The organism is Paenarthrobacter sp. NPDC091711 (assembly GCF_044756605.1).
Taxonomy (GTDB): domain Bacteria; phylum Actinomycetota; class Actinomycetes; order Actinomycetales; family Micrococcaceae; genus Arthrobacter.
The window spans coordinates 344,874-402,544 of the sequence record NZ_JBIVTF010000002.1 but is presented as its reverse complement, the minus strand read 5'-3'; the positions used below and the strand labels follow the sequence as shown (position 1 = coordinate 402,544).

Sequence of the window (57,671 nt, the reverse complement as noted above, 5' to 3'; positions counted from 1 at the left end):
ACGGCCAGAAGGTCTCCGCCGTTGACCCTCTTGAGGATCCGGGCCGCCCGTCTGATGAGCACTTCGCCCTCAGCGCCACCGGTGAGGCCGATGACTATGCGTTCCCGGGCGGGCCAGCTCTCCTCGATGTGGTTCTCGGCCCGGTACCGTGTCAGTCCTTCATCCACCCGGTCTGCGAGCCAGAGCAACGCCAGTTCGCGCAACGCCGTCAGGTTGCCTACCCGGAAGTAGTTGGACAGAGCGGCGTCGATCTTCTCTGATGCGTAGATCTTGCCGTCACCGAGTCTTTGCCGGAGCAGTTCCGGTGAGATGTCCACCAGGTGGATCTGGTCCGCGAGGCGCACCACCTCGTCGGGTACTGTTTCGGCCTGCTTTACTTCGGTTATCGCGCTGACAACGTCGCCCAAGGAAGCCAGGTGCTGCACGTTCACGGTGGACAGGACGTTGATGCCTGCCTCCAACAGTTCCTCTATGTCCTGCCAGCGCTTTTCGTTGCGGCTGCCGGGAATGTTGGTGTGGGCGTATTCATCCACGATCGCTGTGTGGGGGCGCCGGGCCAGGACCGCGTCCAGGTCCATTTCCTCAAAAACGCTTCCCCGGTACTCGATAAGCCGCGGGGGCAGGGTTTCCAGTCCGTGGGTGAGTGCCAGGGTGTCGGCGCGGCCGTGGTGCATGGCGAATGCCACCACCACGTCCTCGCCCCGGCCCAGCAGTCTGTGGGCCTCTTCGAGCATGGCGTAGGTTTTGCCGACACCCGGTGCAGCCCCCAGAAAAATCCTCAGTGTTGCCCGCGCCATGTCCTCATTCTTCCACTGTGAAAAGGTTGCTAGTTCCGGTGTGCGGCCAGGTTGGCGATATCCAGATTCAGCAAGGTTACGTTGACTGAAGGCTGGCTGAGGAAAGCCTCAAGACCGCTGGTGGTTTGCTTGTCTACCAGCTCCTGGACGTCCTGTAGTTCCAAGCCGTGGGCCCGGGCAACCCGCGGTACTTGGATGGTGGCGTAGTCCTTGGAGATGTGCGGGTCCAGTCCGGACCCGCTGGACGTCACGGCATCGGCTGGAACCTCCTCAGGGCTGACGCCCTCCGATGCCGCCACTGCTGCGCGGTTGGTTGTCACGGCTTCCAGGAGCTTGGCATCGTTGGGTCCTAAGTTGCTGGCCGAGGACGTTGCCGGGTCCCAACCCACTGCGGAGGGCCTGAGGTGAAACCACTGCGGGTCCTGCGTTCCTGCGTCATCCGCCGCGGCTTGGGCGATGAGCGCGGACGCCGCAGCCTGCCCGGAGGAGTCCTTCACGATGGACCCGTTGGCTTGGAACGGCGCCGCGAGCTGTCCTGCGCCGAAGACTGCGAGGGGGTAAAGCAACCCCAACACGATAGTTGCCAGCAACAGGAACCTGATGGCCGTGCCCGCTTGGCGGAGGTATCCGGAAATGATGTTCATGAGTAGCTCCTAGCCGATGCCTGGGATGAGGGAGATGACCAGGTCTATGAGTTTGATGCCAAGGAACGGGGCTACCAGCCCGCCCAGTCCGTAGAGCAGCAGGTTCCGGCCCAACGCCTGGTTGGCGGTGACCGCCCGGTACTTCACGCCGCGTAGCGCCAAGGGCACCAGGGCGATGATGATGAGGGCGTTGAAGATCACCGCAGACAGAATGGCCGACGCCGGACTGGCCAACCCCATGATGTTCAGCAGCCCAAGGCCAGGAAATGCGGCGGTGAACAGGGCCGGGACTATTGCGAAGTACTTGGCTACATCGTTGGCGACGGAGAACGTGGTCAGCGCACCACGGGTGATCAGAAGCTGTTTCCCGATGCCCACGATGTTGATCAGCTTGGTGGGGTCCGAGTCGAGGTCCACCATGTTGGCTGCTTCCTTCGCGGCCGGTGTCCCTGAATTCATGGCCACACCTACATCCGCTGCCGCCAAGGCCGGGGCATCATTGGTGCCGTCACCTGTCATGGCCACCAAACGCCCTTCACCTTGTTCACGGCGGATGACGTCCAGTTTGTCCTCGGGCGTGGCTTCGGCCACGAAGTCGTCGACGCCGGCCTCTGCTGCTATCGCTTTGGCCGTCACCGGGTTGTCACCGGTGATCATCACCGTGCGGATACCCATTTTGCGCAGCTCGGCGAAACGGTCCTTCATGCCGGGCTTGACCACATCCGCCAGGTGCACGGTTCCCAAAACCCGGGCGCCGCCGTCGTGCGTGGTCTCGGCAACCAGCAGCGGCGTGCCACCTTGGGCGGAAATTTCCTGCACGCGCCGCTGGACTTCCGCTGGAAGGCGGCCACCGGCGTCGGTGACGAAGTTCCCGACGGCGGACGCCGCACCTTTGCGGATGAGGCGCCCGTCCAGATCCAAGCCGCTCATGCGGGTGCTGGCCGTGAACTCCACTATGGCGATGTCGGAGTAGGAATTGCGAAGACCGGCCAGGTCGGGGCCGTCTGTGCCTTTGGCGTCGGCGAGCTCCACAATGGAACGGCCCTCCGGTGTTTCGTCCGCGAGGCTGGACAGCCGGGCGGCGGTGATGAGTTCCTTCAGCTCGACGTCGTTGGCCGGGAAGAAGTTGACCGCGCGGCGGTTGCCGTAGGTGATGGTTCCGGTCTTATCCAACAACAGTGTGGTGATGTCGCCGGCTGTTTCCACCGCCCGTCCGGAGGTGGCCAGGACGTTGTGCTGCACCAGCCGATCCATGCCAGCTATGCCGATGGCCGGGACCAAAGCCCCGATGGTGGTGGGAATCAGGCAGACCAACAGCGCCACCAGGACGATCGGGGAGGGCGTCGCATCCGCAAGAGACGCGAAAGGCGCCAAGGCCATGGTGACCACCAGGAACACGATGCTCAGCGAGACGAGGAGGACGTGTAGGGCGATCTCATTGGGGGTCTTTTGCCGGACGGCGCCCTCCACCAGTTTGATCATCCTGTCGATGAAGGTTGCCCCGGGTTCAGCTGTAATGCGCACTACGATCCTGTCAGAGAGGACCTTGGTGCCGCCGGTGACGGAGGATCGGTCTCCGCCGGATTCCCTGATGACGGGCGCAGATTCTCCGGTGATGGTGGATTCGTCCACGCTGGCCAGGCCCTCGATGATTTCTCCGTCGGAAGGGATCACATCCCCGGCCTCACAGATGACAACGTCGTTCAGTTTCAGATCTGTTCCGGGAACGTCTTTGGTGGTTCCGTCTTCCAACCGCAGCCGGGCCATGACGCCTTGGCGGCTCGCTCGGAGGCTGTCCGCCTGCGCCTTGCCGCGTCCCTCGGCGATGGCCTCGGAGAGGGTGCCGAACAGCACCGTGAGCCACAGCCATACCGTCACAGCGATGCCAAAAACGTCCGGCTTCAGGAAGCAGATGGCCGTGCAGGCCGCTGCACCCACCAACACCACGAACATCACGGGGGAGTGGATCATTTGCCGCGGATCCAGTTTCTTGAATGCCACAGGAAGCGCTGCCAGAAGAGTTGACGCGTTGAGTTTGGCCGGCGCCTTGCTGTGGTGGCCGGGCTCACCCGTAGGAGGAGTGCCGCTGGTTTTGAGGGGTGATGGGGTCTCCGCGGCCGGAGCCGTACTGGAGCTGGTCATTTGATAAGTCCTTCTGCGAGGGGGCCCAGTGCCAGGGCGGGGAAGTAGCTCAGAGCGGTCAGGATCACGGTCACGCCCAGCAGCAACGAGCCGAACAGCGGGCCATGGGTTGGGACCGTTCCGGATGAGGCCGGGATTTTTCTTTGCCGCGCCAGCGAGCCGGCCAGTGCAAGGACCAACGCGATGGGCAGGAACCTGCCCAGCAGCATGGCCAACCCCAACATGGTGGACAGGTAGGGCCCGGAGCTGGTGATGCCACCAAACGCTGAGCCGTTGTTGTTGGCACCGGAGGTGAACGCGTAGAGCAGTTCGCTGAATTGATGCGGCCCTGATGCCGGTGCGTTTGCCATCACGTCCGGGAGGAGAGCTGAGATTCCGGCGAGCACCAGCACCAAAGTGGGGGTGACCAGGATGTAGAGGGCCGCGATTTTCATATCGCGTGGGCCGATCTTTTTCCCAAGGAATTCCGGGGTACGCCCCACCATCAGCCCGGCAATGAACACCGCAATAATGGCCAGGACCAGCATTCCGTAGAGCCCGGATCCGGTTCCGCCGGGAGCTACTTCGCCCAGCATCATGTTCAGCATCGCGATGCCGCCGGCCAAGGGAGGCAGGGAATCGTGGGCGACGTTGACCGCACCGGTGGACGTCAGTGTTGTTGAGGCCGCGAAGATGGAGCTCGCTGCCGGCCCCAGCCGCTGTTCGAACCCTTCTCCCGAACCTCCGGCTGCTGCCGTTGCGGTTCCCTGTCCGGAAGACACTGCCCACGCCATCAGCGCAGTGGACGTCAACCAGAGCGCTCCCATCACTGCAGCCACGGTGTAGCCCTGGCGTTGGTCACCCACCATTCGCCCGTACATGTAGGGCAGGGCTGAGGGGATCAGGAGGATGAGGAACACCTGGAACAAACTGGTGAAGACGCTCGGGTTTTCGAAAGGGTGGGCAGAGTTGGCGTTGAAGTATCCGCCACCATTGGTCCCCAGGACCTTAATCGCTTCCTGGGAGGCGACCGGACCGCCGGGAATCACCTGACTGGCACCGGTGGCAGCGTTGGTCACCTCTGTGGACCAGAAGTTCTGCACGACGCCGCCAATCACCAAGGCGATTGCCGCCACCGTGGCGATGGGCAACAGGATGCGGAACGAGGCACGGGCGAGATCCACCCAGAAGTTGCCCAAACGATCAGTTGTTGTCCGCACAATGCCCCTGATCAGGGCCACCACCACCACGATTCCGACGGCGGCGGACAGGAAGTTCTGCACGGCTAGCAGGCACATCTGGACGAAGATGCCCACAGTGGTCTCGGGTACGTACGTTTGCCAGTTGGTGTTGGTGACAAAGGAGATGGCCGTGTTCATGGCAACCCACGGGTCCACGCCGGGCAGGGAATTGCTGCCGGGCAATACGGCCTGCAGGCGCTGAAGAGCGAAGATCACCAGGATGGATATCAGCGAGAAGAGCAGAACGCTGCGCAGATATACAGACCAGCTCTGTTCAGTCCCTGAATCCACCCCCGCCAGGCGGTAGAGGGCCCTTTCAGCTTTGGCGTGTTTGGTACTTGAGAAGACCCGCGCCATGTACAAACCCAAGGGCTTGTGCAGCAGTGCCAGGACAAGCACCAGCACGACTATCTGGGTGATGAAGGATGCAGTACTGAAGACCACCCGCCGTCACCACTTTTCCGGGTTGAGCAGCACTGCAAGCAGGTAACCTGCAACGGCCAAGCCAAGGACGAACAAGCCCACCCACATGATGGCATCCACGTTCATTGCCCGCTCACCGGGCCGTCGCCGTCAACCATCTTGCCCAAAAGGTGGGCCACCCACATCACGATTCCCATGCTCACCACAAGAATCACCACAACAGCCACGTCGGCCACTGGAACGTCCTTTCATCAGAGCCCTATTTGCGGGGCTGATGTCAGTCAACTCCTGCAAAAGTGGCGAAAAGGCGTTCCTTACGAATCCTTAATGCTGCCGCCGGAAATCTTGACGCGCTCTTAACGGCACCGTCGCTTTTTCGGAGCCGGACGGAACTTCCAACCGCGAGAACACGCGGAAATTGGGCGGCGCAGCAAGTAGCCGGCTCTCGGATAGGGTTGAAAGACGAGTACCTACTACTCGTGTTCAGACAGTATCCTCTGGACTTTACTGATCTCAGCGGCTCATGAACTACCACCAATAAACCCCCAATAGTTGGCGGTTGTACGAACCGCGGGCCGGGGCCGGACACGGTACCCAAATACAGGTGTCCGGCCCCGCGGTCTAAACAAGTAGTCGCACTGCGGTCAGCTAGGGCGTCGGGACGCGATCATCCAAGTCAGAGTTCCAGATCTGGCCTTCGTGCTCTTGGATGTCCATCCGGATATCCCACGCGCAGGATCGGTTTCTCCTGGCGGCCGCTTCAGCACTGCTCGGTGCTGGCTGGGATGTTTCCCAGTCAACGAGTTCCTTCGTCAACCGGAGGCTGGTGGCGCTTCGGATCATTTTGTCCACGGCCAATGTGAAGTAGACGCCATTGGAGTTCACATCGAAGGGGTAGAGGCCCTGCTCCTTGTAGATGCGCCGGATGACGCCCATCTGCTTCCGGTTCGGGTAGAACGACTTGTACGCAGACGAGTCATCGGCCTGCGTCCATTGGAGGATCATGAAGGCTGCTGTGTACTCGCGGACAGCCGCAGGTGATTCCAACAACGTGGGCGTGGCCATAACGCTGATCTCGGTGCTTCCAGACCCACCAGACGACCGTGACGGCAAAGCAAGAACACCTAGGTCTTCCAGTCCTTCACTGATGGACGCACGGACTGGGTAGCTGCTATAGCGTTTCAGGCACTCTTCGAAGTCCTTCACGGCTTGGTCCCACGGGGTCGGCCTAGTGTAGGGCTCGAATCCTGTCACCGGGAAGATAGCGTCGGGGTTCGGGTTTCCGGAACCTGAAGGGTAGAGGGCATTGCCAATCACGGGGTCGTCAACGGCGGGAACACTAATATCTTCATGACCAGCCCTCGCCTCGGCCAGTGTGTACTTCTTCCCTCCCGAACGCTTTCCGTCGTGAAGTAGCTCCACAATGAAGGCCCGACCGTTGGGAACATAGAAGTCCTCCTCGAAGGGGTCCAGTCCTAAGTTGCGGCAAATGTGCACCAACGTCTCGTGGGGGAAACAATCCAGAGGCCGCGGCGCAGAATACTGCTCGACGTCCTCAAAGTCGTAGGGCTCCCCACCGTGGTGGAACTTCCAAGGTGCAGAGTCATAGAGACTCAGCGACCTCCTGTGCCCGGCCTCATCGTAAACAGTAAGGTCACGGCCTCCCCAACGTCCCCGGGCCATTTCGTCGGGCATGCGTTTCATGTTCTTGGGCTGGTCGTTCACCTCAATGGTAGGAATTCCCCTGACCTCTGAGAGATGGTGCCGCAGCGAGTACTGGAAATGCGCGCCACCAGTGGTGTTCTCCATGACAGCGGTCCACTCAGGGTTTGCCGTCTCCAGAAGCAGCCAACGCGTCCCATAACCTAAGGGCAAGAGCTTACTGAGCAGCTCAGTCAAAGTGCCCTGATGCTCGGTGACGCCAATTCCGTCCCGCGCCTGATGGTTGCTTCGTTGGACCCACTTCCGCCACTCGACGGTGGCCTCGTCCAGAGGCTTCTTCACGAACCCGATCCTGTTGGTCACGGGCGCCCATTCGCCGCCGAGCAGGAGCTTGGCGGCCAACTTCTGGGCAGGGCTTTGGCGGGGTGGCATGGTTTGTTTCCTGTTCCTGAAAGCGGGCTGCACGTATAGCGTCCCACAACTGATTTCGCGCAGACGCTAGCGCCCCGGGGCGGCAGGAATCAGGAGTAAGATATTGCGGGATGTGACGGCGCGCACTGCTACATTATTCTCGATGGGGGCACAAAAGAGTTCCTTCTGCACGTTGAACTGGAGCCTTTATGAGCCTTCAAGTACCTCGCCCAAGCGACCTGCCGGCATCCACGGTCTCCGTGGAACACGATCCCCGGAAGGCCCGCAAAGCGCGAGCGTCCATCGGCGTCGGGCTCGTTGTATTTTCAGTGGTCACGGCGGCGGGTTTCGTCTGGCTCTACTCAATGTATGGCTCGGAGCTGGAAGCTCTCACCGATGCTGAACGATCAGAACAGGTGGGCTACATTGCTCTCAATATTCTCTACTTCCTAGCCCTGGCTGGCGTTGGAATCTGGAACATTGTTGCCCGACGCAGCATATCCAAGCTTCCGCTCATTGCCGCGCTTGTTCTTTCAGGGTTGGCGCTGACATTCACTGCGGTCAACATGTTCGACTACGCGACCACCAGCGGCCGGATCCCTGGCCTCTTCATGTTGATCCTCATCGTGGGGATTGTGGTTCAGACGATCAAGCTTATGCTGGCTAAGCGTGCCTGAGGACATCAAGCGACCTCGCTTCCTGACCGTTGAGCAGGTGGCCGAGGAGCTCAACGTTTCAGTGAGCCAGATCAGGGCGTCGCTCAAGTCCGGTGACCTGCGGGGAATCCAGGTCGGGGGCCGGAACGTATGGCGTATCGCTGTTAGCGACGTCGAAGACTACATAGCTGAGGCCTACAGGCAGACTGCAGCGCGCATCGCCGCCGGCGAGCTGGCTGAGTAAGTACCAGAGGACTTGAGGGGGAAGCATGACGCTCGGGCTCATCTTCATCGGGGTCGGCCTGGTGTGGCTGCTCTTCAGGAAGTGGATCGCTCGCATGCAGTATGGGGTCTCGTTAGAAATGCTTGGCCGGAAAGTGGATCACTCCAACTCCGAACTGCACCATGAAGCAGATGAGGAGCGAGTCCGGGGCTTCGGGAGGCTCGGAGTGTTCTTCTGCTCGGTCTTGATCGCTAGCGGCCTGCTAATGGTGGTGCTGACGCTCATTTTCCGGCCGCCGTGGGCTGGAGCTTAGATGGGCGATCCGTTCGTGGCATTCGTCGGCGCCTTCCTCATCCTCAATGGCCTGATGCTGTACCTGATGCGCAACGTCATGGCACGTTCCGGCGTTAACGGTTGGGCGTGGCTGCCCGAAGGCAATCAGTTCAAGACTTACAAGCATCAACTGGTCTGGTCGAAGGTGGCAGCCGCCATTCCGGCCTTCGCCGGGCTGGTCTTCCTAGGTATCTTCCTGTGGTCAAGGTAGCGCCTCACTGGGTGGGGACGGCTTGAGGAATGCCATAGAACTGCGAAAACCGCGGACGAAATGCGTCTCCGCGAGGAGCATTCAGCTGAGACTCACACCGCTACCCACGCAGGAGGCACTTGTCTGGGCCCTGGGGCACACTTTCGGACCTTCCTCTCACTAGCTGGAAGCATCGCGGATCCGAGGCGACGTCCATAGACAAGTAGGGTGCCCGTTTTGAGTCCACCTCAGGCAATGGTCCAAGGATTCATTGACCTATCGGACGCACGGACCGAATTCCGCATCGGAGCGATCGGGGCTCCGACCGTCACGAACAGGACCGGGCGCATCATCTTTACAGGCGGGTTCTACTCGCTTAGCTGACGTGCGTGACGGCTCAGATCTTGGAAGGGATCAGCCCCCAACGGCGCCCCGTTCTAAGATCTTCAGGAACCCATTACGGAGTGGCCGGAATAGCGCTCAGCACCTCTCCCATCACGGTGGAGAGCGTGGCCGTATAAGAGCCAACCATGTGAATGCCATCGACTCGGACGGGATTGTTTCCGATAGCCGGCGGGCAGACGGACTGTGGCGTACAGAACCAGTTCGCCACATCAATGTATTGCACGGGGATACTAGCCTTGACCGCCTCCACGGCGGCCTTTTCCCGCGAAGTTACTGACCGCCAAAAGGTAGGAATCTCGGCCGTGCATGTTTGTGGTGTGCTGCCCGCGACTGCGCAGTCATTCAGATTCGGCCCGCGAGGCGGCACACTGAGCATGACTATTCGGCTTCCGTTCCCGAGCTTGGTGAGGCTGTCTTTGCCAGCAGACTCCCACTCCACCATGGCCAAGGCAGTGTCCTTCCCGGCAACAGTGTTACCGATGGAATCGAGGTTTGAAATGATGACTAGGTCGGGCTTATTTTCGACAACATACTGTATGGAGGCGTCCCGATGGGACGCACAGGCATCCTGATCCTTTGTCAGCACGACATTGAATACCGGGCAAGCGGACCTCGTCAGCATTTCGATTCGGTATCCCTGGGGTTCCAAGGCCCCGCGGATGGCTGGCATCCAACTGGCCGCCATGCTATCGCCCATTACAACTGCGACTTTGACTGAGTTCTTGTCACCGTAAACGCAGTTGACGCCCCACTTGTCCTCCGGCACCGTGAGGCAACGGTCAGTGAAGACTTCGGGCGCCCAGGCGGAATTCCCGAGGGCATCCAGTGAGGGGTCCAGGTCCGGCCATGATGTCGCTGCCAGTGAGGCTGAAATCTTATCCTGGACGCCCTGTACGGCTGGGCTTAGTTTCGGATCTTCAGTACTCACGGAGGCGGAGGGATTGGGGGCAACGACAAGGGTTGGAGTGGACGGTGCGGGCGAAAAAGTCAGTGCAGCTAGAGTCATTCCCCCTGTTGTGACAGCGAGGACAGCGAGGACGATGACAGGGCCCCTTTCTGGGAACCCGTTCCGCCAGGGCAACTGCGGCAAGCGAAAACCACGGCGCTGGCGAGGAGAAAGTTTCTTTTTTGGATCAAGCCAGGAAGAACGTCGTATGCGTTCCTCAACGAGGTGGTAAGACAAGATCGATAGCCCGCCCGAAACGGCCAGCGCCAAGTAGAAGTAAATCGGCTGGGTGGCAGGAACGTAAGCGGTCAACAGGATAATGACCGGCCAGTGCCAAAGATAAAGCGAATAGGAGATGTCACCGATGTAGCTGGTTACTTTATTAGTCAATGGCTTGAGGAACTCTCGGGAGCTGCCGGTCCCTGACGCAATCACCAGAGCTGTCGCCAGGACTGGCAAAGCAGCCCCGGGGGCAGGGAAGGTCGATTCGGGAGTGATAACAAAAAAGCTGAGCAAGATGCCCAAAAAACCTGCCCACCCGAGGATGGGTCGGGCGCGCTGCGGAATCCTGTTCAGCAGCCCTATGGAGGCTGCCAAAATCGCCCCGATACCGAGTTCCCACGCCCGAGAGAACGTCGAGAAGTAGGCCCAGGATGGGGCGGAAGCGGATTCCAGCAAGGCCCATGCAAAGGAACCCACGGTCAGCAATACGAGAGCTGAAACGAGCACTGTCCTACGCAAGGCCTGCTGGCGAGCCGATCTAAATCCGAATCCAAGGATGGCAACCATCACTATCGGCCACACCATGTAGTACTGCTCTTCGACAGCCAAGGACCAGTAGTGCTGGAGGGGAGATACGGGGCCTTCATTCTGCATGTAGTCGGTTCCCACAAGTGCCAGATGCCAGTTGGCCGCGAAGAAAAATGACCACACGGCATCGACAGTTACTGCCTGAGCTCGTGTGAGGGTGTAGATAGTCCAAGACGCCGCAACTGTAACGGCAAGCACCAAAACTGCAACTGGCGTGATCCGGCGCACGCGTCGTCGGTAGAAGTCAACGAAAGATATGCGGCCCGTCCGGGCGTGCTCTCTGATTAACAGCCCTGTGATCAAGAAACCGGAGATGACAAAGAACACATCTACCCCGACAAAACCGCCCGCGGGAAACTTGAACAGGTGGTCAGCGATAACGGACAGGACGGCCAGGGCCCTGAGGCCTTGTATGTCGAGCCTCGGTGCGGACCTGCCTAGAATACTTTTCGCCTTCAGGGCAGCTGCGGGCCGAGGCCGAGTTGTGGTGTTGTGCATAGTTTTCCCCCAGAGTGAGACCTTTGCAGAGTTTACAGGCACGACACCCAGACAGCTCAAAGGCAGCCGTAAGGGTCAGGGCAAGGTAAGACCGGTACTGGTCCCCCACTAGTGGTGACATGGGAGAGCAGGTGCATCACCTTTCGATGACACCTTGACGCTCAATGGGCTGCCCTTCTTGGAGCACACATCAGCAGCTGCTCAACCTGCCCAAGCAATTGACCTTGTTTCGGAAAACGGGGTAACTATCCACAATTGCTCTTTCGATAACGGAACCACGGACTACATTCGTGGGGCCTCAGGGTTTGGCGAGAACGGCAAGAACGGCACGACCAACAAGTTCAACTACAGCCGAACGACGCCTATCTCACCATCTGCCGTCACGACTTAACGGACGCCCGAGCGGCATCTGAACCAAACACTATCTACGGTGGCCATCTCACCATTTCGGGGAGCTCCCTACCGTCACGATGCGCCCTGGAGCAGCGCCAACCCTCCTGACGCTTACAACAATGGCACCGATAATGCGGCACCATCTGCTAGCCAAGCGTCCAGTAACTACCAGTTCAAGTATCTCGTGACTGGCCCGTAATGAGTGCAGGCCCAGTCCACCCGGCGGGCCTACACTGCTAGGGTTGGCCCATGATCTGGGTGATTTTGGGGGGATTCTTTACCCTTTTTATGGCAGTTGCGCTCACGCTTGGGATGGTGCCCGCGGCACTGATGACCGCAGCGATTTTCCTGGTGGTCATCCTAACGCTGCGCCCATCTTTGTCCGTCTATCTGGCGATGATCCTGGGTCTAACAGCATTTCCGGCATTTATTCCATACCGGGCACAGCTTGGTTCGACTACGATATTCCTCTTTGAGCCTTTCCTCGCCGTCGCGGCAGTTTGGGCATTGGCAACACACAAGGCGCCTTGGGTTGCTAAGCGCCGCCCCATCTGGATTGGGCTGCTGATCGTCGCCTGGGCGCTTGCGGGCCTGTTCCAGAAGCACCCAACGATTGAGGTTATTGGCGACTCTCGCGGTCTTTTGTCGGTTGTCCTGGCAGTCATTGTGGCTTCCCGACTCTACGGGTCACCGCATGGCAAAACAGCGCTCAAAGTCCTTTTAGTCTCGCTCTGGGTATCCCTCGTGGTCACGTTGGCCGCTGCGGCGCTGCATTTCCCAATCGCGGGTAGGTCCGAAGCAACAGCACTTTTTTTGAACAGCTCCGGTGCTGGCAGTAGCGAATCGACGAGGTTCCTAACCGCTGCCTCTGAGATCTCCGTGTTAGTCGCTGCGGCCAGCTTGGCTTTGATGATCTCCGGTAGGGTCCCCATTAGGTTGGCGCTGCCATACCTAATTCCCTCACTGACAATCGTGTTCCTAGGGTTTTCTCGTAATAGCTTTGTAGCACTCGGCGTCACATTAGTTTTTGCGGTGCTCGCTGCCCGAACCATGAAGCCGGTTGCGGTAGCAGTGAAGGTTGCAGTGTTTGCCGGGTTCCCAATTCTCATTCTCAGCCTTGCTCATATGTCCTTCGGGATTCCAGGCGGCGACTTCGTTGTGACTCAGATCGAGGGCTTCATGTCTCGTGTCGTCGGGGGCTTGGATGCTTCCACGATCAGCGACGACACATCGGCAATCGCCCGAATGAATGAAGACGCTTACTTGATGCAGGGGATCAGTCAATCCCCGTTCTATGGGCACGGATTTGGCTATGCGTACCGCCTCCCCGTTGGCCCTCCTGGCAGCTTCTCCGCAACAAAAGGGCAGTATTACGGGCACAATTTCTACCTCTGGTTGACAGTCAAGACTGGTCTGGTTGGGATGGCGATATTTGTCGGAGTCTTCATCCTCCCCGTGTTGCGGTCCCTGAGGGGAGGGAGTAATGCAGTTATAGGTTTGGGAGCTGCCGCTGCGGGCCTCTTGACCTCGATGGTGTTCGCACCTTTCCCCAACGATGTGAGCAACGGCGGAAGCCTCTCCGTGGGGCTCCTGTTTGGTGCCTTGTTTGCCGCGCTGTCCGCTGACAAACCGGCGAAGGCCGAAATCGAGCCCAACCTAAAGAGGCTCAACTTGCCGCCGACATATAAGCACTTGGTCAAATCGAAGCTCTAGCTGTGGCCCCATTCTTGCAGATGCAACTCCTGGTAGTGCACTGAGCAGTATTGGTCTCTCCTGCGACAACGACACCGATCCTGCCCGCGAGCAGATGCAAATGGTCGCCGATCCTAACTCCCTCTCATCCACTGACTTGAACGGATTGGCCATATCAAGAGCGACTTCCAGAACGCCTTGGGCACAAAACTTCCCGAAGGATCTGCCGCTGCGGCTGTTCTTGGTGGCGGAGAACGAGAAGGTCCCGGAATGGCTTGAGTTGCACCACAGCCAGGCCGCGACCGTCAACAACGGCACCGTGGTTCCCCTCGCTGGCGAGCACTACCTCCAACACATGCACGCGGCCGAGATCGCTGACGGGGTTAGGGAGTGGGAGTCGGGGCGGGGGTAGGTCACACCTTCCTGCCAGCGGTGGGGCGAGCGTACGCTGGGGCCATGGAGGCCGAGGTCAGGACCGTCTCTTTGAGCACCGGGATCAGTGTGCCCTGCTTCGTGCAAGGGAATCTTGAGCAAACAGCCGACGTCGGCGGCGCGCCACTGCTGCTATTGCATGCGTGGGGCGAATCTTGGCGGAGTTTCGGTCGTCTGATTGCCTCGCTTCCGACGTTCGTGATTGTGGCGCCTGACCTACGAGGTCATGGTGGTGCGGACAAGCCGGTAGACGGCTACTCGCTGTACGAAGTCGCTGAGGACGTCGTTGCTCTCATGGATGCCATAGGCGTCAAACAAGCTCACGTCCTGGGGTCATCCAGCGGTGGTTATGTTGCGCAGCAACTCGCTGTCACTCATCCAGATCTTGTTGCATCCCTGACCTTGGTTGGCGCACCCCTGAGCCTGCATGGGAAGCCACCATTTGCGAACGAGGTCGAGGGACTCAGCGACCCGATCTCGGAAAGCTGGATGCGCGAGTCTATGGCGTGGTACCGACTCCTGCACGCCGTGCCAACCTCCTACATCGAAGACCGAGTCAAGGACGGTCTCGCAATGCCGGCTTCAATTTGGAAGGCTTCCTTGCAGGGTTTCTACGAGGCCTTCCCTCCGACGGAAACCGGCGATATCTCCGTCCCTACACTCATGCTCTGGGGCGCCCACGATCACCTCGTGCCACGACAACATCAAGAGACTCTAGCTGCCCGCATCAACGGGGCGCGCTTGCAGATGTACGAGGGCACAGGTCACCTGGTGCTCTGGGAATGTCCGGAAAGAGTCGCCGAGGATTTGACAGGCTTCCTGGCCAGCGTTCATGCTCGCTGACAATGTGCATTTTGAATGATGCGGACTCTAAGTGTGTCGGCACTCGGAGGGCCCAGCAGAACGCACGGGTCACGCCGATGTCGCGTAAAAGAAAGTCCGGTGAATCCAATCTTGGTTGCTGCCCGTAGCGGCGTTAGCGCTGCCGCGAGCAGCAACCAAACCCTGTGATGGCGAGGCGCGACCTGGGCTATAGCTGCGAAGGAGACTGAACAGGAGCTTGGCGCGGGTTGTCCGAAGGGACTGCCGCTGCTGCAGGGCTTGGTTATAGGGAACAATCACACCCAAATGGCTCGATCTACAGCACCGCCAGGCCGCGAGCGTCCCCAACGGCACCGTTGTGGCCGCCCCCGGCGAGCATTACCTCCACCGTACGCGCGCGAGGAGATCGCGGAGCGAGCAGGAAATGGGGAGGCGGGGTAGGGCGGACGGCCTCGGAGCAAGGAATGGAGCGCAAGATGGCGACGGCCCGATCAGACGCTACGGAGCTTTACCGCTTCCTGGTTCTAAGCTTGAACTCCGCCCATCCCCAGCATGCTAGGAGAGTTGCTATGGCAACAGCAAAAGCAATCGGGGATGCACTGTTCATTGCCAAGAAGCCGTACGCGACGACCACGACGATAGCTTGGATGATATAGGAATGGAGGCTAAAGCTACCCGTCACTACAAGAGGCCTAAGCCAACCAGAGGGGATCTTGTCGACAACCATTCTGGCGACTATATAGAGGGCCGCGATCACGGAGTAGGCAACAATAATTCGCCCCAGCGGGAACGTGTACTTACTGAATAGAATTTCTTCCCAGTACGAAGGCAGTACAACACTCGCGGCTGCAAAAGCCAGCGCCACCACCGCGCACACAAGCAGCACCTTCCATCCGTGCCTGTCGATCTTTGCTGGAATGTTTAGAGACTTCCAGTGCCAGCCAAGCACCAGCGCGGAGATGAATAGCAACTGCCATCCTGCCCATCCAGCCGACGCTGCCTGCTCCTCGTAAGGGCTGAATGAAGTTGCGGCGGGGAATGCCTGCCCCAGTAAATGGATTGCAAAAGACCCGGCAAGTACGGCAACCCACCAGCCGCGCTCCAGCATAGGGTAGGCGATCATGCAAAGCCCCAGCAAGAAGACGTAAAGGCGCAGTACGTCACCGCCCGGAGGCGCGAGCGTCATCATGAAGGCATTGGCGACAACGTCTGTGACCGACAAGGTTTCCATATTGGGGAAATTGCGACTTTCCCAACCCGAGTATGCAGCCCAAACCCCGAGGCACACCAGTATGAGCTGTGCCGTATATAGGACAGCTATCTGCTTGACACTCTTTCGTTGAACCCAGGCCATACCAGCACTTTGCACCTGCTTGCGACGAACGATGCCCAACATCAATCCACCCAGAAGCACGAACCCAGACGCTCCGTCGAACTTCGGGAAGATGTGAAATCCAATGGATAGCAAAGAGGCTGGCGCGAGATGCCCTAAGACCATGCTTGCGATACAGAGACCCCGGACTAGATCGATGGCTGTGTCTCGCTGCCGCGCCGGCTTGGCGCGCCGGGACCGGACCCGAGGCTCGGCGTTAAGCAATGGCTCGGCCATAAGGTCCCCCAAAAGATAAACAGACGCCCAGCGCGCCTAGGGTAATTCTACTGTCGACAGCCGAACGCAGAAGCGCCCGCTGGCACGTTCATTTTGCTATTAATCCTCAGGTCAGGGCAATGTTGACCATTCAGGTTCCGTCTCATGGGAGTGTCGTCAGTTCTGGGAGACAACACACTCCCCGCAGAGAGCTTTCGGACCAGCTGCCTCGCCGCGAGGCTGACGGACGATACCGGTGGTGCCTCTGAGGCGAGCTGGCCCCACCACAGGCGCGTGTGGGGAGATTGCTGAAGGGCTTATTGAGTGGGGCCGGGCTGGGCAAGGCTCCCTTTGTGCCCTCCCGCAACCGGCGGGCGTTCATGCGGCGGAGTAGCTGGCTCCGGGCTCTTGCTGCTGTTGACAATGCCTGCGTTGAGAGACGGGGACAACTTGGAGGTGGTCTGCTCGCTCACCAACGGAATCTAGACCATGAGGTCATGCTTTTGTCCTGGTGGGACAAAAGCAAAGCCTAGCGCCATCATTAGCAGCAGCAGGAGGAGGTAGTCCAGAGCAGAACATCGAAGTCGAAGAACATGGCCGCGCCAGCCGTGATAATAAGGCTTAGCGCTACTAAATGCCCTCCAGAGCTACGCCGCAAACCCGGCGAAGCCGAGAAGACCCGCCATAGCGATCAAAGCAATGAGTCGATTATCAACTGTGTTGAACTCATCACTTTGCAGCAGGCCGAGTTCGAACGCCTTCGGCACACCTGAGTGGCCATTCCACAGGAACACACTTCCTTTGCGCCCTGGTCATTGAACAGTCGACCGAACGATTCCAGTGCACCTTGCCAGTGGGTAGACGGAGCCGGATGCCATGATTTTTCCAATGCCTGGGACTTTAAGAAGCCGCTCATGACCACGAGTACAAGCTCCACCGCGGTGTTCAACAAACCAAACACCCAAGTCGTGATGCTGAGGCGTCTGGCTGAGGCGAAGATGATCAACGCAATCATTATCAGGCCCCGCTTCTGGACCCCGCAAGCGCGACTCCAAGCCCAAGTACCCCGAACGCAATAGCGCGTGGATTCCGTCTCGCAGCAGAACTACGCAGGCGATCGCAAGCAAAGCACCATCGGAAGGGAGGGCCCATAGTGCCCGGACCACGCAACCCGTCGCCGCCCGAGATTTCGTTTCCGGAGATCTTGGCGAGATGCTCCCGCGGAAACTCAAGCTTCGCAACTACTTGTAGTGCAGTTACAGCGACTTCAACTGGGGCTAGCAAGACAACCCAGCGCAGAACCGCTCTAGAATCGGCCCGGGTTGCAAGAAGCAGGCTCACACAGACCAATGCTGAGTGCACGACCCGTTTGACCACTCCGTCCGAACTCAGGTCGCCAAGCCCCTAGATCAGCAGCCATATTGGAGGCGCCCCGTCTAGTGGATTGTTAGTGCAATAGTCACGATGGCGATTGTTGCTACGAGAAGTACTGCAAGCCCCACGTAGGCAGGCCATCTGGGGCCTGTTTTGTGCGGGTTGATGTCTACGTACGGCAAGAGGTTTGGTGTCCCTTCAAAGAGCAGAATTGCCAAGTGGTGAGCTAAGTTTTGGGCTGCACAAGGACGGCCCGGGGATTCGTGGCAGCGGCGCACCCCTGTTTGGGCAACATTTGACGTGAGGCACGCCGCCTGGATTATCATAAGGCTACTTTCCAAGATGCCAATATGTTTCATCCGGGCCTAGTCTTTACACGGTTGGGGAGAACCTCGGCCAAGTTTGATGAATCGCGAGACATCACCGGGGTTACTGGCGATCCACCACCTGACCTAGGTCTCGGCCAGATTCCCTGCTGTGATTTGAGTAAGCAAGTGCGCGGAAGCTATCCCAATGACGGCTCCGCACGTATTTGTGACAATATCAGTGACGCTTGAAAAGCGAGCAGAAAGAAAAAGCAGCTGCCCGCACTCCATGCCAAACGAAGACAGCAACCCTATTGCGGCGAGGCGCCATGAGGGCATCGCAGGAAGTGCCTTGGCAGCCAAAAAGCCGAGTGGAATGAACATCGCAACGTTTGCCGATGCCTCAAGAAAATGATAGTCATACCAGGCAGGTATGCCGAGTGTATGAAGATACTCTAGGGCCGTGGACAGGGTTCCAAAAATTGGTTTGTCGACGGGCGTGGGCCAAAAACCTACGAGCGCAAGAGCTGCTAGATACGCGGCGAGGGCTATTCTCCATGGAAATGGGTTTTCCAAGCGCCTCCTCAAGAAGTTCGAACAAGTGCCCAAGTGCTAACGCTGATGGCCGCGATAGCCAGCACGCCTAGCAGGGCGTAGCGAGGAAACTGGGGATGCAGCTGTGGTCGTCGCAAAGTGAGCAAACTGAGCTCAGCATGCCACCTGTGCTTATTCCAATGTCGCCCCATGGTCCCTATGAATATCACAGCCAACTACATTCTGGAAACCAAAGCAAAGAAAGAGGGTGGGCTGCCAACAATCAAGTTGTTGGCAGCCCACCCTCTTGTAATTCTGGCCGTTGTTAGGCAGAAACTTCCGTGCTCTTCGCGCGACGGCGTGCTACCACGACGGATGCCGTGCCGGCTGCCAATGCTCCTGCACCCACGAGGGACCACAAGATGAGGCTGGAATCGGCGCCGGTGTTTGCCAGCGGTACACCGCCAGTGTTTGCCAGGCCGGTGCCCGTACCAGTGGTGCTCCCCGTGTTAGAGAGTGCGGCGCCGCCGACAACTACCGTTACAGGTCCGACTGTAACGCCAGAGGTGTTACCAGTAGCAGTCAGCGCATATGCGCCGGGTTCGTTGATGACGATCGAAGTCGAGAAAGCGCCGTTTCCATCAGCGACAGCGCCCAGCGTGGACGGAGCCAGTGGAATGCGAGTGGAAACGGAGAGGCTACCAGCAGATACGCTGCCTCCGCTGGCTGCAGGCGTACCCGTCGGAGTTATCGTGATGGTGATGCCTTCACCCGGTGTGAAGCCAGTGCCGCTAAAGATAAATGCTTCGCCCGGCGCCACGGAAGCGTCGGAAACGGCAACGCTGGTGTTCGGTGCCGGATAGTTGGCGTTGTTTGCTACGGCTGGTACTGCGCCGAGAAGTGCAATGGAACCTGCGAGCGTAAGTGCTGCGAGAGATTTCCGCATGTTTGTCCCCCCTGAGACCTTAGTGGTACGACGTGGTTTTTGGAGATTTCCGAGACCCTACGTAACCGTAAGAGAAATCTCATGTGCTGCCCAGATAGAACTTACCATTCAAAGGTTGTTGACAGCAAAGAAAATCCAGACCCGTTACATAGGATTAACGTGCTTGCCCATCGCTATTCACACTTCGCCGTAGTTGGGGCTTGGATCACCTCGTTGACTGGCTGTGTCGTGGGTGTGACAGCGATTTCTGCCTGAGAATGTTGCACGATGTGACCGAAATTGAACTCAAGCGTGGTGCTCTCCCCAGGCGCCAGTCTGATCGTCGAAGTGCCGACACCGCGCTGGCTATGCCTCTGAGCGGCAAACGGAATCTTGACTCCGTCTTTTACAACAGTGTCAATATTTGCCTGCACGGGCCCGTAAGCCACAACGTTAGTCTGAACCGTGCCAGCGGGTACGCCGAAGATGCCGCCTCCTGTGACATATGCGGGGAGGGAAGTGGCCGCATCCGAGGGTGCAGTGTTCGTGCTGGTGATTCGCACAGTTACCTCCCGGTAGCCGTCGCGGGTGCAGTCTCGGGACACCTGCACGGTCCGCTTTACCCAGAAGTCCATCTTTGCCCCTGTTCCATCATTGAAGTACACGCCAAATTGTGTGGGGGATATGGCGGGCCCCGAGATCAGACCACCGAGGGGATATTGGCCGATGGCTTTTTGTTCGTCGGCAGCGGCCGACCAAAGAAGAATGCGGCGCTCCTCAACCCCTTTAGAGAGAGCATCGAGGAGCTTCTTGGGGTCGGATTTCTCCGACGACAGGCCCGCAAAGATCTCCTTGGCAGCACCAGCGAAGTAGATGTCCTGGAGTTCGGGCTTTTCGATCTTTGCATAGGCGTCAGAGAGGAGTGTCTGCACAACGTTCTTACCGGTCAGCTGCATCGGTAGGTCTTTCCCAATCTGCTGCACAGCTGGATCGGTGATTTGGATGGGGCCGGTTGCATTGAGGATAAAGCTAAGGGCTACAGGATCTAGTGAAAGGACTCCATCTAGCCGTTCACCTGAGCTTTTTTCCCACATTGCTTGAGCCGTGCTGGCTGACGTTGCAAAGTCTGGGGTGAGGTTGACGTCCTGCATGAATTTCCCCACGCGGGTCGAGTAGATGGCCTGCTGCTCAGCGTCGACCGGGATGGGAGGAAAGAATGCGCCTAAAGCCGTTGCGCTGGTTTGAGCCTCCAAGCTCAACTGTCCTTTGTCTACGTTCAAAACAGCAAGCGCTCCGGGTATCCCACCTGTAGCTCGGGCTTCCGCATTGTTCTGCACTAGCAGTAAGTAACGACGAGGCGCCTCGGCCCCCAGCATACTTGGTGCCAACCTTGCTGCATCAGCAGCGGTGCTCAAGTCTTGCTTAAGGGAAATGAGCTTACCCCGAGCCTCGACGAGGGGATTGGCAACCTGGGGCAGTAAGTTGTCTGTGTCTATCTCTTCCAATCGCTGGGCAGACTCAGTGACCGCCCGTGCTGCTGATTGAACCTTCGGAGCTGCGGACTGTAGGGGTGCAAGATCCATGCCATCCTTGCTGGGGCTCAAAAGCTGCCAGTTCAGCGACTGTAAAGTTGTCACGAGCGGCACGGCTCCGAGTCGGGCGACGTCATCGGCTGATGTTGCAACTTCGTTGACGGCCTGCAGGTTTGGTCCGATCCAGGGAAGCGTTGACGCTGCCTTCCAAAGAGGGTCATTCGTGGAATCGCGTGCCGAGCCAGTTAGCTTGACGAGAGAATCTACCGATCGCTGAGCAGCTTCGGCATCCTTTTCGCCAATTTGATCTTTGAGCGCCGGCAATAGTGCCGTTGCACCTTGCAGGTCCGACTTTATGTTGGTGGCCTTGAACCCGATCCAGGCTGCGCCAGCTAGCACCAGAACCACTGCCGCCGTCACCCATATCCCCGCCAGAACGAGCCTCTGTCGAAGGGTGCGTCTGGATCGAACACTCTTGGTGCTAGTTGTTAAGGGCATTACCGCCGTAACCTCTTATTCGTTAAGTGGAGTCGGATCCGTCAATCAGTACGCGCCCGTACTGTGGAATACGGCCCTGACAGTCCGAAGGATAATCACGAGATCGCCCGCAAGGGACCAGTTTTCAACGTAGTAGAGGTCCAAGCGCACGGAATCCTGCCAGGAAAGATTTGAGCGACCGCTGACCTGCCAGAGTCCCGTAAGCCCCGGCTTCACCAGAAGCCTTCGACGAACATCGTGCTCATATGCAGCTACTTCTTGGGGCAGCGGAGGTCGTGGACCTACCAGGCTCATGGAGCCCCCAAAAATGTTAAACAGTTGAGGCAGCTCGTCGAGACTGTACTTACGTAGGAAATTCCCCACCCGCGTTATCCGGGGATCGTCTCTAATTTTGAACAGAAGCCCTTGGCCTTCATTGAGTTCTTGCAGTTGAGCGAGGCGGGCCTCAGCATCGACGACCATCGAGCGGAATTTGAGCATTTGAAAATGCTCACCCTCCATGCCAACACGATCCTGTCTGAAAAGGACCGGCCCCTTGCTATCCATCTTCACAAGCGCAGCGACAATCAGCATGACGGGTGCTGCCAGAACGATCAGGAGGGCTGAAACAACTACGTCGAAGAGGCGTTTGGCCACGCGCTGCCCGCCCTCAAGGCTCGGAGTAGTCACATGGATTAGAGGCAGTCCAGCCACTTGCTGTGTATGGATTCTGGGTCCAGCAATATCTGTGAGCGCTGGAGCCATAATTAGACCCACGTTGCGGGAAGCGAGCTCCCAGCCAAGATGGCGAAGGGTTTGCGGATGGAGCTGGACTCCAGCTGATACGGCGACAGCATCGGCCTTACATTCATCAATTGCCGCCAGCACCGAAGCGGTGTCGGTTCGATGTCCCAAAATGGGAAGCCCCGAAGACTCCTCCGAGAGCATTTTTTCAGATACCCCTGGGGTGTAGGCGGCTATGGGAAGGTAGCCCGCGTGTTTTGCGCTGTGTAATGAAGCCGCGAGGTGCGCCACGGCGCTAGGGCCGCCCAGAAGCAGAAGCCTCGACATGCTGGCGCCCCTTTGGCGTGCCACGCTCAGATGCTGACGAAGAAGCCAACGAGCAAGAAGAAGACCGAGCAATCCCACGGGTAAAGCGATACCCACGTATCCGCGAGCAGTCTCAATTCGGAATACATAGGAAATGATCGCAACCAGCCCAAATAACCAAAGCGACGCGGCTGCCACACGTTTGTACTCGTCTGTGCCGGCACCGAGAATCCGGCTTTGCCTGCTGCTCCAAGCCCCAAGCATGAACCACCACACAACTGCTAAGACAACTGAAAGCCAGACATAGTTGAACTCTTGCCCAGATACGACAAAGTTAGGCTCGAAGCCGAACCTGATCACATAGGCGCCAGCAACGGCCCAGATGATCACGAACGCGTCGACCACCCTTAATATGCGCGAAGTGCGCTGCCGCCAGTCGGAATCGGTGCCCAATGACTTTCCCCATGACATAGATGATTGCGATACGACCGGAGGTCTCAGTGGAAAGGATACAGCCGGGCCATCCGACGGCAAGAATGTTGCTTTTGAGGTCTATGTGACTACTGCGACAGCAGATAGCGCCGTCAGTCGCCACCAGCACCTAGGAAACCGCGGCTCAACACGTAGAGAGACGGCACGCAACACGTAGATGGACGATAGGCCGATCAAAGTAAGATTGCCTCAGCGTCGCTTTGGCTCGCGATCGTCCCTGAGCGGGTGTAACCCTCATCGGGTCGCCGCTTAACGCGCGATCGCTCTCAAATAGAACCGCTAGTCCTGGGACCGGCCAGGCGTTGGACTTGCAGTTAAACCACTCAAAAAACGGGGGAGTTTTGGAAAAAGAACGTGCGATGGGCCGCGCGCAGTCAGTGGCAATCATCGGTACCAGGGGTTATCCGAGCTATTACGGCGGATTTGAAACTGCTGTCCGCAAACTGGCGCCATATTTGGTGGATGCCGGTTGGGACACGACGGTTTATGGGCGTCCGGGCTCAACTCGCCAGGATGATCTTGACCGTGATCTTCGAGTTCGCTGCGTGCAGACTAGAGGCCTAGAAACGAAGTCTTTAAGTACCCTCTCTTACGGTCTAACAGCGATCATGCATGCCGTCCGTTCAAAACCTGATGTCGCTCTCATCATGAACGTTGCCAATGGTTTCTGGCTTCCACTGCTACGGCTGCGGGGCATTCCGACTGTCGTCAATGTGGATGGAATTGAATGGGAGCGGGCCAAATGGGGCAGGTTAGCCAAAGCCGTCTTTCGCATGGGGGCACGGCTCACGGCCCGTTTCGGAGACACGCTAGTTGCTGATTCTGTCGAGATTGCACGACGATGGAAGACCGACTTCGGCAGAGATTCAGTGTTCATCCCTTATGGAGGAGAAACGCCGGAACAGCTCCCTCTGCAGGATGGCTTGGCGCGTAGACAGTACGTGCTGGTGGTTGCACGCTTTGTGCCCGAGAACACCATCCCCGAGTTTTTTGAGGCGGTAGAACGTATCGCGAGGAACCACGCTGTGGTGATAGTGGGCTCGTCGGGGTATGGAGGCGAGCTGGATGAAGCAGCATCTGCCCTAGACAAGGCACATGAAAATGTATCTTGGTTGGGCCACCTCAGCGACGATCGCAAGTTGCTCTCCCTGTGGCAGAATGCAGGCGTCTACTTCCACGGCCATAGTGTCGGAGGCACAAACCCCGCGCTCGTTCAGGCCATGGCTTGCGGTGCCCCAATCGTGGCTCGAGACACGGTCTACAACAGAGAGGTTCTGGGCGACGCCACGCATCTCACGTCACCAACACCTTCAGACATTGCCGAAGCTATAGAGAAGTTGATGTCGGATAGGGAAGCTCAAGAAATAGCCAGCCAGAAGGCGCTCCAAAGGTCGGCTGAAATTTATACATGGGATTCAGTATGCGCATCTTATGAACGTGGAATTTCGGAAAGCATCGGCCGTAAATCGCGGCTTCGTTCTTCGGCCGCGAAGGGTTAGCGATGCATCCCAACGTAGCCGCCGTTGTCGTGCACCATAGAAGTTATGAGACCGTCACCGAATCGGTTGACCGACTCCTGTCCGAAGGGATCAACGCCGAGAACTTGATCGTAGTGGACAACAGCGAGGAGCCAGAAAGACGTCATGACCTGGAAGCATCGCTGCCGGCCAACGTCGTAGTCCTGTTCGTCGAAAACAAGGGATATGGCGCAGCGGTAAACACTGGGCTCGATTATTTTGCCGGAAGTGCTCGGCCTGTCCCGGACTTTTTCCTAGTGGCCACTCACGAAACGAATCCAAGGCCCGGTGCAGTGGGGGAATTGCTTACAGCAATGGTCGACCCTAGGGTTGCTGTCGCTGGGCCCACCCTCGTTTCAGGTAATGAATCCGAATTCGTGTGGTCGGCTGGCGGGTACATGTCAGCAGTGACGCGGGTGCCCTCTCACTATCATCACCGGGCTAGCCTTCAAGTGCTCCATGGAGCGGAAGTTCCTGAAGAGCGCGACTGGCTAGATGGGGCATTCTTGTTGTACCGATGGAAAGACATCATCGAGCACAGAGTTGACGAGTCATTCTTTCTGTACATGGAGGAAACGGACCTGCACTTGAGACTAGCAAAGGCTGGCCATCGGATCCTCTGGGTTCCTCAAGCTCGAGTGTGGCAGGACTCCAACGGGATTCCGCCGTACTTTCTAGCCAGGAACTTGCGACTCCTTTTCAAGAGGCATGAGTCCCCTCTTCACTTGCTTGCTGTCGTCCCAGCCGTGGTCACTAAGAGGGTCCTTGGTGACGTTGTGAAACGTAGAACGCTTTCGACGGTCTTACCGTCCGCTAAGGGTCTGCTGGCTACATTGCCTGAGACTGGAAACACTTCGAATCAGCGCAGTCTCATGGTTCTCAACCCTTTGGGTGCGGCGCTTAAGCACTACGAGACTGAAGTCCTGAGCGTGGTGGGAGACACCGGCCGCCTTTGTGCGACGCACACAATACTAGAGCCGTCAGCGAGTGGAAAATCGCCATTTAGCTGGCTTTTTAACTATATTCGAGCCCTCGTGTCGGTCCGTAAAAGCAGCAAGTTTCAGGAACTGCTTGTTCTTTGGCCGGTACTGGGCTATTGGGACATCGTTATTTTTAGGCTTCTGGGGATAAGACGAGCGAGGCTGATCATGCACGATCCGCGCCCCCTAGTTAAGGCCAGAGGTTACTCGAGAGTGGCACGCTTCCTTGCGTCCAAATTGAAAGGCTCCACGGTATTAGTAGCTCAAAGCCCAAGGGCTGCGAGGGTCTTGGAGTCGGATGCTCCTCAACTTCCCGTCGAACTCTTGCCACACCCGATGCTTGTACCCATCCCTGAAGCGAACACCGAAAGACGCGCTGTGCCGCTGATCCGCGTGTTGGGGCAGTATAAACGAGACCGCGACTTGCAAGCCCTCAGAGTTATCGGCATCGATCTTGGCGGCTCAGCACAATTGCAGATCCAGGGCAGAGGATGGCCTGCAGTCGAAGGATGGGACGTAATAGAAGGGTTCGTTCCTGAAGACCAGCTTGTGACGATGTTTGCTAAAAGCGATGCGTTAGTAATTCCATACAAGAACTTCTACCAAAGCGGTATTGCAATTCGGGCACTAGAAGCCGGTGTCCCTTTTGTAGGACCTAGGGACAGCGTTCTGGCGGATGTCTTGGGGTCCGAATCTAGGTTACTTGTTTCAGACGATAACCCATCGCTTTGGACAGAAGCACTTCAATTCGCTGTCACAGATGAAGGTAAAGCCGAAGCCGAGAGGGCAGCATTTCGATGGCGAGAGCTTAGCGTCACGGCATGGTCAAAGTTATTTGGCGAAAGTTAGAACCGCAGCACACGTCGACGAGGTCCGATGGATGTCCCCCTCTTCGCAATTGTAAAAATCCTCAAGAGCTGGGACGGCCGCACCTGTGGTCGTCCCAGCTTCACTGTGAGAGTGTGAAGGCTTCTATTCTGTGCAACTACCTCATAAGCTCGTGCAGAAACTCTAATAGTGGAGGCGCAGTCGCAAGGACAGCGAAGCTATTTCCGGGCCTTTGCTGTTCAAGCTTTAAGTTAGGGCCGCACTATTTTTCTTAGAGACTCGGCCATCGAGTCTGTGGTATGAAGAGCCATGACTCTATCGCTTCCCCTGCGGCCCATTCTTGCGGCCATTTCTGGAGAGTCGAGAAGGCTGAGAACGCCTTCGGCCATACCACTGGAATCACCGCACCGATAAAGAAGCCCTGTAACCCCGTCTTCGACGTAGTCGCGCATACCAGGCGTGTCAGACATAACCACCGGGCGACCGGTCGCCATGCTTTCAAGCGCCACGGTCATCCCGGAAACATGAACATTGGGTCTGGTCGCGACGGCAACGACCGAAGCGCGTCTATAGTAATCCCGCAACTGGCGATGGGAAACGGTATCGATAAGCTGGACGCCAGTTGGGGGCTTGAGGGAACTGCCGGTCTGAATGATGACCTCGGCGTCGGGCCGTAACCTAAGAACTTCTTCTGCAACAGCGAACAGTGTCTTGGGGTCTCGATCTCGGTCTCGACCGATGCTCAGTACTAGTGGGCGCTCGGGATACTCGCAGGGCGTGAAGAAGCGGTGATCAATCCCAAAACGAAGGAAATGAACAGGCGGTGCGGCCTTTCCTAGCCATTCCGTGATCATCTCGGTCTGAGGCTGACTCAGTGCCCACAGCCCATGCATCCGGGGTAGAAGAGACTTAAGCAACAGATCCTTGGCGCCTGTTTCCTTTGAAGCTATTCGGTCGGTCGCCCAAATAACGCCCGCAAACTTTTGGTGTGTGGGGCGTTCGACAATCAATCGGAGGGCCAGATCTTCGTCCCAAGCTAGTGACTTAGGTCCTGAATTCCCTTTGGGTGCCTTTCGGGAGGCGATAGTTTTTGCCAGGCCAAAAGGGTGGAGAGCCTTGGCTTCCACACTCTTGACTTCTAGCTCCGGTGACTGGGCAAGCTTATGCAGCCCATATGGCCAACGGTCGGGTACATCGCCTGCGGCATGTGCCTTTTGCCATGCGTCCACATCTCTGCCGGTAGGGTAGTAGATCTCTAGTTGAGTCATTGTCCGCGCCTTCCTGAAAACCGTCTTGATGTCCCTTTGCAGGATGGCCAAACGTCGTCGAATTCTTTAAGTTGCAACTATGACTCCAGTCGCAGTGAGCTCAGAATGCTTTTATACGACCAGAGCTTCCTCGAAAGGAATAAGGTCAGGAAAGTGAGAACAATGAATCCAAAGCTCGCGATGATGATGGACAAGCGGCCTTGCATGGCAAATATGAAAATGGCAGCCAGTAAGCCAACGAAGAGAACTGGAAGTGAAGGTCTGATTACTCGTTTGTGCCACATGTTCCCGGCTAGCCCGACAGTAGATTGAGCTCGAATAAGGTAGGCAAGCTCAATTATGGGAAGCGGAGCGGTCATTGCAAGCGTGACGCCGGTAATACCAAAATGCGGAAATAGCACTATTGAGAGGCCTGCATAGCAAATGAGCCAGGCAGTCTGATGCGGTAGGAAAGCACCTGGTCTCCCTGCTGCATCGGACGCAGGAATTAGCGGAATGTGAATCGCATTCAGGATAAGGCCAGCCAAAAGAATGCTAGCTGCATTTTGCACTTCCAATAGTGGTGCACCCTGACCCAGCCAAACTTCGAGCAGCAAGGGAAGGCTCAGTATCAAAAAGACGCACCCGGTCGCTGAAGTGATAAAGGCGACAAATAACAGGTCGTATAGGACGGTGCCGGCTTTGGCATGGTCTTTAACAAATAGTCGACTTAGCACTGGACGGAACGGGTCAGTTAGCCAGCCAATGATTTGGCGGACACTGCTGTATATACGAAAAGCTGCGTTAAAGTAAGTTACCTGAGCAGGAGACCCCATGTACCCAATGAGCAGCGTGCCACATTGAAGAATTGCAGCTCCCACCATTGAGACACTGAATGCGCCCACACTGTACCTAAACATGCGCTGCAGCTCAGACCTCGAGACATATTGCACCCGGATTCGAACCAAGTTCCGCTTTCGGACACCGACTAAGGAGGCGATTGTCGGTGCAACGAGCGCCAAGGTTTCGGCGATGGCTACGGCTCCAACCGATGGCGAAAAGGAACACGCCGCAAGAGTACCCAAAATCCTTATGGCGACACCAAAGATCTGGTTTCCTCGCTCTATGTGGAGAAATCCTGCCCCTGACAGGACTGAACTCATAGGCCGGAGGACCATAGATAGAACAAGTGCATACCCACAGCCGACGAGGATCACTAAATCGCCCTGGGGGATGCCTGTGGAGGTCCCTTGCGTGGAGATATAAACCCACGAGAGGATGCCAAATGCTACGGCGGCACCACCGGCGGCTACCACCGACCAGGCGTGCGCAGTCGAAGCGATGGCATCCGGCTTGGAGGACTCGTCACCACTACGTGACCGCGCCATGAAATGGACAACGGCGCTTCCTACACCAAGGTCGAGGTAGAAAAGGAAAGAGGCAATGGCCAAAATGACCAACCATACGCCGTAGTCTTCCGGGCCGACCGTTGCGATAATAAGTGGCAGGAGGAGAAGCGCAGCCAGTAGTGACGCGACTCCCGCCAATGCGCTAAAGGAGATGCCCTTGCCAGCGCTTCCAGTCGTTGCGGTTCGACGGCGAGGGCCGGATTTCATATTTCATCCAAAAGGGTCATTGGATCGCCGTGTTCGCTTGCTCGGTTGGATCGGGCTATCGTCGCCAGCAAGGCGAAGTGCCGATGGAGTGCATGGCTGCTGACCACTGAGATGGCACACTTTCTCATCAAAACGGAGCACGTTGTTCCTCTTACTTGCGCTGAATGCGCTGGACCGGCGGCTCAGTTCCTAGCACCCGGAAAGACAGAGGCCCTTCGAGGAGAATCGTTGGGCCGCGAGGTCCCACTATTTGTGGCAGCCATAGAGCCTCGGTCAGTGTCGCCGTCGACGGCATCGTAGGTGTGATAGCTGTAAGCGTATGCATCTGGGCCCTTAACCGGCAGCCTGTTCAGCACAATACCCAGAATGCTCGAGCCGACCAGTTGCAGAGAACTGAGTGACTTCTCCAAGTCCGTACGTCGGATCTTTTGCGAGCCCACGACGATTACAACCCCACCAACATGCTGTGACAGAACAGCAGCGTCAGTCACGGGTAGGAGTGGCGGGGCATCGATGATAACACTGTCAAATGTTTGTTCAAGCCGCGTCAGGAGATCCTTCATGGGGGCGGAACCAAGAAGCTCACTGGGATTGGGTGGTATCTGGCCAGACGTGAGAACGAACAGGTCCATCCCGCCCCAATGCTGAAGAAGCGAATCGACATCAGCTGAACCAACCAGCGCGGTGGTTAGCCCGGCATTTCGGTCCAGGCCGAGGTACTCATTGACCATGGGGCGGCGTAGATCAGCGTCAACGAGGCAGACTGATTGTCCGGACTCCGCCAACGCGATGGCGAGATTGGCTGCGGTGGTGCTTTTACCTTCGCCTGGGAGAGACGAGGTAACAAGGACGGTTTTTGCGTGACTCGACACGTTGGCAAATTGCAGATTGGTGCGCAGCTGACGGAATGACTCAGCGCGAGGGCTTTGGGGTGCGGCCTGAGTAAGCAGCGGCTTTCGTACGGCATCTTGATCGAATGCAATCCCGCCCAATAGCGGAGCATCGGTTACTGACTTAAGATCTGCCTCACCCACAATGCGGTTATCCAGCGTTGTTCGTAGCAGGGCGACACCAAGTCCGACGGCCAATCCGACCAACAGGCCGAGCAAGAGATTCATTTTGGTATTCGGAGCCGAAGGTGCCGAGGGTGCAATGGCCGGCTTAATGATAGAGAGACTGACTGGGGATGAGCCTCCCGTCTTCGGCTTCTCAAGATTGTCCACTGCCTTAATGAGGCTGTCCGCGACCGCTTGAGCAATCGCCGAGGCTTGGACAGGCGAACCATCATTCACAGAGATATTGATGAGAACAGTATTGGGATCGCTTGTGGTTTTGACCCGTTCAGCAAGATCCGCAGCGGTCACCGCTAGACCTAGTGAATCGATTGCCGGTTGCAGAACGACCGGCGAGCCCACCGTTTTTACGTAGGACTGAACCCTTGCTTGGCTAAAGGTGTTGCCTTGCTGAAGCTCTTGGACAGAACCGGAGCTCTGAATTGCTACGAAAAGTTGAGTGTCAGCCGTGTAAGTTGGCTTGCTCATCACGGATGCTGCGCCGCCGGCTAGGAGGCCAACGAGCGTCACGGCGACAATCAAGATCCATTGACGGCGAATGACGCGCATGTAGTCGCGTAGGTCCAAACCGGGTCCCCCTGTGTGCTTGGAGGCTACCGTTGGGCAACCCCCATGAACGGCAATATTCGTGTGGTTATTGCAATGATACCTGCCGACGTTATGTCGGAGGGCGTGTGACCGTTGGAGTTACATCGCTTGACATGCGTTAGGAGGTCCTGGCATCTTCTCCCCGCCGGTCCATTTATCCAGCACTTGAATTGGGACGTGCAGTATTGCTCTACTTTTGAACATCGGATTTCAGCAGGGACCCCAAGCGGTGCCTTGCAGGCACGGGATCGTATCCAGTACCGCGCAGTTTGGCCAGATCCAGTGTGCTTTTGCGTGGTCGTGGGGCGGCGGGTTTGCCACGGAAGTATTCTTCAGTTGAAGCCCCACTGACGTCTGTAGCGGAGGCGCCAACTAGCGCATACACCTCCGCTGCTATTTCCGCCCAAGACTGAGACGCACCAGAATTGCTCAAGTTGTAAGTACCGTAGGCGGGGGTGACTTTTAGAAGATGGCGGATGGTCGTTGCGATGTCTTGTGCAAATGTCAGGCGCCCGACCTGATCGTTGACCACTGTCGGCTTCACCCCATCTGCCGCCAGTCCAGCCATAGTGGTGACGAAGTTCTTGCCATCGCCGATAACCCAACTTGCGCGGACAATATAGTGCTTGGGCACGACGCTCACCACGGCATCTCCAGCCGCTTTAGTCTGTCCGTAGACGCCAAGCGGCGAGAACGGCTCTTCTTCAGTGTGTGTTTCCTCAGTGCCGTCGAATACATAATCGGACGAGACGTGCACCAGGGTTAAGTCGTGTTCGACGGCGAGCTGAGCCAGCCGTGCTACGCCGGCAACATTGGTTTGCCAAGCGGCTCTGCGGCCGTAAGCAGTTTCTGCGGCATCAACTGCCGTGTACGCGGCCGCGTTGATGAGGGTGTCGTAGTTCTTCCAATTGCGAGAAGCGAAGGCTTCCTTCGAGTCGAGGTCGAATTCGGCTCGTCCGGCAAACTCTACGGATAGGTCATCTTTGTACGCTTCGCGAAGTGCCTTACCGAGTTGTCCGTTGGCGCCCAAGACCAAGGTCATGCGTGGTGGCATTGGAATGACTTGTGAGAGACGTGGGTGAGCTTTGTCTTTGTCGGAGAGCTCGGCCTGGGAAAGGGGGATAGGCCACTGAATAGCGGCGGTCTCGTCTGCCAGGTTCAGGAATGTATATTGCCCTTGGGCATCTGCACTCCAGTGATCATTTACCAAGTAGGTGTAGGCGGTGTTGTCTTCGAGAGTCTGGAAAGCGTTGCCGACTCCTCGAGGGATGAAGATCGCTTGGCTTGCATCCAAAGTGGCGGTAAAGACGTTTCCAAACGTGGGTCCCTGCCTGAGGTCGACCCAAGCGCCGAAGATTTTACCGGTAGCAACCGAGATGAACTTATCCCACGGCTCCGCATGGATGCCGCGGGTTGTTCCGGCTTTTTCGTTGAAGGAGACGTTGTTCTGGACAGGCTTGAAGTCCGGGAGGGCAACCGCCAGCATCTTCTCGCGCTGCCAGTTCTCTTTGAACCATCCACGGTTGTCACCGTGGACGGGCAGGTCAAAGAGCACTACTCCGGGAATAGGTGTTTCTGTTGCGGTCAACGGCTTCGAGAACTCGATCGACATACTACTGACCCTGCTTCGTGTACTTGGCCTCGGTCTGGGCCTTCTGCGGGCGCCACCATGCTTCGTTGTCGCGGTACCACTCAATGGTGTTCTTAATTCCAGCGTCAAAGTTGGAGAACTCAGGACTCCAGCCCAACTCCGTGCGCAACTTCGAGGAATCGATTGCGTATCGGAGGTCATGGCCCGGACGGTCCACGACGTGGTCATACGCTTCACGGCTTTGACCCATGTGCTCAAGGATCAGTTCGACTACGTCTTTGTTGTTCTTTTCACCGTCGGCTCCGATGAGGTAGGTCTCACCGATGCGGCCCTTCTCGATGATGGCCAACACTGCAGAGGAGTGATCGTTGGCGTGGATCCAGTCTCGGACGTTTTCGCCCTTGCCGTAGAGCTTGGGTCGCAGTCCGTCGATGACGTTTGTGATCTGGCGAGGGATGAACTTTTCAACATGCTGGTAAGGCCCATAGTTGTTCGAGCAGTTGCTGATTGTGGCCTGCAGCCCAAATGAACGTACCCACGCCCGTACCAAAAGGTCTGAGCCCGCTTTAGTTGACGAGTAAGGACTGGAGGGATTGTACGGAGTGTTCTCCGTGAAGCGCTCCGGATCATCAAGCTCCAGATCTCCGTACACCTCGTCAGTCGAAACATGGTGGAAGCGCCTGTTGTGCTTGCGTGCAGCTTCGATCAGGGTGTAAGTCCCGATGATGTTCGTGTCGAGAAAAGGGCGCGGGTCGTGCAACGAGTTATCGTTGTGCGATTCAGCAGCGTAGTGAACTACTACGTCGTGCGTTGCGACCAGGCCTTCGACAACCTCTGCGTCCGCAATGTCACCCTGAACCAGCTTGACGCGGTTGCTGGGGAGCCCGGCGAGCGACTCTACATTCCCTGCATAGGTCAGCTTGTCAAGCACAGTGACACTGTGATCCGTGTTTTCAACTATAAAGTGAACAAAGTTTGAACCAATGAAGCCGGCGCCGCCGGTTACGAGTATCTGCCCCATGACGCATAACCTTACGGGTTTGCGGATGCCCATACGAACACGGAATGATCTGTTCATGCGAGGAATCATCTTGGCTGGGGGAACTGGATCGCGTCTGCACCCGATCACCCTCGGCATCAGCAAGCAACTTGTCCCGGTCTACGACAAGCCAATGATCTATTACCCTTTGTCGACGCTGATTCTGGCTGGCATTCGCGACATCCTTATCATCACAACTCCTCATGATGCGGAGCAATTCCAGCGTCTCTTGGGTGATGGTTCCCGCTTCGGTGTGAACCTAAGTTACGTGCAGCAGCCGTCGCCTGATGGCTTGGCGCAGGCGTTCACCTTAGGAGCAGATCATATTGGTGGCGATACGGTTGCCCTGGTCCTAGGCGATAATATTTTCTACGGACAGGGTATGGGTACTCAACTGCGCCGTTACGCTGACGTCGACGGCGGCGCGGTCTTTGGCTATTGGGTCAAGGACCCCAAGGCATATGGTGTGGTCGAGTTCGACCAAGACGGCCGCGCCATCTCGCTACAGGAAAAACCCGAGAACCCTCGCAGCAATTACGCCGTTCCCGGTCTCTACTTCTACGACAACGACGTCGTTGAGATTGCCCGGAACCTTAAGCCATCCGATCGTGGTGAGCTTGAGATCACCGACGTCAACAAGACCTATTTGGAGCGAGGCAAACTCCAAGTTGAAGTGTTGCGTAGGGGGACGGCATGGCTGGACACCGGGACCTTCGAGGATCTCAGCGATGCGTCGAACTTCATTCGAACTGTTGAGAACCGGCAGGGCTTGAAGGTCGGCGCCCCTGAAGAGATTGCTTGGCGTTCGGGTTTCCTCACAGATGATGAACTGCGTGAGCGGGCCGAGCCTTTGGTAAAGAGCGGTTACGGCTCGTATTTACTCGGTCTCTTGGAGTCCGCTCAACCTGATCTCACCGTGGCGGGTCGCATCTGAGTTAGAAACGATCACCAACTGAGCTGGAGAACACGGCCTCACTCCGATTCCCGGTAGACCGCTTGGCTAGAATGCCATCAGCTGCGCCTGGGGAACGATTCTCAGTCTCGAAGGATGATTGACCCTGCAGGGGCATCCAAGTAGTGCGCTGAAATTAAACGAGTACCGACTACTCGGGTTTAAGGTTCTGAAGGTATCTAGCCTCGAAGGATGAACTCTTTATTGGATCCCGGTTCTCGGCGTTCAGGCGAGCCTGGTAAGCGCAGAGAACAACTTGCCGATGCAGGCGCTACGGCGCTTTCCATTGCGGCGGCGCTGGTCGTGCTCCCGGTGATTGCTGTTGACGAAGTTGTTCGCGCAGTTTGGCCAATGAGAGGTGAGCGCCGCGTCCACAGGAATGAAGAGACTCCTCTGGGCGTGTACTACGACTAGCAGAGTTATTTCTGCTCAGCAGCATGGATATTTTGCGACGTTACGGACCGTTCGCTCTGTTACGCACGGCTCCTGATGGAGTCAGGTTGACCGACTACGATTGATGCATGACTGTTGGGGCGCTGGAGCAGATCCAGATTGAAACAATGACCGTGCTCTCGAAGTTGTTTACGGCGGGGCAGAACGTAGCCCTAGTGGACTTTCCAAACCACGAAAATGCAGGCGACTCACTCATTTACTTAGGAGAGTTGGCCTATCTTGCGCGCCTCGGTTTGCAAACCGGCTACGTAGCGGACCACAGCAGGTACAACCCGGATCACCTTAGACGACTCGTACCTTCTGGCCCCATCCTGCTACATGGCGGAGGAAACTTTGGGGACCGCTGGACGGACTTTCAAGATTTCCGCGAACGCGTTATTTCTGACTTTCCCGATAGGGAGATTATTCAACTCCCGCAGGGCATAGAGTTCAGCGAGGGCCCGGCCCTCCAGAAGGCGCAGCTCGTACTCGGAGCCCATCCTGCCCTTACGTTGCTCATACGCGATCACGCGAGCGTCGCACGGACCAAGGAGCTGTTCCCGTCCGCGAAGGTCCTCTTCTGCCCCGACATGGCCCTCGGCTACGGCAAGGTTGAGACCGTGCCCGCGCCCGAGGTTCGGCTGCTCATTCTCCAGCGCCGGGATTCCGAGTCGGCAAACGCTGGAAATCCGATTACTGCTCGCAACTCAGACAGTCACACGGAAACAGATTGGGGTCTCACCGGACTCTGGAAGCTTCAGGCTCGTGTGTTGAAGGTACCGGGCGCCATTCTGAAACGGCTTCCCAAGCTGGCAGTGCCTTTCCACGGCATTCAGCAGCGGTGTTACCTCGCGCAGGCTCAACTCAACGTAAAGCACGCCATTTCGATCCTCGGCAGTGGCGAATTGGTTGCCACTAATAGGCTTCACGCGACGGTACTGACAGTCCTGATGGGGCGCCCGGTTATAGCGCTGGACAACGCGAACGGGAAAATCTCGGCGATTATTAGGGATTACCTAGGCCGTCTGAGCGGTGTTTACTACGCGTCGAGCGTCGATGAGGCTCACCTGCTGATCGCCGAGCACCTGGACGCGAAGGTCTCAGCTTAAACCGCTCGCTCCATCCCAAACTCCTCCACCCGGCGCCCCACGCCCAGCAGCTCGGCAATCGCCGCGATCGTGCGCTCTGACGCCAGCCCATCTCCATAAGGATTCACGGCATTCGCCATGGCCTCGAAGTGCTCAGCATCGTGAAGCAGCCGGCTCACCTCGGTCACTATCCGCTCCTCGTCCGTGCCGATCAGTGCTACGGTGCCGGCTTCCACGGCTTCGGGCCGTTCGGTGTTGTCACGCATCACCAGCACGGGCTTGCCCAGACTGGGTGCTTCTTCCTGAACTCCGCCGGAGTCCGTGAGGACGATGTGGGCTAGGGAGAGCATGCGGGTGAACTCGCCATAGGCCAGGGGCTCGGTAACCACCACGTTCGCCTTGCCCTCCAAAGAGGGAAGCACGGCTTCACGGACCACGGGGTTCTTGTGGGCGGGAAGGACGATGACCAGATCCGGCTCGGCGTCGGCAATCCGGGCGAGGGCCCGGCCGACTCCGCGCATGGCGTCGCCCTGGTTCTCGCGGCGGTGCGTGGTCACCAGAAGAATGCGGCGACCACTGGAAGCAAGGGATTCCAGCTGCGGATCGGAGAACGGGACCTGCTTATCCACGGTGGTCAGCAGCGCATCAATCACCGAGTTACCGGTGACTACGATGTTCTCCGCAGCCACGTCCTCGGCCAGGAGGTTCGCCCGGCTGGTGCTGGTGGGCGCCAGGTGCAGGGATGCGATCTGGCTGGTGATTTTGCGGTTCGCCTCTTCCGGGAACGGCGACAGCAGGTTGCCGCTGCGGAGTCCCGCTTCAACGTGGATGACCGGAATGCCGTGATAGAAAGCGGCGATGGCACCGGCGGTGGAAGTAGTGGTGTCGCCCTGGACGATCACCGCGTCCGGCTTGGAAACAGCGAACAACGTATCGAGCCCGCTCATGGTGCGGGTCATGATGTCCGTGAGGGACTGCCCGGGCTGAAGAATGTTGAGGTCGTGGTCCGGTGTGATACCGAAGAGTTCGTTGACCTGGTCCAGCATTTCCCTGTGCTGCCCGGTGACAGTGACCACGCACTCAAAGAGGTCCGATTCCATCAATGCCCGCACAATAGGGGCCATTTTGATGGCTTCCGGGCGGGTACCAAAAATAGGCATGATGGTGTGCACGTTTTCCCCCAAATGACCGGCCCCGGAAGGCACTCGAAACTAGTGCAATCCTATCCGTTCACAAGCCGCCAAAAGTGCGCAGAACACTTAGCATTCGGGCCGCAACCACACATCAAACAGCCCGCCGGTTTCCACCACGAACCTCCACAGCCAGCCAGCGGGGGAGAGGTCCGGTTCGGTACCCACCATGTGCACATCAGCGGCGATGCACTGCTTCATGAGGGTGCCGGCCCGCTGGAGGTGATAATCGGACGTCACCACGGTCACCGATGTCCATCCTCGTTCCACGGCGAGGTCCCGGAGCCGGGCGGCCTCGCCCCTGGTGTTCAGCGGATCCGGACGGAAGCAGTCAAGGTGAGGGTCGCCGTCGTGCGCTTCACAAAACTCGTCCGAACCGGCGTTGGCCGGCAGCCCAGTGGTGATAACCACCAAATCCTTGATGCCCAACTGTTCCCGCAAGGCGAGGCCCACCGGGAGTCGTTCACTGCTCATGCCGCCCAGGACCACAATGGCGTCGGTCCGCTGGGGAGTGGCGTGAGGCGGGTTGTGAAAGAGCTGGAAAGCAGCAATTAGCCACAGGACACCCGCCAGGACGCTAGCCGCCAGCGTCCAGGTGAGCTTTCGTTTGAACGTCACCGGGTGTCTACGTCCTCGAACACCAGGAAGGTTTGGGTATCCAGGATGCCGTCCATGGACTGGAGCTGATCGAAGATGACGCGGCGCAGGTGGATGTTGTCTGTGGCGCGGACCAGAAGGATGACGTCGAAGTCGCCGCCCACCAAAGCGATGTGATGGATCTCCGGGATGGCCCGCAGCTGTTCCTTCAACTCGCGCCAGGAGTGCTGCTGAACCTTCAACGTCACGTACGCCGAGGAACGCAGGCCCGCCTTGATGGGATCCACCAGTGCCGTGAACTTGGTCAGCACGCCCTCACCCGTGAGCCGGGCGATCCGGGAGTAGGCATGGGCGCGGCTGATGTGGACGTTCTCCGCCACCTGCGTGATGGACATCCGCCCATCGGTGGTCAGCTCGCGGATGATGTCCCGGTCAACACTGTCCAGCGGTACGGCGGTCTGCTCCGCCTCGGCCTCGCTCACTGGCTCTCCAATTCGTCTACAGCACAGGCACGTTACCCAGCTCACAATTGCAATTCGTCTTTCAGAGTACCCAGTTTAGGCAATGGCTTCCATGATTTGGCCGAAAGCTGGATACGAAACAAGCCCGGGGAACATACTGGAAGCACATAGTGGCTAGAGAAGGACGGACCAATGACGATCCACGCAGATCACTCTGCGCCGGAAACGGCGGTAGAGGACCAAGCTGCTGACGTTCGGACAAAATTCGGCATCAGCGTTGAGGACTACATGCTCCCCGCCCGGCACCAGATCCAAATGGTGAACCCGGACGGCACCCTCCGCTCCCATGACGAGCAAGGCACCGAGCCCGGCCACGAGTACCCCACCCCCGGCGATGCTGAACTGATGGCCGCGTACGAGCAGCTCGTGGTCGGGCGTCGCGTCAACGATCAGAACTCTGCGCTGGTCCGGCAGGGCCGCATGGCCGTCTACCCCTCAAGCCACGGCCAGGAAGCCTGCCAGGTTGCAGCTGCCATGTGCCTCAGCGAAGGTGACTGGCTGTTCCCCACCTACCGTGACGCCGTCGCCGTCATGACCCGCGGGGTGGACCCCGTTGAGGTGATGACCATCTTCCGCGGCGACTGGCACGGCGGATACGACCCCACCGAGCACAATGTGGGCATCCAATGCACCCCGCTCACCACCCAGCTGCTTCACGCTGTGGGCGTTGCCCACGCTGCCAAGCTGCGCGGCGAAAACACCGTGGTGATGGCCATGTGCGGCGACGGCGCCACCAGCGAAGGCGACTTCCACGAAGCCCTGAACTTCGCCGCAGTCTTCCACCTGCCCGTCATCTTCTTCGTCCAGAACAACAAATACGCCATCTCCGTACCGCTCAGCCACCAGTCCGTGGCACCGTCGCTGGCACACAAGGCTGTTGGCTACGGCATGGCCGGTGAGCGCGTTGACGGTAACGACCTCGTGGCGCTGCTCGCCGTGATGGACCGGGCCGTGAAGCTGGCCCGCGCCGGCTCCGGGCCACTCCTGATCGAGGCCCACACCTACCGCATGCAGGCCCACACCAACGCCGACGACGCCACCCGCTACCGCCCGGACAGCGAAGTCGCCGAATGGCAGGCCAAAGATCCGCTGGCTCGCATGAAGTCGTACCTCACGGACAAGGGGCTGCTGGATTCCTCTGCAAGTGAGCGGATCGCCTCGCACGCTGAAGCGGTTGCTACCCAACTCCGCGAAGGCCTGGGCGAGGACGTCCCCGTCCAGCCGCTGGACCTCTTCAAGTACGTCTTCGCCAAGCAAACCCCGCAGTTGAAAGAACAGTCCGAGCTGCTCGCCAGCGAACTCGCACGAGAGGAGAGCGGAAAATGACCGTCACCACCACTGGCGCCACCGCCAACGTCAGCGCAGCCACCGCCAGCGCCGCCGCTTCCGCCGCGGCCACCGCCGAAGCCACCGGTCCGCAGAGCCTCACCATGGCCAAGGCGCTGAACACCGCCATGGCCGACGCTATGCGGGCCGACCCGTCCGTCCTGGTCTTCGGCGAAGACGTAGGAATGCTGGGCGGCGTCTTCCGCATCACCGACGGCCTCATGGCCGAATTCGGCGAACAACGCTGCTTCGACACCCCGCTGGCCGAATCCGGAATCGTGGGCATGGCCGTGGGCATGGCCATCAATGGCATGCGCCCCGTCATCGAAATGCAGTTCGACGCCTTCGCCTACCCGGCCTTCGAACAGATCGTCAGCCACGTAGCCAAAATGCACAACCGCACCAAGGGCAAACTCAAAATGCCCATGGTCATCCGTGTTCCCTACGCCGGCGGCATCGGGGGAGTGGAGCACCACTGCGACTCCTCCGAGTCCTACTACGCCCACACCGCCGGCCTCAAGGTCTACACCCCGGCCACAGTTGCCGACGGTTACCGCATGCTCCGCGAAGCAATCGACTCCGATGACCCCGTCATGTTCATGGAACCCAAGAAGCTCTACTGGTCCAAGGACCAGGTTGACTTGGGTGCCTTGCGAGCAGAGCACGACGCCGGCACCTCCACCGAGGGCCGCGCAGCTGTTGCCCGTCCCGGCACGGACGCGACGCTCATCGCCTACGGGCCGTCCGTCCCCACCGCGCTGGCCGCTGCAGCCGCCGCCGCCGAAGAGGGCCGGTCCCTGGAAGTCATCGACGTCCGCACCCTCGTCCCCTTCGACGACGAGACCGTCTGCGCGTCCGTGCGCAAGACGGGACGCGCCGTCGTGATCGCCGAAGCCCACGGGTTCGCCTCCGTGTCCTCCGAGATCGTGGCCCGAGTCCAGGAACGCGCATTCCACTACCTCGCCGCGCCTATCCTTCGCGTGACCGGCTTCGACGTCCCCTTCCCGTCTCCCAAGCTGGAGCACTACTACCTGCCAAGCGTCGACCGTATCCTCGACGCCGTCGACGACCTTCAATGGGAGGACTGACCATGAGCTCAGATATGCAGGTCTTCAAACTGCCCGATCTTGGGGAAGGCCTCACCGAGGCCGAACTGGTGAACTGGCTCGTTGCCGTGGGCGACGAGATTGTGGTTGACCAGCCCATCGCCGAGGTTGAAACCGCCAAGTCCATGGTTGAGGTGCCCTCGCCTTACGCCGGCACCGTTGCCGAGCTGCACGGTGAAGCCGGTCAAACGCTCGACGTCGGCAAGCCGCTGATCTCGATCGCCCGCGTGGGTTCTTCTGCTGGTTCGCCCGCTGCCGCTCCTGTTGCTGCTCCGGCTGGGTCTGTGGATCCTTCGCCGGTGTCCTCCGGACTAGACGTTTCGTCCGCCGTGGAAGCTGCTGCCGAGACGTACCGGACCGAGGAAAAGGCGGGCTCAGGCAACGTGCTCATTGGGTATGGAACGCCCGGGGGAGCCACCGGTGGCCGGACCCGACCGCGGAAGGCGAGTGTTTCTATTGCTTCTTCGGTTGTTGAGCCTGCTGCTGTGCCTGCAGTTGAGCCGGCTGCTGTGCCGGTGATGGAGCCGGCTGTGGCGGGGACGCGTATCCCCGGCAAGCTCAGTGCCGTCATCTCGCCGCTCGTCCGCAAGATGGCACGCGACCACGGGGTTTCCCTCGAAGCGATTGAAGGTTCGGGTGCCAGCGGGCTGATCATGCGCAGGGATGTGGAAGCGGCTATCACTCTGCCTGCTACACGTGAACCTGCTCCTGCTCCTGCTGCTTCTCCTGTCTCTGCTCCCGATGCTGCTTCTGCTGATGCGGGTGCCGTTGATAACCGGACTGGCCTGGCCGTCTCGGCTCGGACACCTGTTCGCGGGGTCCGCAAGGCCGTGGCCGCGAACATGACCCGCAGCCGTTCGGAGATCCCCGAAGCAACTGTTTGGGTGGACGTGGACGCCACCGCATTGCTGGAGATGCGGGCCGAGCTCAAGAAGCGCGCACCGCACGATACTCCTGGTCTGTTGGCCTTCATCGCTCGTTTTGTCACGGCTGGGTTAAAAAAGTACCCGGCCCTGAACACCCGCTTTGAAACTGCTGCGGACGGCTCGCAGGAGATCGTCGGGTTCGACGGCATCAACCTCGGCTTCGCCGCCCAGACTGACCGAGGACTCGTGGTCCCGTCCGTGCGCAACGCCCATGAGATGAGTGCCCGTGAACTGGACGCAGAGATCCGCCGACTGACCGCCGTCGCACGTGACGGAAAGGCGACCCCCACGGAACTGGGCTCGGGCACTTTCACGCTGAACAACTATGGCGTGTTCGGTGTGGACGGCTCCGCCGCGATCATCAACTACCCCGAGGTTGCGATGCTGGGCGTGGGCCGCATCATCGACAAGCCCTGGGTGGTCAACGGTGAGCTGGCCGTCCGCAAAGTCACCGAACTGACCCTCGCCTTCGACCACCGCGTGTGCGACGGCGAAACCGCGGCCGGCTTCCTCCGGTACGTCGCCGACGCAATCGAGAACCCAGGCGGCGCGCTCGCGGACATGTAACCCTCTCTCACTTCCCTCGGGCTTGAGCCGGACGGTCTCTCACTTCCCTCGGGTTTGAGTCGGACGGTCTCTCACTTCCCGTTCCTGCAGCTAACAATGGAGACCACGAAACCTTCGGGTTCGTGGTCTCTGCTGTGTAGGACTCGGAAGGTTGCGGCTGCACCACTAAATTACTCAGCGGCTCGCCGGGAGAGCCATAGGCAGCACATGCGGGCGTTGAGTAGTCTCAAGGTTCTTGTGTATTTGGGGGTACCTCGTTGGATGTAAAAGTTGTCTCAGGCCTAAGTGCCCATAGTTTCGAACACTTGTGTGTTGTCCTTGCGGCAGACATCGCCAAGCATCACGTTGGAATCCAAGGGGCCCGACCCATACGCGCCATGGGCCAGTCCCATGACGGCGGGATTGAAGCGAAGGCCGGAGTTCCCGGGCGGAGAATTCTAGGCGTGCAAGCGAAGGCATACGCATCTGCTTCGAGTGAACGCAGCAGTGTCCTTCACTCTCTGCGGACCCTGCTGAAAACCCCTGACCATTCGGACGTCACAGACTTCGCTTGGTGTACTCGGGGTCCAGCTACAGTCGCGGCATCCAACGACCTCAAGGTCACCGAGGACGAACTTAAGAAGGTCGTCAAGGCCAGTGGTCGGAGCATCAGGATTCATGCTCTATCCGCTGCGGACATTGCAACCGTGCTCTCTCACCGGCCGCCCCTCTTGAGCTGGTTGACCACGGGGCAGTCATTGAGTGCCCAAGCTCTAAATGCTGCGTCAATGGACACAATTGAGTTGGCGCTCCATAGGCAACCTGGTACGAGCCAACTTGCACTCGACTTTCCCTCTTCCCTTGACCCCTTTCTCCATCATGTGGCGCAGCAGAACCTTTCCGCGATGGTTGCCGAAGTCTCCGAGCTTGCACGCGAACTATCAAATCGGGCAAAGGGTCGTGTATTGAAGCATGTAACCGAGGCCCGGGCTATTGAGGAACGTATCGCACTGACGCTTTCAGAGCTCGATTCTGCTTCCCCGCATAGCTTCCACGATGTCATTGGTTCTTCTGACGTTATAGCTCTGCTGCGCCGAGCTGTGGATACATCGCGTCAACAAATCGAGGCGCTGCCCGAAGACGATGTGAGGGCGGGCCTTCCACAGGAAATCCTCGACTTCGCATACTCCTGTCTTGCTATCTGGGGCGGGTTTGAAAAGCTAACAGTAGCCTCGGAAGCCATTGATTTGCAGCACCTCACAGTCACTGGACCTTGGGGTTCTGGAAAGACGTACCACTTGGCCCGGCATGCCAGAGCTGAGATGGAAGCAGGTGCGGCGGTTCATTTCGTTCGCGCCCGTGATCTCACTGACACAGGAAAGGGTCTTCTGGCACAGAGCCAGAAAGGCTTGGTTCCCCAATCGATGCCCGACGAGGCCTTCCTCGCCTGCCTTGATGCTATGGGACGACTTTCGGGCCGGCCGTGTCTGATTGTCATTGACGGCATCAACGAGTGGAGAGACAGCCGCGCTGAAGCCCAGATCCGCCATGTGAAGTCGTCCGTTCAGGCGTTCCCATACGTCAGGTTGGTGGTCTCGCGAAGACAGGATCAGCCAAGCGGAGTGGGTCTGCCGTCAACCTACAGGCACCAGTCACCGTTAAGGGCAGACTTGTCCGCGGAACTTGAGCGATCAACAGGGGCGGTGCCGGGAACAGAATGGCATGCAGCGCTCTCCAACCCTCTTCTTGCGCGTATCGCGGCCCGAGTGATCAATTCAAACATCAATAACGGAACTGGTTCCCTCGTCAGCGAGCAGGCCTTGCTTGATGGCTGGGTTAGAGTCCTTGCCGGAGAATACTGCAAGCTAAATCCCGCAGGCAGCGCCAGATTCGTTGAACGTGTGGCGGGAGAGTTAGGGCGTGCCGGTGGAACAAGCCAACGACGAGCGCTGTTAGAACGACTCGGGGGCAGTCATGAGGAACTGGATAGAGTTCTCGATTTCCTGGTTCTGGAGGGACTCCTAGAGCAAACTCAAGAACAAGATGAGGTCCGATTCCTATGGCAGGGTATCGCGGACATTTTTCGCGCACGTGTGGCTGCGGAAGCCGGTATGACGTCCGTTTTCGAGCTTTTTCATTCCACACCCACCGACGAACGTCCGCACCTTCTCGATAACCTCGCTGCAATCCTTCCCTCCATAACCCCGCCCCGAGAGTTGCCCGATCTCCTCCAACGGCACCTGTCGGAGGAAGAGTTACTCGGCTCATTCGCCAGGTCTTTGAGCAGCCGTCCGCCAGACGCGACTACTCCGCGGACACATGAATTGGCATTGAGGGCACTTCGTTTTGACGAAAGCTCCCATCTGGTCCTTCGTGCGGCGCTCCAATCCGCGTGCGGAGGTGCCGCTGCAATTTCTGAAGACTGGTTCTCGAAAGCTCTGGGAACTATGAATGTGAACGAACGGTCAGAAGTGTGGCCCTCGGCGATTGCTGGCTTCCTCGATAGTGAAGACGGTGTAGATCTCTTTCGCCAAATGCTCGGCCGGGTGTCATCGCGGATCCTGAGCATCAGCGACGCAGATGCACTCGAGCTAGGTATGTTTCTTGCGTGGTTCAACTGCGACACGACCCGTGATGATGTAGGCGAGTCGACGGTCCGCATCCTCACTGAACTGCTGCATAACCATCCTCGGATTTTCAATACCTTGATCGCCCGCTCGACGCAGTGTAAAGATGACCACCCAATAGAAGCTGTCATCGCGGCCGGTCTTGGTCATATCAAACGGTGGCCACAGAATCGAAGCTCTGAGGGGATCAAAAGCGCATTAGCTGAGTTAGGAGAGTCATCCGTCGCACCACGTTCTTTCCGGGCGCTGGAGGACCTTCACCATGCCCGTTATGCAACTGAAACGAGCTTGGACGCAGGTAGCAAAGAGCCCCTAATACCGCTTCATCGCTTCCTCGCGGAGAGTCTGCAAAGGTCCGGAGGTCGGGGAAACACATGGTGGACTTTCCGCGGGGCTCCCCAGTTCATCGATGTGGAAGACTCCATGATTTTTAAGGACGGCTTGCGCGCAAAGGACGTTGCCAGGATCGAAGCGAGCATTGTCCGGGAACTGGGGCTTTCGAACCGGCATCTCAAGACATTGCGGAAGGTCCAAAGGATAGAGAGGCTGGGCCTCAGTAACCACATGGACGCAGCAATGCATGTATCCAGCCTTACCCAAGGGCGGTGGTGGGCCCGTCAGTACGCGCAGTTTCCGTTTGGGAACCAAGTTTGGGCTAACGGCTACCACGTCAAAGCCGGTTCTCCCCTCAACGTTGACACGCGAATGCTCACCGAGTCCGGGCAGACGATGATACCGATTCTGGATGCATCAGTGCCCGTGTCCATCAGTATGTTCCGGAGCGATTCCACAACCGAGGGCGCCTGGTGGAGTCCTGACATCACAAAGAGAATCGACCGTGACACCTCGATCATCACTGATGAGAACGATGTTGAATGGGTAATCATCAGTGGGGGATTGCGGTACCTATCGCCCGCCCCTGAAGAGGCGGATGCCCCGGTGTTTAACGTCGGGCAAAAGATTGTCCGGATGGCCGAGCCGAAGAAGGATGGGACCCCCATGCCCGGGAGCCGAGGGCACCTCTTCCTTCAGTTTGACGCAAGTTTGGAGGGACCTGCCGCCTCCTCGAAACAGGCTCAGCGCGGCTTCGGGGGGAGCTTCGAGCGGTGGTCCGATATCTTCAAGGCTGAGGGCTCGGGCCACCACACTACAGAAACTCATGAGGGTGGCTCCAGCTTTATCGCCCCGAACTACAGGCTTCTGTCCCTTCTCCAAGCAAGTTGGACGGGTGAAGACGTCGACTGCACTAATGCAGAGGGGGTCCTTGTCATCACAAACCCCGCTGGAGCGCGAGGTCCCAGGATGATCGCGGTCCGGCGAAACGCCCTGACGGAAGCTTTGGCGGAGCAGAATGCAACTTTGGAAATAAGAATAAAGCTAGTCGATTTCAAATACCGTTTGCCAGGTTCGGGAGACAAGAATGCAACGATTCATTGGAGCTAGCCAGCCGGCGTCGGTTGAGCACTAGGGTGCCGACGAGCCGGCGTGCTTCATTGAGCCGGCCTCAAAGTCCGGCAAACCCTTGACGGCTTACTTGCATTTTGCAAGTATGAGCCGCATGAGCCTCTTTATCACCTGCCCTGTTGAAAATGTCGAGCGTTCCACCTCCTTCTATACCGCCCTCGGTTGGACCCTCAACACCGAGATGTCCGATCACAACGTGTCATGCTTCGCGATCGCGCCCGAGCAGTACGTCATGCTCGGCAGCCGCGAGATGTACGCGAGCGTCGGCGGCGCCGAGGAGCTGATCGGCGGACCCGACACCCCCTCGAAAGTCACGGTTTCATTCGACCTCGGCAGCCGCGAGGCGGTCGACGAACTCACCGAACGCGCGGGCGCCGCCGGTGGGCGGATCGGTGACACCGACGACTACCCCTTCATGTACCAGCGCCAGTTCGACGACCCCGACGGCTACCACTACTCACCGTTTTGGATGAAGCCGGACGCTGATCAGACCGCGTGAGCAACCTCGCCGCGGCCCTCGACATCGTCGGATCGCGGTGGGCCCTGCTCATCGTTGAGCGGCTGCTCGACGGGCCACAGCGCTACGGCGATCTGCAGCGCGATCTCGGAGTCCCTACCAACATGCTCGCGACCCGTCTGCGCGAGCTGGAGACCGCCGGTGTACTGTCCCGGCTGCCCCTCCGGCACAACACCCGGGCCTACGCGCTGACCGATAGAGGGCTCGCCTTGCGCGAGGCGATCGATGCGCTGGCATCCTGGGCGGCGAGTAACGGCCCTGATTCCTAAGACTTTTGGACACCCAAATGGGCTGGGCGATGTTTGGTGACACTCAACGCTAGTGCGGGCGGTGACGTCTCGGGCGATACGTCCGGCCGAAGCTTCGTTCGGCGCCCTTGTAAGTTTCTGCGAGTTCCCAGTCGTACCGGTATCCGCCGGCTACCTCGAAGATCCGGGTGCCATCACCGAGGAACACGGGCGCGACGAAGACCTGCAGCTCGTCGATGAGGTCGTGTTCGAGGGCTTGACGGGCGATGTCCGCGCTGATGATTTGTATGTTCCTGTCACCGGCGATCTGTTGAGCGCGATCTATCGCCTCAACTATTCCGCAGTCCATCGCCACGATTGAAGGATCGTCGGCTATTTCGTGGGGTCGGTGGGTAAGAATGATCTCGGTTCCCGACCATGCGCCACCGTACGCCTCGGACGTCATTTCGTCCCGCTCGTTGCGTTGGGCTTGTGCAGCGTCGTAGCCGTTTCTGCCGGCGATGATCACTGCGACTTCCCCGGCCATTCGTTCAGTGACACCCTCGGCCAGGGGCTCCGCAGCAGCCAGCCAGCTCATGTCATGATCAGGTCCCGCGATGAAGCCGTCGAGTGAACACGTGAAACCCCAAGCGACTTTGCCCATGATCGTCCTCATCGAGTTCGGCAACAAACGAGTCCCTACTCATCCGATGCTACCTAACCCGCGGCCGTTGCTTTGGAGCGTGGCCACGTTGTACCAGGCATTGCCGCCGTCGAGGCCAATGGCGCTGGCCGTCGCGGAAGGGGTAACCGTTGGCGCGCAGCCCGTTCGGATTTCCGGATGGCATCACAAACTCGGCCGAGTGACGGGCTGCTGCAGCTCGGTCACCCAGTCGGACTGGTCCTCTGAAATTGCTCGGACGTAAAGTTCCCGGCAGGGCCCTGAATGGAGGAGCCCTCGGGCGAAGATCTCTGAGTGGAGTGCTTGCCAACTTTCCGCAATGTGCTCCATGGAACCGAGATGGACGCCGCAGGCGGCATTTTCGACAGCTGGCAGCTCGATGATTTCGAAGCCGTCGCGGGGCGGGCCGGTGTAGGCGTAGCCAGCGATGATTTGCAGGCCGTCTTCAACCGTTTCGTACAGTGCGACTGGAGTATCCAGGGTTCCGTGCTCATCACCGATGATCCGGTAAACAGCGTCAAAGGCGGGACCCACTGCGCCCGCGACCTCAGGCTGGTCTGCTACGACCATGCGGCGGGCTGCGAGGCGGATAGAGGGCAGGGGCTTCTCGATGATCTCGATCTGGGACATGTGGTTCTCTTTCTCGATGAGATGGAGCCTGCGTTGCACGTCTGCGAGCCGGCCAGCAGCGATCCGGTGTTCCTGCTCAACCTCTGCGCGGCGAATCCGCAACAGAGCTGCGATGCGATCGGCCTCGACGCCCTGGTCAAGAATCGACGAAATATCGTCAATGCCGAAGCCCAGCTGGCGCAGTGCAACAATTCGATGCAGGCGCTCTAGTTGAGATGGATCATAGGATCGGTAGCCACTGAACTCGTCAACGTGGGCTGGCACGAGCAGACCTGCAGTGTCCCAATGCCGCAGCATCCGATGGGTCACCTGCCCGATCTGCGCGAAAGCTCCGATGGATAACATGTCTCAGTTCTCCCGCCTTCCACAGTGTCAGAGTCAAGTATTGCCTGAACCGCTACGGCCCGGCCGATTCTCATCCTTCGGATTCGAGACCTCTCATTGTCGAGCAAGACGTCAGATGCCGCGGAGGAGGCCGGCAGCTCATGGATTTGCTTTGGGCGTGGTCTGGTAGCGTCGGGCAACGAACACTTGGGGGAATATTGGACACCGAATTTGCCAGGGTAAGACCTGATCGACCACGTCTATTCATGATGATGCGTCGGAGCGCCACCGCCCGTAAAACGTGGGTATGGGCGGGCTTGGCCATCATCCTCGTTGTAGCAGCGTCCGCCCCTATTGTTTGGGTTGCCATACAAGCCTTCGCCGAGGAGTGGTGCGAATATCAACCCGGGGGCAGAGGCGGCGCCGAAATTCGCTCGGTCGATGATGTTCCGGCCTTGTGCCGTTAGGCCTTTGGAGAACCACGGCTCCCCACATCGCATTCCTTCAGCTCACGATTCCCGTAACACCCGCCGCAAAACTGCCCGGTGAAGGTGCCACAAACGCTTCACACCCAGTCCGGGAGTAGCCCTTATCACCGCCGCTGCCTACCCAGCGCTCGGGGTACCTTGAACTAGCTCCTGCCCAACCGTCGGCACGGACCCGGGCCACTCGCCGTATCTGGCCACAAGATCGGCCCCTATCACGCTGACCGCCGAGCCGGCGTACTTCATGGAGCTGAGCCCAAGGCTGGTAAGGGCCGCCGAGGTTGTCTCTGCGGTGCGACCCGCACCGCTCACCCCCAGCGTGACGTATTTCTTCGGCGCATACTCGTCCTGGGACCACACCTGTGCCAAGACGGAGTCCAGGAGTGCAGCCTCATCACCAGTGAAAGCCTCGGAAAGCTCCACATTCACGGAAAGGTACGGGGTTAGGCCGTCGTATGCTCTGCCTATACGCACCGTGACGCCGGGGGTTTTGGCGATGTCAGCTTCGGCCGCGGCAGTGCTGCGATGCGGATCCGAATTGTCGTCGGGCACCGTGCATCCGGCGAGCAACGCAGAGCAGAGCAACAGGATGGTGATGCCCACACGTGGGCGTCTGGCCATCACTTGCCCACAGGATCGAGGTCGGTGCGCTCGGCAATCACAATGTCTTTGACGTCCGTAACGTCCGACGGTTCCGGCGCCGGCACAAACAAGGCCACGGGGAGGGTGACGTCCGAGCATTCCAAAGCTGGAATCCCGACGGTGGACTCCACCCGCATGGTTCCGTCGGGCAGCCGCTCCATCCGGTATTCCACGCCGTAGCCCTTCAACTCGTCAGGCACTTTACCCTCCTCCGAGGACCACTCCGTTGCTTTGCAACCCCTCACGGCTGCCCGGTCAGGGTCACCCCGGAAAGTGGGCGTCACGGTAAGCGGCAGGAACGGTGTTGGCCCGGGAAGAATGTCCGGGCCTCGTCCCTGTTTGACGTCATCGAATGCTGGCCTCGCAGCACGGCTCCGCGCGTCCCTACTGGCGGTTTTTACCAGCTCGGGTATGGAGAAATCGTTGATGTTGCGCGCCACGGCTTCTGCCTCAAGGAACTTTCGCGTGGCCTGCACCCAAGGGTCGGCCTCAAGCGGTCCGCTGGGTGCGGCACCCTGCCACTCGACGGCCGGGTACGGCGGCGCTGGCCGCTTTACAACCCGGCATCCGGCAAGCCCTCCGGCCGTAACCGCGGCGAGCACCATCACCGCTGTAGCCGAAAGCAATCGGTGGTGCCGCCGTCGTACATCTGTGCCGTGCATTAAATCCCCCAAAGTAGCCCGAACTTTTCCCGGGCTCCTTCAACCCTAGGGGTGAAGTGGGGAGGCTGCGATGGGCACCGCAACCCATCCGGTATTCAGCCCTTGGTAATGAGCGACGCCGGGGGCTCGGGAACCGCTGCTGGCCACGGACCGTATCGGTCATCCAGGTCCTGATTGGCGAGTTCCAGGGAGGACCCGCCGGCATACCGGGCAGAGTCGATGTTCAGCGATGCCAGGAGTGCCTTGGTTGTGTCTGCGTTCTGCCCTGGGGCTTCGAAGCTGAAGCGCACCAAGCGTCCCCGATCCACCTCATTCTGGGAAGCGAGCTGCGCCAACGAGTAGTCAATGAGAGCTGCCGGGTCACCGGAGAAGGCATCTGTCGCGGAGAGGGTAGCGATCACGTATGCGGTGGTGCCGTCCCATGCGCGGGCCGCCTTAAACTCCGCTCCCGGGATTCGGGCAACTGCTTCCTCCGCTGCGGACATTGATCGCGTTGCGGCGGTGCTTGATGAGGCCGCCGGGGGAGTGGCTTGGTTCTCAGTGATGCAGCCGCTCAGCAGCGTCACAATTGCTACAGCGGCGACGCCGAGCCGGACGGTTTTAGCGATTGTCATTGGTTGCGTCCTGGGTGTCGTCGCCATCGTCGCCGCGTAGGGAGACGATCATGCTTCGCAGCGCCTTAAAAGCCGTGGCCTGTTCGTCCTGGGTCATGCCGCCGAGCATCTTGACCTCGACGGCGCGGACGGCAGCGCTCGCTGTGGCGAGGCTGCTTCGACCCAGGGGAGTCAGCTGCGTGGGAAGGACTTTCCCCACGCGGGCCTCCTCCGGGCGGGTCACGTAGCCGTCGCGTTCCAGGGCTTGGAGCAGCACATTCATGGATTGCCGGGTGACGAACGCTCCACGGGCCAGCTCGGAGTTGGACAAACCCGGGCGCTGCGCCAGGAGTTCAAGGCAGGAGTAATGGGTGATGGTCATTCCAAGCGGCCGAAGCGCTGCTTCCATGGCGGCGCGTAGGGCACTCGATGCTTCTTTGAGCAGATACCCCAGCGACGTGGTGAGATCGATCCCGCGTTGACTCATGTCAGTATTCTGACATAGGTTGTCCGTGTCAGATAACTGACATCTAATCGAAGGAGCATCACATGCCCGTCACCGGCCCCGACTTCATCTCCCTCCAAATACGCGACCTCGGCGCATCCCAAGCGTTCTACGAGCAGTACCTCGGCCTTGTCCGCTCGCAAGCAGGTCCGTCCCACGCCGTCGTGTTCGACACGAAGCCGATCGCTTTCGCGCTCCGCACCATCGCTCCCGGGACGGACCTGGCGTCCGTTGATCAGCCGGGCGTTGGCGCGGCGATCTGGCTCCACGCCACTGATGTCCAAGCCATTCACGACGCATTGGTCGGCGACGGCCACGCCATCATCACAGACCCCATCGACGGCCCGTTCGGCCGGACGTTCACCTTCGCCGATCCTGACGGGTATCACGTGACGCTTCACGACCGCGGTTAGGCGCTTCGCCTGCGAAGGGTTCCCCACCGGCGTCGGGCAACCTTCCTTCCCTGGAAAAGGCCATCAATGATCAAGCCGCAAAGGGCTACCGGCTCCACACCATCACCACTGCCAGCAGCGGGAGCAAGGGAGTGATCGGCGGCGGTGACCGTATTCAGGCCACCATGGTGTTTGAACGCGTCGGCTAAGTCGTTCAACAACCAGGATTCCTGGCCCTGTCATAAACGGCGTCGTGTAGCTTTTACAGCCGAGAGTCAGCTTACAATTTCCTGGGGGTCAGCTGGTGGTCTCCAGTTGCCCGCGATCAGCCCTGTTGAGGCTGCCCGCGCTTTCCCTAGGATGCCTGCATATGGTGAAAAACTCCCGACTGCGCCCGCTGAGTTCCATCGGCATAGCAGTAACCACACTTCTTATCAGCGGGGGACTGGCCGTTCAGCCAGCGGCCGCCGCCGATCTCAACGACATCGTCCCGAGCACCCCGCAAGCCCTTCAGCCGACACCCGAAACGGCTACGGACCAATTCATTGTTGGTCTTCGGGACAACGCTGCTCAAACGGCCGCAGTGAAAGCCGAGAAGGCGGCCGACCAAGCAGCTGCCAAGCTTGGTGTCTCGACGGAAAGCTCGCGCCAAAACGCCGCGGGCGGGCACATCATCAAGCTCGACGAAGCCCTCACACCGTCGGAAGCTGCAGTTTTCGTGGAGACGCTCCGCGCTGATCCTGCCGTTGCTTACGCAGAGCCCGACGTCATCATGCACCCCACGGCCCATTCCAAGGACTACGGCTACACGGAGCAGTGGAACCTATGGGATAACTTCGCCGGCGTCCGCACTCCCAGCGCCTGGAACTATAACCAGGGCGAAGGTGTGGTGGTGGCAATCGTTGACACCGGCATCACCAGTCACCCCGAGCTGAACGCGAATGTGCTGCCCGGCTACGACATGATCTCCAGCGCAGCCGACGCGCGGGACGGTAACGGCAGAGACCCGGACCCCACCGACCAGGGGGACTGGGTTCCAGCAGGAGAATGTGAAGATCAGAGTCCCGCTGAAAATTCTTCATGGCACGGAACGCACGTTGCAGGAATTGTGGCCGCCGTTGGAAACAACAGCATTGGCATCAGTGGCGTAGCGTCGAAGGCAAAGATCCTTCCCGTGCGGGCGTTGGGCGTCTGTGGTGGCTACAGCTCCGACATCGCTGACTCCATCATCTGGGCTGCGGGCGGCGTGGTGACTGATCTGCCCATCAACCCCAACCCGGCAAAGGTGATCAACATCAGCCTCGGTGGCGTGGCAACGTGCTCCGCCACCTACCAGAACGCCATCAACTTTGCGTACAACGCAGGTGCCGCTGTGGTGGTCTCTGCAGGAAACTCCAACCGCCCTGCATCAGACATCAGCCCCGGTAACTGCCAAAACGTCATCACCGTGGCGGCGAGCACCAAGTCCGGCGCGCGGGCAGAGTATTCCAACTACGGAAGTGCCATTGACCTGACGGCGCCCGGCGGCGACATGACAACAGATGTCACCGGAGGCATCCTGTCCACGTTGAACTACGGAACCACCACACCGGATGAACCCGCTTTTGCGTTCATGCAGGGCACGTCCATGGCGTCTCCTCACGTGGCGGGCATCGCAGCTCTCCTCTTCTCGGCTGAAGGCAACACCCTCACGCCCCAGCTGCTGGAACAGCAGCTCAAAGAATCAGCGCGGACGCTTCCGGCCGGTTGCTCCGCTGGCTGTGGTGCAGGTTTGGTAGACGCCACGACGGCGTTGAAAAAGTTCGGTGGCGCCGCTCCTCTTCCAGCGCCGCACCAGAAGCTCACCGATTTCAATGGTGACGGCACCAGCGACGTTGTCGCTCGTGACGCCAACGGTGCCTTGTGGCTCTACAAGGGCAGCGGTTACGGCAACTGGAGGGGCGGCCGCACCCAAATCGGCGTCGGCTGGAACGTTATGACCGCCGTCGAAGCCCCCGGTGACTTCAACGGAGACGGCTATGCGGACGTTATTGCCCGCGACGGCAACGGCGTTCTGTGGCTGTACCCCGGCAATGGATGGGGTGGTGTGCTTGGCCGCACCCAGATCGGTGCCGGCTGGAACGTGATGACATCCATCAAGTCAACTGGTGATTTCAACGGCGATGCGACTGCTGATGTTATTGCCCGTGACGGCAACGGCGTTCTGTGGCTGTACCCCGGCAACGGCACCGGCGGTTGGCTGCAGCCCCGCCAGATCGGTACCGGCTGGAACGTCATGACAGCCATCGACGGCGTGGGCGACTTCAATGGCGACGGCAAAGCTGACGTTATTGCCCGCAACGGAGCCGGTGCCCTCCTGATGTACCCGGGCAACGGAGCCGGCGGCTGGCTTGCATCGGCCCAGATCGGTGCAGGGTGGAACATGTTCAACGCCATTGAAGCCCCGGGCGACTTTGACGGCGACGGAAAAGCAGACGTCCTGGGACGCACCAGCGGCGGAGAACTGATCCTGTACGCAGGTAACGGCTACAGCTGGTGGCTGTACTCCGAGCAGGTCGGCAGCGGCTGGAACACCATGAACGCCTTCCTGTAACACTGGATGCGGCGGCCCGGAAGCTTTGATTGCTTCCGGGCCGCTTTCGTTTCCTTCCAGCATCCGCACGGGTTCCGTGGGTAGAGTAGAGGCCTGAAGATCGCCGGATTGCAGTGGATACGGAGCACGAATTGTCAGCTTGGCTAGAACTCGGACCGGACAACTACGTCTTGGAAACCGAGGGATCGTTACTCAATACCGGGCTGGTGGTGGGCTCTGAGCTCGCCATGGTCATCGACACCGGCTGCGGCCCGCGCCAAGGCCGCGAGATCCTCGCTGCAGTCCGCGAAAAGACCCAGCTTCCGCTGGTTGTGGTGAACACCCACGCCCACTACGACCACTTCTTTGGTAACGCAGTATTTGCGGACGACGGCGTCACGGAGTTTTGGGCGCACGCCAACTGTGCGGCCACTATTGAACGCGACGCCGACAACCAGCGACGCTTCGTAGCCACCAACGAACCCGAGATGGCAGCGGGGGAGGGCGACGCCGTGGACATCGTTGTCCCCAACGCCTTGGTCCACGATCAGCCTGTCCTCGTTGATCTGGGCGGCATCACCGCTACGCTCTTCTACCTGGGCCGCGCACACACGGACGGCGACCTCCTTGTTGGAACCAGCTCCACCCTGTTCGTGGGTGACCTGGTGGAGCAGGGCGCGCATCCGTCCTTTGAAGACTCGTACCCGGAGGAATGGGCGGATGCCCTCCGGCACATTTCAGCCCTGCGCCACCGCTACGAATTCCTGGTCCCCGGGCACGGTGAACCGGCCAGCGATGAGTTCGTCAAAACCATGGCTGACACCATGGGCACGGCGGTCCGGCAAGCGACGCAGTCCATTCGCGATATGCCGTCCGACGCCACAAAGGCCATTCCGGTGCTGCCTTATGGCCCGGAACAATCACGCTGGTTTATCAAGAGGCTTCAGGAAACCAATGCCCACGGGCGTTCCTCTGTGGCCACTCCGGACTTTGGACCGGAAAAGACAGGCTTTTATCCTTCGTAAAACAAGGTTCCTTACAAATTTGTCATTTTGTTTACTCCCAACCATGGACTAACCGCGTGATGCCGTCCTAGGATGAAGGCGACCAATGGTTCGCGACTACCTGGGGGTGTCGAGATGAAGGGTTCACGCGTGTTTCCGCGTGCTACCAGCATTCTCCGCTCCGTCATGGTCGCAGGCGCTGGAACCGCAATCTGGATGGCACTCTCCGCTTCGGCGGCAAGCGCAGACACCGGAACCCCTGAAAATAACCTCTTGGGCAGTGCCACGTCCTCAACAACCATCAGTGTTCCGGTGCCGAATGTACCGCTGCCAAACGTGGTCAAAGGCGTAGTACCCACCAACCAGATCAACGTCCACGTGCCTGCCGTGACACCCCTTGTGGAACACCTCGGCGGCACGGTTGATCAGGTGGTTGCAGCGGTGCCCGTGGTCAACCAGGTGGTTCCCCCGGACACTGCGGGAACTGTGGTGAACACGGTGACAACTCCTGTCACTAACACCGTGGACAACACCGTCAATGAAGTTGTACCGCCGGTGAATCAGCTTCTGGAACCCGCTCGGCTGGAACCAGTCACCAGCGCGGTCACCCCGATCGTGGATCCCATAGTTGGCGTGGTGGACACCGTACTGGCTCCCGTCGAATCCGTCATTCCGCCGGTGGTAGCTCCACCGGTCCCGCCGGTAGTAGTACCGCCAGCCGTCGCACCTCCGGTCACAGCACCTGCGGTTGAAGTTCCCAGCGTGCCGGGAACTGACGCTGCTGTTGACCGGGCCGCGGTGAACGCTGGCGCTCCGGCGACTACCGGCGTCGTACATTCCACAAACTCAACGGTTCCCGAGCCCGGAAAACTGAGCTCCAGCGGGACCGTTCCAGGCGTGAACGCGGGCGCATCAGCGCTCCTGAATCCCGCTCGAAACTTTGGTCCCACGGGGATCACCGCGGTGCTCGGCGGCGCCGCCTCACCCGCCGATCCCGCATCACCCGCAGAACTCCCTTCCGACCCCGCCGCAGTGCCCGGCAGCCTCACGGGTGCTGGCTCCGGCAACTCCCAAAACGGTCCACCCAGCCCCGCAGCAGCATTCCTGCAGGGCGCCCTGATCATTCCCGTTGACGCTCTGCCCGGCCTTGCATCGGCCGAGACTGAACAACATCCAAAGCCGGTGTGTTTCGACCCCGGTTCCTCTCCTGACTAGTTCCCCAGCCAGCCGCGCAGCTCTTCGCGGCAGATGGTCATTCGGGCGATCCGTCACTCGGACGTCCTTGGGAACAACCTCTTCAGGAGAGAATCACAATGAACACGACCATACGCAAGTGCCTCATCGGCACATGCTTTGCCGGGGGCATGATCGTCCTCAGCGCCACCGCGGCAAACGCCGCGGACACCACCAGCGGCAAGGACGGACTCCTGTCCGGCACGCAAGTGGTGGCGCCAGTAACAGCGCCGATCAGCATCGGCGGAACAGCACTTGGACTGTTGGGGGATTCAGCAGCTACGACGTCCGCGCCGGCACCTGCTGCAGGTTCGGGTGCGGCTGGTTCGGTCTCAACACCGGCTGCAAGCACCAGCGGTTCCAACGGCATCGGCTCCGGAACGCAGATAGTTGCTCCGGTAACGGTGCCCATAAACCTGGGCTCGTCGTCAGTGGGTCTGCTGGGGGGCTCCACTGCGGCGAGCTCAGCCACACCTGCCGCACCAGCAGCACCTGCTGCTCCTGCTGCGGCAACAAGTTCGACGCCGGCAGCCAGCACCAGCGGTTCCGACGGAATCGCCTCGGGAACCCAAGTTGTTGCTCCGGTGACGATTCCCATCACGCTGGGAGCCACATCCGCCGGTGTACTTGGAGACTCGGCTGCTACAACTTCAACTCCTGCTCCGGCCCAGGCTCCCGCTTCGGGGCCGGCACCGGCGCAGGCAACGACGTCGGGGGGAGAGGGTATCGCGTCCGGCGCTCAGGTAGTGGCTCCGATTTCGGTCCCTGTTAACATCGGAGCCACTGCCGTGGGTGTTGGCGGGGACTCCGCTGCTACCTCGGGCCCGGCTGCTTCCTCGGGCACATCGGCTCCGGCTCCTGCCGCTTCCGCTGCTTCCACCTCGGGTTCGGATGGCATTGGTTCGGGAACGCAGGTTGTTGCTCCGATTACGGCTCCGATCAACCTGGGTTCGACCTCGGCTGGTCTGTTGGG

At 59.0% G+C, this 57,671-nt stretch carries 50 protein-coding genes and 1 pseudogene (1 of these 51 only partly in view); 23 read left to right on the top strand and 28 right to left on the bottom strand.

The features are described from left to right. The 6 genes from ACIQH5_RS05195 to ACIQH5_RS05170 form a co-directional block, all read right to left on the bottom strand. Positions 1 to 797: the start of a DUF4118 domain-containing protein gene (locus ACIQH5_RS05195; protein WP_400400876.1), read on the bottom strand. Its footprint begins 1,795 nt before the window's first position; 797 of the gene's 2,592 nt are visible here — the first part of the coding sequence; it begins with the start codon at positions 795 to 797; its stop codon lies beyond the left edge, outside the window. 29 nt (positions 798 to 826) lie between these two features. Further along, positions 827 to 1,441 (bottom strand): potassium-transporting ATPase subunit C, encoded by a 615-nt coding sequence (locus ACIQH5_RS05190; RefSeq protein WP_400400874.1) that lies wholly within the window; start codon positions 1,439 to 1,441, stop codon positions 827 to 829. A 9-nt stretch (positions 1,442 to 1,450) separates the two neighbouring features. After that, positions 1,451 to 3,583, bottom strand: a complete 2,133-nt coding sequence (gene kdpB / locus ACIQH5_RS05185; RefSeq protein ID WP_400400872.1) for a potassium-transporting ATPase subunit KdpB — start codon at positions 3,581 to 3,583, stop codon at positions 1,451 to 1,453. Continuing rightward, positions 3,580 to 5,247: a potassium-transporting ATPase subunit KdpA gene (gene kdpA / locus ACIQH5_RS05180; RefSeq protein WP_400400870.1), complete on the bottom strand. Its 1,668-nt coding sequence runs from the start codon at positions 5,245 to 5,247 to the stop codon at positions 3,580 to 3,582. Before kdpA ends, kdpB begins: the two co-directional genes overlap by 4 nt. Positions 5,248 to 5,253: 6 nt before the next feature. Beyond that, entirely contained in the window at positions 5,254 to 5,352 is a 99-nt protein-coding gene (locus ACIQH5_RS05175; protein ID WP_082698017.1) for a potassium-transporting ATPase subunit F, read from the bottom strand. A 522-nt stretch (positions 5,353 to 5,874) separates the two neighbouring features. Further along, positions 5,875 to 7,320 (bottom strand): hypothetical protein, encoded by a 1,446-nt coding sequence (locus tag ACIQH5_RS05170; protein WP_400400868.1) that lies wholly within the window; start codon positions 7,318 to 7,320, stop codon positions 5,875 to 5,877. Positions 7,321 to 7,508: 188 nt separating this feature from the next. On the opposite strand from ACIQH5_RS05170, the gene ACIQH5_RS05165 reads away from it, so the two are divergent. The 4 genes from ACIQH5_RS05165 to ACIQH5_RS05150 are packed head-to-tail and all read left to right on the top strand — an operon-like array spanning position 7,509 to position 8,722. After that, entirely contained in the window at positions 7,509 to 7,976 is a 468-nt protein-coding gene (locus ACIQH5_RS05165) for a hypothetical protein (protein WP_400400866.1), read from the top strand. Continuing rightward, a complete protein-coding gene (locus ACIQH5_RS05160; protein WP_400400864.1) occupies positions 7,969 to 8,199 on the top strand; it encodes a helix-turn-helix domain-containing protein in 231 nt (76 codons plus the stop codon). Before ACIQH5_RS05165 ends, ACIQH5_RS05160 begins: the two co-directional genes overlap by 8 nt. A gap of 25 nt (positions 8,200 to 8,224) precedes the next feature. Continuing rightward, positions 8,225 to 8,491, top strand: a complete 267-nt coding sequence (locus tag ACIQH5_RS05155; RefSeq protein WP_400400862.1) for a hypothetical protein — start codon at positions 8,225 to 8,227, stop codon at positions 8,489 to 8,491. Then, on the top strand, positions 8,492 to 8,722 hold the full coding sequence (locus ACIQH5_RS05150; protein ID WP_400400860.1) for a hypothetical protein: 231 nt from the start codon (positions 8,492 to 8,494) through the stop codon (positions 8,720 to 8,722). Positions 8,723 to 9,158: 436 nt separating this feature from the next. On the opposite strand, the gene ACIQH5_RS05145 is transcribed toward ACIQH5_RS05150, so the two are convergent. Next, complete coding sequence (locus tag ACIQH5_RS05145; protein WP_400400858.1) at positions 9,159 to 11,360, bottom strand: acyltransferase family protein; 2,202 nt, start codon at positions 11,358 to 11,360, stop codon at positions 9,159 to 9,161. Positions 11,361 to 12,002: 642 nt separating this feature from the next. Between ACIQH5_RS05145 and ACIQH5_RS05140 the strand changes: the two genes are divergently transcribed. From ACIQH5_RS05140 to ACIQH5_RS05130, 3 genes are all read left to right on the top strand, one after another. Continuing rightward, entirely contained in the window at positions 12,003 to 13,466 is a 1,464-nt protein-coding gene (locus tag ACIQH5_RS05140; RefSeq protein ID WP_400400856.1) for an O-antigen ligase family protein, read from the top strand. Between the two features lie 100 nt (positions 13,467 to 13,566). Further along, entirely contained in the window at positions 13,567 to 13,857 is a 291-nt protein-coding gene (locus ACIQH5_RS05135) for a hypothetical protein (protein WP_400400854.1), read from the top strand. Between the two features lie 71 nt (positions 13,858 to 13,928). Further along, positions 13,929 to 14,720 (top strand): alpha/beta fold hydrolase, encoded by a 792-nt coding sequence (locus ACIQH5_RS05130; RefSeq protein WP_400400852.1) that lies wholly within the window; start codon positions 13,929 to 13,931, stop codon positions 14,718 to 14,720. A 487-nt stretch (positions 14,721 to 15,207) separates the two neighbouring features. Here ACIQH5_RS05130 and opgC read toward each other — a convergent pair whose 3' ends face one another. Next, positions 15,208 to 16,308 (bottom strand): OpgC domain-containing protein, encoded by a 1,101-nt coding sequence (opgC, locus tag ACIQH5_RS05125; RefSeq protein ID WP_400400850.1) that lies wholly within the window; start codon positions 16,306 to 16,308, stop codon positions 15,208 to 15,210. A gap of 626 nt (positions 16,309 to 16,934) precedes the next feature. Then, positions 16,935 to 17,081 carry a hypothetical protein gene (locus ACIQH5_RS05120; protein ID WP_400400848.1) on the bottom strand — a complete coding sequence of 49 codons (147 nt, stop codon included), beginning with the start codon at positions 17,079 to 17,081 and terminating at the stop codon, positions 16,935 to 16,937. Between the two features lie 120 nt (positions 17,082 to 17,201). Here ACIQH5_RS05120 and ACIQH5_RS05115 point away from each other — a divergent pair, with 120 nt between their 5' ends. Next, positions 17,202 to 17,366 (top strand): hypothetical protein, encoded by a 165-nt coding sequence (locus tag ACIQH5_RS05115; protein WP_400400846.1) that lies wholly within the window; start codon positions 17,202 to 17,204, stop codon positions 17,364 to 17,366. Positions 17,367 to 18,113: 747 nt separating this feature from the next. Here ACIQH5_RS05115 and ACIQH5_RS05110 read toward each other — a convergent pair. The 4 genes from ACIQH5_RS05110 to ACIQH5_RS05095 all read right to left on the bottom strand — a co-directional run bounded on the left by ACIQH5_RS05110 (position 18,114) and on the right by ACIQH5_RS05095 (position 22,955). After that, positions 18,114 to 18,542 (bottom strand): VanZ family protein, encoded by a 429-nt coding sequence (locus ACIQH5_RS05110; RefSeq protein WP_400400844.1) that lies wholly within the window; start codon positions 18,540 to 18,542, stop codon positions 18,114 to 18,116. Between the two features lie 283 nt (positions 18,543 to 18,825). Beyond that, positions 18,826 to 19,446 (bottom strand): LPXTG cell wall anchor domain-containing protein, encoded by a 621-nt coding sequence (locus tag ACIQH5_RS05105; RefSeq protein WP_400400842.1) that lies wholly within the window; start codon positions 19,444 to 19,446, stop codon positions 18,826 to 18,828. A 173-nt stretch (positions 19,447 to 19,619) separates the two neighbouring features. Beyond that, positions 19,620 to 21,377 carry a DUF4012 domain-containing protein gene (locus ACIQH5_RS05100; protein WP_400400841.1) on the bottom strand — a complete coding sequence of 586 codons (1,758 nt, stop codon included), beginning with the start codon at positions 21,375 to 21,377 and terminating at the stop codon, positions 19,620 to 19,622. A 123-nt stretch (positions 21,378 to 21,500) separates the two neighbouring features. Next, the gene (locus ACIQH5_RS05095; RefSeq protein WP_400400840.1) at positions 21,501 to 22,955 is read right to left on the bottom strand and encodes a sugar transferase; all 1,455 of its coding nucleotides are present in this window, start codon (positions 22,953 to 22,955) and stop codon (positions 21,501 to 21,503) included. Between the two features lie 329 nt (positions 22,956 to 23,284). On the opposite strand from ACIQH5_RS05095, the gene ACIQH5_RS05090 reads away from it, so the two are divergent. After that, a complete protein-coding gene (locus tag ACIQH5_RS05090) occupies positions 23,285 to 24,475 on the top strand; it encodes a glycosyltransferase (protein ID WP_400400839.1) in 1,191 nt (396 codons plus the stop codon). Between the two features lie 2 nt (positions 24,476 to 24,477). After that, a complete protein-coding gene (locus ACIQH5_RS05085; RefSeq protein ID WP_400400837.1) occupies positions 24,478 to 26,322 on the top strand; it encodes a glycosyltransferase in 1,845 nt (614 codons plus the stop codon). A 230-nt stretch (positions 26,323 to 26,552) separates the two neighbouring features. On the opposite strand, the gene ACIQH5_RS05080 is transcribed toward ACIQH5_RS05085, so the two are convergent. From ACIQH5_RS05080 to rfbB, 5 genes are all read right to left on the bottom strand, one after another. Further along, a complete protein-coding gene (locus ACIQH5_RS05080; RefSeq protein WP_400400835.1) occupies positions 26,553 to 27,569 on the bottom strand; it encodes a glycosyltransferase family 4 protein in 1,017 nt (338 codons plus the stop codon). A 77-nt stretch (positions 27,570 to 27,646) separates the two neighbouring features. After that, complete coding sequence (locus tag ACIQH5_RS05075; RefSeq protein WP_400400834.1) at positions 27,647 to 29,164, bottom strand: lipopolysaccharide biosynthesis protein; 1,518 nt, start codon at positions 29,162 to 29,164, stop codon at positions 27,647 to 27,649. Between the two features lie 182 nt (positions 29,165 to 29,346). Then, on the bottom strand, positions 29,347 to 30,804 hold the full coding sequence (locus ACIQH5_RS05070; protein WP_400400833.1) for a polysaccharide biosynthesis tyrosine autokinase: 1,458 nt from the start codon (positions 30,802 to 30,804) through the stop codon (positions 29,347 to 29,349). A 211-nt stretch (positions 30,805 to 31,015) separates the two neighbouring features. Further along, on the bottom strand, positions 31,016 to 32,437 hold the full coding sequence (locus ACIQH5_RS05065) for a sugar nucleotide-binding protein (RefSeq protein WP_400400831.1): 1,422 nt from the start codon (positions 32,435 to 32,437) through the stop codon (positions 31,016 to 31,018). 1 nt (position 32,438) lies between these two features. Beyond that, entirely contained in the window at positions 32,439 to 33,437 is a 999-nt protein-coding gene (gene rfbB, locus ACIQH5_RS05060) for a dTDP-glucose 4,6-dehydratase (protein ID WP_400400830.1), read from the bottom strand. A 55-nt stretch (positions 33,438 to 33,492) separates the two neighbouring features. Here rfbB and rfbA point away from each other — a divergent pair, with 55 nt between their 5' ends. Both rfbA and ACIQH5_RS05050 read left to right on the top strand, forming a co-directional pair. After that, entirely contained in the window at positions 33,493 to 34,389 is an 897-nt protein-coding gene (gene rfbA, locus ACIQH5_RS05055; RefSeq protein WP_400400829.1) for a glucose-1-phosphate thymidylyltransferase RfbA, read from the top strand. A 539-nt stretch (positions 34,390 to 34,928) separates the two neighbouring features. Next, positions 34,929 to 35,948 carry a polysaccharide pyruvyl transferase family protein gene (locus ACIQH5_RS05050; protein ID WP_400400828.1) on the top strand — a complete coding sequence of 340 codons (1,020 nt, stop codon included), beginning with the start codon at positions 34,929 to 34,931 and terminating at the stop codon, positions 35,946 to 35,948. On the opposite strand, the gene wecB is transcribed toward ACIQH5_RS05050, so the two are convergent. The 3 genes from wecB to ACIQH5_RS05035 form a co-directional block, all read right to left on the bottom strand. Then, complete coding sequence (wecB, locus tag ACIQH5_RS05045; RefSeq protein ID WP_400400827.1) at positions 35,945 to 37,087, bottom strand: non-hydrolyzing UDP-N-acetylglucosamine 2-epimerase; 1,143 nt, start codon at positions 37,085 to 37,087, stop codon at positions 35,945 to 35,947. The two genes, ACIQH5_RS05050 and wecB, sit on opposite strands and share 4 nt — an antisense overlap. Before the next feature lie 99 nt (positions 37,088 to 37,186). Continuing rightward, a complete protein-coding gene (locus tag ACIQH5_RS05040) occupies positions 37,187 to 37,735 on the bottom strand; it encodes a YdcF family protein (RefSeq protein ID WP_400400825.1) in 549 nt (182 codons plus the stop codon). Next, positions 37,732 to 38,196: an Lrp/AsnC family transcriptional regulator gene (locus ACIQH5_RS05035; RefSeq protein ID WP_043806261.1), complete on the bottom strand. Its 465-nt coding sequence runs from the start codon at positions 38,194 to 38,196 to the stop codon at positions 37,732 to 37,734. Before ACIQH5_RS05035 ends, ACIQH5_RS05040 begins: the two co-directional genes overlap by 4 nt. Positions 38,197 to 38,367: 171 nt before the next feature. Between ACIQH5_RS05035 and pdhA the strand changes: the two genes are divergently transcribed. The 6 genes from pdhA to ACIQH5_RS05005 all read left to right on the top strand — a co-directional run bounded on the left by pdhA (position 38,368) and on the right by ACIQH5_RS05005 (position 47,016). Then, positions 38,368 to 39,561, top strand: a complete 1,194-nt coding sequence (gene pdhA, locus ACIQH5_RS05030; RefSeq protein ID WP_400400824.1) for a pyruvate dehydrogenase (acetyl-transferring) E1 component subunit alpha — start codon at positions 38,368 to 38,370, stop codon at positions 39,559 to 39,561. Further along, a complete protein-coding gene (locus ACIQH5_RS05025; protein ID WP_400400823.1) occupies positions 39,558 to 40,649 on the top strand; it encodes an alpha-ketoacid dehydrogenase subunit beta in 1,092 nt (363 codons plus the stop codon). Before pdhA ends, ACIQH5_RS05025 begins: the two co-directional genes overlap by 4 nt. 2 nt (positions 40,650 to 40,651) lie before the next feature. Beyond that, a complete protein-coding gene (locus ACIQH5_RS05020) occupies positions 40,652 to 42,160 on the top strand; it encodes a dihydrolipoamide acetyltransferase family protein (RefSeq protein ID WP_400400822.1) in 1,509 nt (502 codons plus the stop codon). Between the two features lie 767 nt (positions 42,161 to 42,927). Continuing rightward, a complete protein-coding gene (locus tag ACIQH5_RS05015; RefSeq protein ID WP_400400820.1) occupies positions 42,928 to 46,209 on the top strand; it encodes a hypothetical protein in 3,282 nt (1,093 codons plus the stop codon). A 115-nt stretch (positions 46,210 to 46,324) separates the two neighbouring features. Continuing rightward, positions 46,325 to 46,729 carry a VOC family protein gene (locus ACIQH5_RS05010; protein WP_400400819.1) on the top strand — a complete coding sequence of 135 codons (405 nt, stop codon included), beginning with the start codon at positions 46,325 to 46,327 and terminating at the stop codon, positions 46,727 to 46,729. Further along, a complete protein-coding gene (locus tag ACIQH5_RS05005) occupies positions 46,726 to 47,016 on the top strand; it encodes a winged helix-turn-helix transcriptional regulator (protein ID WP_400400818.1) in 291 nt (96 codons plus the stop codon). Before ACIQH5_RS05010 ends, ACIQH5_RS05005 begins: the two co-directional genes overlap by 4 nt. Positions 47,017 to 47,065: 49 nt before the next feature. Here ACIQH5_RS05005 and ACIQH5_RS05000 read toward each other — a convergent pair whose 3' ends face one another. The 6 genes from ACIQH5_RS05000 to ACIQH5_RS04975 form a co-directional block, all read right to left on the bottom strand. Then, the gene (locus ACIQH5_RS05000) at positions 47,066 to 47,638 is read right to left on the bottom strand and encodes a dihydrofolate reductase family protein (RefSeq protein ID WP_400400816.1); all 573 of its coding nucleotides are present in this window, start codon (positions 47,636 to 47,638) and stop codon (positions 47,066 to 47,068) included. Positions 47,639 to 47,821: 183 nt separating this feature from the next. Beyond that, a complete protein-coding gene (locus ACIQH5_RS04995) occupies positions 47,822 to 48,631 on the bottom strand; it encodes a MerR family transcriptional regulator (protein WP_400400815.1) in 810 nt (269 codons plus the stop codon). 584 nt (positions 48,632 to 49,215) lie between these two features. Continuing rightward, complete coding sequence (locus ACIQH5_RS04990; protein WP_400400814.1) at positions 49,216 to 49,716, bottom strand: hypothetical protein; 501 nt, start codon at positions 49,714 to 49,716, stop codon at positions 49,216 to 49,218. Then, complete coding sequence (locus ACIQH5_RS04985) at positions 49,716 to 50,399, bottom strand: hypothetical protein (protein WP_400400813.1); 684 nt, start codon at positions 50,397 to 50,399, stop codon at positions 49,716 to 49,718. The genes ACIQH5_RS04990 and ACIQH5_RS04985 overlap by 1 nt, the downstream gene beginning before the upstream one ends. A 95-nt stretch (positions 50,400 to 50,494) precedes the next feature. Then, positions 50,495 to 51,013: a hypothetical protein gene (locus tag ACIQH5_RS04980; protein ID WP_400400811.1), complete on the bottom strand. Its 519-nt coding sequence runs from the start codon at positions 51,011 to 51,013 to the stop codon at positions 50,495 to 50,497. Next, a complete protein-coding gene (locus tag ACIQH5_RS04975) occupies positions 51,000 to 51,479 on the bottom strand; it encodes a MarR family winged helix-turn-helix transcriptional regulator (RefSeq protein WP_400400810.1) in 480 nt (159 codons plus the stop codon). The genes ACIQH5_RS04980 and ACIQH5_RS04975 overlap by 14 nt, the downstream gene beginning before the upstream one ends. A gap of 62 nt (positions 51,480 to 51,541) precedes the next feature. Between ACIQH5_RS04975 and ACIQH5_RS04970 the strand changes: the two genes are divergently transcribed. Further along, positions 51,542 to 51,910: a VOC family protein gene (locus ACIQH5_RS04970; protein WP_400400809.1), complete on the top strand. Its 369-nt coding sequence runs from the start codon at positions 51,542 to 51,544 to the stop codon at positions 51,908 to 51,910. Here the strand turns inward: ACIQH5_RS04970 and ACIQH5_RS04965 are convergent. Continuing rightward, positions 51,907 to 52,110, bottom strand: coding sequence for a hypothetical protein (locus ACIQH5_RS04965; protein WP_400400808.1), 204 nt, complete (start codon positions 52,108 to 52,110; stop codon positions 51,907 to 51,909). The two genes, ACIQH5_RS04970 and ACIQH5_RS04965, sit on opposite strands and share 4 nt — an antisense overlap. Positions 52,111 to 52,259: 149 nt before the next feature. Here ACIQH5_RS04965 and ACIQH5_RS04960 point away from each other — a divergent pair, with 149 nt between their 5' ends. The 4 genes and pseudogenes from ACIQH5_RS04960 to ACIQH5_RS04945 form a co-directional block, all read left to right on the top strand. Then, complete coding sequence (locus ACIQH5_RS04960) at positions 52,260 to 54,482, top strand: S8 family serine peptidase (RefSeq protein WP_400400806.1); 2,223 nt, start codon at positions 52,260 to 52,262, stop codon at positions 54,480 to 54,482. A 131-nt stretch (positions 54,483 to 54,613) separates the two neighbouring features. Further along, positions 54,614 to 55,486, top strand: a complete 873-nt coding sequence (locus ACIQH5_RS04955; RefSeq protein WP_400400805.1) for an MBL fold metallo-hydrolase — start codon at positions 54,614 to 54,616, stop codon at positions 55,484 to 55,486. 129 nt (positions 55,487 to 55,615) lie between these two features. Further along, positions 55,616 to 56,680: a hypothetical protein gene (locus ACIQH5_RS04950; protein ID WP_400400804.1), complete on the top strand. Its 1,065-nt coding sequence runs from the start codon at positions 55,616 to 55,618 to the stop codon at positions 56,678 to 56,680. A gap of 98 nt (positions 56,681 to 56,778) precedes the next feature. Continuing rightward, a pseudogene (locus ACIQH5_RS04945) lies at positions 56,779 to 57,671 on the top strand (cell wall anchor protein); the annotation flags it as partial.

What these genes read in the sequence shown, in the direction of transcription:
- ACIQH5_RS05020 (WP_400400822.1), top strand. Translation starts at nt 40,652, where the DNA reads ATGAGCTCAGATATGCAGGTCTTCAAACTGCCCGATCTTGGGGAAGGC.
- ACIQH5_RS04985 (WP_400400813.1), bottom strand. Translation starts at nt 50,399, where the DNA reads ATGCACGGCACAGATGTACGACGGCGGCACCACCGATTGCTTTCGGCT.
- ACIQH5_RS05025 (WP_400400823.1), top strand. Translation starts at nt 39,558, where the DNA reads ATGACCGTCACCACCACTGGCGCCACCGCCAACGTCAGCGCAGCCACC.
- ACIQH5_RS04960 (WP_400400806.1), top strand. Translation starts at nt 52,260, where the DNA reads ATGGTGAAAAACTCCCGACTGCGCCCGCTGAGTTCCATCGGCATAGCA.
- ACIQH5_RS05145 (WP_400400858.1), bottom strand. Translation starts at nt 11,360, where the DNA reads ATGCACAACACCACAACTCGGCCTCGGCCCGCAGCTGCCCTGAAGGCG.
- rfbA (WP_400400829.1), top strand. Translation starts at nt 33,493, where the DNA reads ATGCGAGGAATCATCTTGGCTGGGGGAACTGGATCGCGTCTGCACCCG.
- kdpB (WP_400400872.1), bottom strand. Translation starts at nt 3,583, where the DNA reads ATGACCAGCTCCAGTACGGCTCCGGCCGCGGAGACCCCATCACCCCTC.
- ACIQH5_RS04980 (WP_400400811.1), bottom strand. Translation starts at nt 51,013, where the DNA reads ATGACAATCGCTAAAACCGTCCGGCTCGGCGTCGCCGCTGTAGCAATT.
- ACIQH5_RS05065 (WP_400400831.1), bottom strand. Translation starts at nt 32,437, where the DNA reads ATGTCGATCGAGTTCTCGAAGCCGTTGACCGCAACAGAAACACCTATT.
- ACIQH5_RS04990 (WP_400400814.1), bottom strand. Translation starts at nt 49,716, where the DNA reads ATGGCCAGACGCCCACGTGTGGGCATCACCATCCTGTTGCTCTGCTCT.
- ACIQH5_RS04970 (WP_400400809.1), top strand. Translation starts at nt 51,542, where the DNA reads ATGCCCGTCACCGGCCCCGACTTCATCTCCCTCCAAATACGCGACCTC.
- ACIQH5_RS05050 (WP_400400828.1), top strand. Translation starts at nt 34,929, where the DNA reads ATGACTGTTGGGGCGCTGGAGCAGATCCAGATTGAAACAATGACCGTG.
- pdhA (WP_400400824.1), top strand. Translation starts at nt 38,368, where the DNA reads ATGACGATCCACGCAGATCACTCTGCGCCGGAAACGGCGGTAGAGGAC.
- opgC (WP_400400850.1), bottom strand. Translation starts at nt 16,308, where the DNA reads ATGGCCGAGCCATTGCTTAACGCCGAGCCTCGGGTCCGGTCCCGGCGC.
- ACIQH5_RS05080 (WP_400400835.1), bottom strand. Translation starts at nt 27,569, where the DNA reads ATGACTCAACTAGAGATCTACTACCCTACCGGCAGAGATGTGGACGCA.
- ACIQH5_RS05075 (WP_400400834.1), bottom strand. Translation starts at nt 29,164, where the DNA reads ATGAAATCCGGCCCTCGCCGTCGAACCGCAACGACTGGAAGCGCTGGC.
- ACIQH5_RS05015 (WP_400400820.1), top strand. Translation starts at nt 42,928, where the DNA reads ATGGACACAATTGAGTTGGCGCTCCATAGGCAACCTGGTACGAGCCAA.
- ACIQH5_RS05095 (WP_400400840.1), bottom strand. Translation starts at nt 22,955, where the DNA reads ATGTCATGGGGAAAGTCATTGGGCACCGATTCCGACTGGCGGCAGCGC.
- ACIQH5_RS05000 (WP_400400816.1), bottom strand. Translation starts at nt 47,638, where the DNA reads ATGGGCAAAGTCGCTTGGGGTTTCACGTGTTCACTCGACGGCTTCATC.
- ACIQH5_RS05150 (WP_400400860.1), top strand. Translation starts at nt 8,492, where the DNA reads ATGGGCGATCCGTTCGTGGCATTCGTCGGCGCCTTCCTCATCCTCAAT.
- wecB (WP_400400827.1), bottom strand. Translation starts at nt 37,087, where the DNA reads ATGCCTATTTTTGGTACCCGCCCGGAAGCCATCAAAATGGCCCCTATT.
- rfbB (WP_400400830.1), bottom strand. Translation starts at nt 33,437, where the DNA reads ATGGGGCAGATACTCGTAACCGGCGGCGCCGGCTTCATTGGTTCAAAC.
- ACIQH5_RS05190 (WP_400400874.1), bottom strand. Translation starts at nt 1,441, where the DNA reads ATGAACATCATTTCCGGATACCTCCGCCAAGCGGGCACGGCCATCAGG.
- ACIQH5_RS05135 (WP_400400854.1), top strand. Translation starts at nt 13,567, where the DNA reads ATGGTCGCCGATCCTAACTCCCTCTCATCCACTGACTTGAACGGATTG.
- ACIQH5_RS05175 (WP_082698017.1), bottom strand. Translation starts at nt 5,352, where the DNA reads ATGAACGTGGATGCCATCATGTGGGTGGGCTTGTTCGTCCTTGGCTTG.
- ACIQH5_RS04975 (WP_400400810.1), bottom strand. Translation starts at nt 51,479, where the DNA reads ATGAGTCAACGCGGGATCGATCTCACCACGTCGCTGGGGTATCTGCTC.
- ACIQH5_RS05085 (WP_400400837.1), top strand. Translation starts at nt 24,478, where the DNA reads ATGCATCCCAACGTAGCCGCCGTTGTCGTGCACCATAGAAGTTATGAG.
- ACIQH5_RS04995 (WP_400400815.1), bottom strand. Translation starts at nt 48,631, where the DNA reads ATGTTATCCATCGGAGCTTTCGCGCAGATCGGGCAGGTGACCCATCGG.
- ACIQH5_RS05170 (WP_400400868.1), bottom strand. Translation starts at nt 7,320, where the DNA reads ATGCCACCCCGCCAAAGCCCTGCCCAGAAGTTGGCCGCCAAGCTCCTG.
- ACIQH5_RS05140 (WP_400400856.1), top strand. Translation starts at nt 12,003, where the DNA reads ATGATCTGGGTGATTTTGGGGGGATTCTTTACCCTTTTTATGGCAGTT.
- ACIQH5_RS05165 (WP_400400866.1), top strand. Translation starts at nt 7,509, where the DNA reads ATGAGCCTTCAAGTACCTCGCCCAAGCGACCTGCCGGCATCCACGGTC.
- ACIQH5_RS05155 (WP_400400862.1), top strand. Translation starts at nt 8,225, where the DNA reads ATGACGCTCGGGCTCATCTTCATCGGGGTCGGCCTGGTGTGGCTGCTC.
- ACIQH5_RS05105 (WP_400400842.1), bottom strand. Translation starts at nt 19,446, where the DNA reads ATGCGGAAATCTCTCGCAGCACTTACGCTCGCAGGTTCCATTGCACTT.
- ACIQH5_RS05010 (WP_400400819.1), top strand. Translation starts at nt 46,325, where the DNA reads ATGAGCCTCTTTATCACCTGCCCTGTTGAAAATGTCGAGCGTTCCACC.
- ACIQH5_RS05115 (WP_400400846.1), top strand. Translation starts at nt 17,202, where the DNA reads ATGACCACGAGTACAAGCTCCACCGCGGTGTTCAACAAACCAAACACC.